This window comes from Vibrio antiquarius (assembly GCF_000024825.1).
GTDB classification, from domain to species: Bacteria; Pseudomonadota; Gammaproteobacteria; order Enterobacterales; family Vibrionaceae; genus Vibrio; species Vibrio diabolicus.
Map to the genome: position 1 here is coordinate 1,614,802 of NC_013457.1, position 56,710 is coordinate 1,671,511.

Annotated in this window: 59 protein-coding genes (1 of these 59 cut by a window edge); 31 read left to right on the top strand and 28 right to left on the bottom strand. The window is 44.3% G+C overall.

Features of this window, described 5'->3' with window-relative positions; all coding sequences use genetic code 11:
- Positions 1-68: 68 nt before the first annotated feature.
- The 3 genes from VEA_RS22075 to VEA_RS23680 form a co-directional block, all read right to left on the bottom strand.
- Complete coding sequence (locus VEA_RS22075; RefSeq protein ID WP_041853121.1) at positions 69-1,433, bottom strand: YjiH family protein; 1,365 nt, start codon at positions 1,431-1,433, stop codon at positions 69-71.
- A 455-nt stretch (positions 1,434-1,888) separates the two neighbouring features.
- Positions 1,889-2,560, bottom strand: coding sequence for a YoaK family protein (locus tag VEA_RS22080; RefSeq protein WP_006742080.1), 672 nt, complete (start codon positions 2,558-2,560; stop codon positions 1,889-1,891).
- 152 nt (positions 2,561-2,712) lie between these two features.
- Positions 2,713-3,114: a GFA family protein gene (locus tag VEA_RS23680; protein WP_012842460.1), complete on the bottom strand. Its 402-nt coding sequence runs from the start codon at positions 3,112-3,114 to the stop codon at positions 2,713-2,715.
- A 203-nt stretch (positions 3,115-3,317) separates the two neighbouring features.
- Between VEA_RS23680 and VEA_RS22085 the strand changes: the two genes are divergently transcribed.
- Together VEA_RS22085 and shyA are read left to right on the top strand one after the other, a co-directional pair.
- On the top strand, positions 3,318-3,947 hold the full coding sequence (locus tag VEA_RS22085; protein ID WP_012842461.1) for a hypothetical protein: 630 nt from the start codon (positions 3,318-3,320) through the stop codon (positions 3,945-3,947).
- A gap of 124 nt (positions 3,948-4,071) precedes the next feature.
- Positions 4,072-5,355: a peptidoglycan DD-endopeptidase ShyA gene (shyA, locus tag VEA_RS22090; RefSeq protein WP_031780190.1), complete on the top strand. Its 1,284-nt coding sequence runs from the start codon at positions 4,072-4,074 to the stop codon at positions 5,353-5,355.
- 108 nt (positions 5,356-5,463) lie between these two features.
- On the opposite strand, the gene VEA_RS22095 is transcribed toward shyA, so the two are convergent.
- The gene (locus VEA_RS22095; protein ID WP_006742077.1) at positions 5,464-7,284 is read right to left on the bottom strand and encodes a putative bifunctional diguanylate cyclase/phosphodiesterase; all 1,821 of its coding nucleotides are present in this window, start codon (positions 7,282-7,284) and stop codon (positions 5,464-5,466) included.
- Between the two features lie 183 nt (positions 7,285-7,467).
- Positions 7,468-8,355 carry a LysR family transcriptional regulator gene (locus VEA_RS22100; protein ID WP_005391202.1) on the bottom strand — a complete coding sequence of 296 codons (888 nt, stop codon included), beginning with the start codon at positions 8,353-8,355 and terminating at the stop codon, positions 7,468-7,470.
- 105 nt (positions 8,356-8,460) lie between these two features.
- Between VEA_RS22100 and VEA_RS22105 the strand changes: the two genes are divergently transcribed.
- From VEA_RS22105 to VEA_RS24610, 3 genes are all read left to right on the top strand, one after another.
- Complete coding sequence (locus tag VEA_RS22105; RefSeq protein ID WP_012842462.1) at positions 8,461-9,654, top strand: multidrug effflux MFS transporter; 1,194 nt, start codon at positions 8,461-8,463, stop codon at positions 9,652-9,654.
- 177 nt (positions 9,655-9,831) lie between these two features.
- A complete protein-coding gene (locus VEA_RS22110; RefSeq protein ID WP_005391198.1) occupies positions 9,832-10,179 on the top strand; it encodes a hypothetical protein in 348 nt (115 codons plus the stop codon).
- Positions 10,180-10,312: 133 nt separating this feature from the next.
- Positions 10,313-10,447 (top strand): hypothetical protein, encoded by a 135-nt coding sequence (locus VEA_RS24610; protein WP_005391196.1) that lies wholly within the window; start codon positions 10,313-10,315, stop codon positions 10,445-10,447.
- A 126-nt stretch (positions 10,448-10,573) separates the two neighbouring features.
- Here the strand turns inward: VEA_RS24610 and VEA_RS22115 are convergent, their stop codons facing one another.
- The 3 genes from VEA_RS22115 to VEA_RS22125 all read right to left on the bottom strand — a co-directional run bounded on the left by VEA_RS22115 (position 10,574) and on the right by VEA_RS22125 (position 13,526).
- Positions 10,574-11,188 (bottom strand): glutaredoxin domain-containing protein, encoded by a 615-nt coding sequence (locus VEA_RS22115; RefSeq protein WP_005391194.1) that lies wholly within the window; start codon positions 11,186-11,188, stop codon positions 10,574-10,576.
- A 44-nt stretch (positions 11,189-11,232) separates the two neighbouring features.
- On the bottom strand, positions 11,233-12,090 hold the full coding sequence (locus VEA_RS22120; protein WP_005391192.1) for a DMT family transporter: 858 nt from the start codon (positions 12,088-12,090) through the stop codon (positions 11,233-11,235).
- Between the two features lie 464 nt (positions 12,091-12,554).
- Complete coding sequence (locus tag VEA_RS22125; protein ID WP_006742074.1) at positions 12,555-13,526, bottom strand: porin; 972 nt, start codon at positions 13,524-13,526, stop codon at positions 12,555-12,557.
- 609 nt (positions 13,527-14,135) lie between these two features.
- On the opposite strand from VEA_RS22125, the gene VEA_RS22135 reads away from it, so the two are divergent.
- A complete protein-coding gene (locus VEA_RS22135) occupies positions 14,136-15,194 on the top strand; it encodes a porin (RefSeq protein WP_012842463.1) in 1,059 nt (352 codons plus the stop codon).
- A gap of 221 nt (positions 15,195-15,415) precedes the next feature.
- The gene (locus VEA_RS22140) at positions 15,416-16,030 is read left to right on the top strand and encodes a fumarylacetoacetate hydrolase family protein (protein WP_005391187.1); all 615 of its coding nucleotides are present in this window, start codon (positions 15,416-15,418) and stop codon (positions 16,028-16,030) included.
- Here the strand turns inward: VEA_RS22140 and VEA_RS22145 are convergent.
- From VEA_RS22145 to VEA_RS22155, 3 genes are all read right to left on the bottom strand, one after another.
- Positions 16,027-16,338 (bottom strand): AzlD domain-containing protein, encoded by a 312-nt coding sequence (locus VEA_RS22145; RefSeq protein WP_006742072.1) that lies wholly within the window; start codon positions 16,336-16,338, stop codon positions 16,027-16,029. The genes VEA_RS22140 and VEA_RS22145 overlap by 4 nt on opposite strands.
- A complete protein-coding gene (locus VEA_RS22150; protein ID WP_006742071.1) occupies positions 16,338-17,048 on the bottom strand; it encodes an AzlC family ABC transporter permease in 711 nt (236 codons plus the stop codon). The genes VEA_RS22145 and VEA_RS22150 overlap by 1 nt, the downstream gene beginning before the upstream one ends.
- 79 nt (positions 17,049-17,127) lie before the next feature.
- A complete protein-coding gene (locus VEA_RS22155; protein WP_006742070.1) occupies positions 17,128-17,955 on the bottom strand; it encodes an AraC family transcriptional regulator in 828 nt (275 codons plus the stop codon).
- 230 nt (positions 17,956-18,185) lie between these two features.
- On the opposite strand from VEA_RS22155, the gene VEA_RS22160 reads away from it, so the two are divergent.
- Both VEA_RS22160 and VEA_RS22165 read left to right on the top strand, forming a co-directional pair.
- Positions 18,186-18,818, top strand: coding sequence for a LysE family translocator (locus VEA_RS22160; protein WP_006742069.1), 633 nt, complete (start codon positions 18,186-18,188; stop codon positions 18,816-18,818).
- Between the two features lie 79 nt (positions 18,819-18,897).
- The gene (locus VEA_RS22165; RefSeq protein ID WP_006742068.1) at positions 18,898-19,320 is read left to right on the top strand and encodes a GNAT family N-acetyltransferase; all 423 of its coding nucleotides are present in this window, start codon (positions 18,898-18,900) and stop codon (positions 19,318-19,320) included.
- A 100-nt stretch (positions 19,321-19,420) separates the two neighbouring features.
- Here VEA_RS22165 and VEA_RS22170 read toward each other — a convergent pair whose 3' ends face one another.
- Entirely contained in the window at positions 19,421-21,115 is a 1,695-nt protein-coding gene (locus tag VEA_RS22170; RefSeq protein WP_012842464.1) for a phospho-sugar mutase, read from the bottom strand.
- A 330-nt stretch (positions 21,116-21,445) separates the two neighbouring features.
- Here VEA_RS22170 and coxB point away from each other — a divergent pair, with 330 nt between their 5' ends.
- Genes coxB through VEA_RS22190 form a run of 4 tightly spaced genes read left to right on the top strand, consistent with a single transcriptional unit; the run spans position 21,446 to position 25,733 of the window.
- Positions 21,446-22,609, top strand: coding sequence for a cytochrome c oxidase subunit II (gene coxB, locus VEA_RS22175; RefSeq protein WP_006742066.1), 1,164 nt, complete (start codon positions 21,446-21,448; stop codon positions 22,607-22,609).
- Entirely contained in the window at positions 22,606-24,237 is a 1,632-nt protein-coding gene (ctaD, locus tag VEA_RS22180) for a cytochrome c oxidase subunit I (protein WP_006742065.1), read from the top strand. Before coxB ends, ctaD begins: the two co-directional genes overlap by 4 nt.
- A gap of 20 nt (positions 24,238-24,257) precedes the next feature.
- Positions 24,258-24,797 (top strand): cytochrome c oxidase assembly protein, encoded by a 540-nt coding sequence (locus tag VEA_RS22185; RefSeq protein ID WP_006742064.1) that lies wholly within the window; start codon positions 24,258-24,260, stop codon positions 24,795-24,797.
- 51 nt (positions 24,798-24,848) lie between these two features.
- Positions 24,849-25,733 (top strand): cytochrome c oxidase subunit 3, encoded by an 885-nt coding sequence (locus VEA_RS22190; protein ID WP_041853123.1) that lies wholly within the window; start codon positions 24,849-24,851, stop codon positions 25,731-25,733.
- A gap of 13 nt (positions 25,734-25,746) precedes the next feature.
- Here VEA_RS22190 and VEA_RS22195 read toward each other — a convergent pair whose 3' ends face one another.
- A complete protein-coding gene (locus VEA_RS22195; RefSeq protein ID WP_005391169.1) occupies positions 25,747-25,983 on the bottom strand; it encodes a DUF2909 family protein in 237 nt (78 codons plus the stop codon).
- On the opposite strand from VEA_RS22195, the gene VEA_RS22200 reads away from it, so the two are divergent.
- Genes VEA_RS22200 through cyoE form a run of 4 tightly spaced genes read left to right on the top strand, consistent with a single transcriptional unit; the run spans position 25,931 to position 29,223 of the window.
- Entirely contained in the window at positions 25,931-26,773 is an 843-nt protein-coding gene (locus VEA_RS22200) for an SURF1 family protein (RefSeq protein WP_081441258.1), read from the top strand. The genes VEA_RS22195 and VEA_RS22200 overlap by 53 nt on opposite strands.
- The gene (locus tag VEA_RS22205; RefSeq protein ID WP_012842467.1) at positions 26,763-27,299 is read left to right on the top strand and encodes a hypothetical protein; all 537 of its coding nucleotides are present in this window, start codon (positions 26,763-26,765) and stop codon (positions 27,297-27,299) included. Before VEA_RS22200 ends, VEA_RS22205 begins: the two co-directional genes overlap by 11 nt.
- A gap of 12 nt (positions 27,300-27,311) precedes the next feature.
- Positions 27,312-28,331 carry a COX15/CtaA family protein gene (locus tag VEA_RS22210; RefSeq protein ID WP_006742060.1) on the top strand — a complete coding sequence of 340 codons (1,020 nt, stop codon included), beginning with the start codon at positions 27,312-27,314 and terminating at the stop codon, positions 28,329-28,331.
- Positions 28,324-29,223, top strand: coding sequence for a heme o synthase (gene cyoE, locus VEA_RS22215; protein WP_006742059.1), 900 nt, complete (start codon positions 28,324-28,326; stop codon positions 29,221-29,223). The genes VEA_RS22210 and cyoE overlap by 8 nt, the downstream gene beginning before the upstream one ends.
- Positions 29,224-29,304: 81 nt before the next feature.
- Here the strand turns inward: cyoE and bamJ are convergent, their stop codons facing one another.
- Both bamJ and VEA_RS22225 read right to left on the bottom strand, forming a co-directional pair.
- Positions 29,305-29,778 (bottom strand): BamJ family beta-barrel-assembly machinery protein, encoded by a 474-nt coding sequence (gene bamJ, locus VEA_RS22220; protein WP_005391162.1) that lies wholly within the window; start codon positions 29,776-29,778, stop codon positions 29,305-29,307.
- A gap of 13 nt (positions 29,779-29,791) precedes the next feature.
- On the bottom strand, positions 29,792-30,424 hold the full coding sequence (locus tag VEA_RS22225) for a thiol:disulfide interchange protein DsbA/DsbL (protein ID WP_006742058.1): 633 nt from the start codon (positions 30,422-30,424) through the stop codon (positions 29,792-29,794).
- Between the two features lie 278 nt (positions 30,425-30,702).
- Here VEA_RS22225 and VEA_RS22230 point away from each other — a divergent pair, with 278 nt between their 5' ends.
- The gene (locus tag VEA_RS22230; RefSeq protein ID WP_041853166.1) at positions 30,703-31,329 is read left to right on the top strand and encodes an OmpA family protein; all 627 of its coding nucleotides are present in this window, start codon (positions 30,703-30,705) and stop codon (positions 31,327-31,329) included.
- A gap of 192 nt (positions 31,330-31,521) precedes the next feature.
- Here the strand turns inward: VEA_RS22230 and VEA_RS22235 are convergent, their stop codons facing one another.
- The 4 genes from VEA_RS22235 to VEA_RS22250 form a co-directional block, all read right to left on the bottom strand.
- On the bottom strand, positions 31,522-31,881 hold the full coding sequence (locus VEA_RS22235) for a glutaredoxin family protein (RefSeq protein WP_006742056.1): 360 nt from the start codon (positions 31,879-31,881) through the stop codon (positions 31,522-31,524).
- A 111-nt stretch (positions 31,882-31,992) separates the two neighbouring features.
- Entirely contained in the window at positions 31,993-32,535 is a 543-nt protein-coding gene (locus tag VEA_RS22240) for a hypothetical protein (protein ID WP_006742055.1), read from the bottom strand.
- A complete protein-coding gene (locus tag VEA_RS22245; protein ID WP_005391156.1) occupies positions 32,522-33,067 on the bottom strand; it encodes a YaeQ family protein in 546 nt (181 codons plus the stop codon). Before VEA_RS22245 ends, VEA_RS22240 begins: the two co-directional genes overlap by 14 nt.
- A gap of 91 nt (positions 33,068-33,158) precedes the next feature.
- Complete coding sequence (locus VEA_RS22250; RefSeq protein ID WP_005375625.1) at positions 33,159-33,368, bottom strand: cold-shock protein; 210 nt, start codon at positions 33,366-33,368, stop codon at positions 33,159-33,161.
- A gap of 365 nt (positions 33,369-33,733) precedes the next feature.
- On the opposite strand from VEA_RS22250, the gene VEA_RS22255 reads away from it, so the two are divergent.
- The 9 genes from VEA_RS22255 (at position 33,734) to VEA_RS22295 (ending at position 43,817) form a co-directional block, all read left to right on the top strand.
- The gene (locus tag VEA_RS22255) at positions 33,734-34,075 is read left to right on the top strand and encodes an alternative ribosome-rescue factor A (RefSeq protein WP_006742054.1); all 342 of its coding nucleotides are present in this window, start codon (positions 33,734-33,736) and stop codon (positions 34,073-34,075) included.
- Between the two features lie 142 nt (positions 34,076-34,217).
- Entirely contained in the window at positions 34,218-35,660 is a 1,443-nt protein-coding gene (locus VEA_RS22260) for a transporter substrate-binding domain-containing diguanylate cyclase (protein ID WP_006742053.1), read from the top strand.
- A gap of 117 nt (positions 35,661-35,777) precedes the next feature.
- The gene (locus tag VEA_RS22265) at positions 35,778-36,524 is read left to right on the top strand and encodes an outer membrane lipoprotein-sorting protein (RefSeq protein ID WP_006742052.1); all 747 of its coding nucleotides are present in this window, start codon (positions 35,778-35,780) and stop codon (positions 36,522-36,524) included.
- 36 nt (positions 36,525-36,560) lie between these two features.
- Positions 36,561-37,790 (top strand): ABC transporter permease, encoded by a 1,230-nt coding sequence (locus VEA_RS22270; protein ID WP_006742051.1) that lies wholly within the window; start codon positions 36,561-36,563, stop codon positions 37,788-37,790.
- Complete coding sequence (locus VEA_RS22275) at positions 37,780-39,015, top strand: ABC transporter permease (protein WP_006742050.1); 1,236 nt, start codon at positions 37,780-37,782, stop codon at positions 39,013-39,015. Before VEA_RS22270 ends, VEA_RS22275 begins: the two co-directional genes overlap by 11 nt.
- A complete protein-coding gene (locus tag VEA_RS22280) occupies positions 39,015-39,731 on the top strand; it encodes an ABC transporter ATP-binding protein (protein WP_005391145.1) in 717 nt (238 codons plus the stop codon). The genes VEA_RS22275 and VEA_RS22280 overlap by 1 nt, the downstream gene beginning before the upstream one ends.
- Entirely contained in the window at positions 39,721-40,929 is a 1,209-nt protein-coding gene (locus tag VEA_RS22285; protein WP_006742049.1) for a hypothetical protein, read from the top strand. Before VEA_RS22280 ends, VEA_RS22285 begins: the two co-directional genes overlap by 11 nt.
- A 144-nt stretch (positions 40,930-41,073) precedes the next feature.
- Complete coding sequence (locus VEA_RS22290; RefSeq protein WP_006742048.1) at positions 41,074-43,074, top strand: HAMP domain-containing methyl-accepting chemotaxis protein; 2,001 nt, start codon at positions 41,074-41,076, stop codon at positions 43,072-43,074.
- A gap of 263 nt (positions 43,075-43,337) precedes the next feature.
- Entirely contained in the window at positions 43,338-43,817 is a 480-nt protein-coding gene (locus tag VEA_RS22295; protein ID WP_006742047.1) for a Dps family protein, read from the top strand.
- 99 nt (positions 43,818-43,916) lie between these two features.
- On the opposite strand, the gene VEA_RS22300 is transcribed toward VEA_RS22295, so the two are convergent.
- The 5 genes from VEA_RS22300 to VEA_RS24120 all read right to left on the bottom strand — a co-directional run bounded on the left by VEA_RS22300 (position 43,917) and on the right by VEA_RS24120 (position 48,189).
- A complete protein-coding gene (locus VEA_RS22300) occupies positions 43,917-44,537 on the bottom strand; it encodes an HAD family hydrolase (protein ID WP_006742046.1) in 621 nt (206 codons plus the stop codon).
- Positions 44,538-44,679: 142 nt separating this feature from the next.
- Positions 44,680-45,756, bottom strand: coding sequence for a PQQ-dependent sugar dehydrogenase (locus VEA_RS22305; RefSeq protein ID WP_012842470.1), 1,077 nt, complete (start codon positions 45,754-45,756; stop codon positions 44,680-44,682).
- 138 nt (positions 45,757-45,894) lie between these two features.
- A complete protein-coding gene (yiaY, locus tag VEA_RS22310) occupies positions 45,895-47,043 on the bottom strand; it encodes an L-threonine dehydrogenase (protein WP_005391135.1) in 1,149 nt (382 codons plus the stop codon).
- A gap of 333 nt (positions 47,044-47,376) precedes the next feature.
- Positions 47,377-48,027: an isoprenoid biosynthesis glyoxalase ElbB gene (gene elbB, locus VEA_RS22315; RefSeq protein ID WP_006742044.1), complete on the bottom strand. Its 651-nt coding sequence runs from the start codon at positions 48,025-48,027 to the stop codon at positions 47,377-47,379.
- 12 nt (positions 48,028-48,039) lie between these two features.
- Positions 48,040-48,189, bottom strand: coding sequence for a hypothetical protein (locus VEA_RS24120; protein WP_006742043.1), 150 nt, complete (start codon positions 48,187-48,189; stop codon positions 48,040-48,042).
- A 120-nt stretch (positions 48,190-48,309) separates the two neighbouring features.
- Between VEA_RS24120 and yddG the strand changes: the two genes are divergently transcribed.
- Positions 48,310-49,212 (top strand): aromatic amino acid DMT transporter YddG, encoded by a 903-nt coding sequence (gene yddG, locus VEA_RS22320; RefSeq protein WP_006742042.1) that lies wholly within the window; start codon positions 48,310-48,312, stop codon positions 49,210-49,212.
- A gap of 90 nt (positions 49,213-49,302) precedes the next feature.
- Here yddG and VEA_RS22325 read toward each other — a convergent pair whose 3' ends face one another.
- Both VEA_RS22325 and VEA_RS22330 read right to left on the bottom strand, forming a co-directional pair.
- Positions 49,303-50,199 carry a cation diffusion facilitator family transporter gene (locus tag VEA_RS22325; protein WP_006742041.1) on the bottom strand — a complete coding sequence of 299 codons (897 nt, stop codon included), beginning with the start codon at positions 50,197-50,199 and terminating at the stop codon, positions 49,303-49,305.
- A gap of 176 nt (positions 50,200-50,375) precedes the next feature.
- A complete protein-coding gene (locus VEA_RS22330; protein WP_006742040.1) occupies positions 50,376-51,254 on the bottom strand; it encodes a LysR family transcriptional regulator in 879 nt (292 codons plus the stop codon).
- A 171-nt stretch (positions 51,255-51,425) separates the two neighbouring features.
- On the opposite strand from VEA_RS22330, the gene VEA_RS22335 reads away from it, so the two are divergent.
- The gene (locus tag VEA_RS22335) at positions 51,426-52,001 is read left to right on the top strand and encodes a class I SAM-dependent DNA methyltransferase (protein ID WP_006742039.1); all 576 of its coding nucleotides are present in this window, start codon (positions 51,426-51,428) and stop codon (positions 51,999-52,001) included.
- A 155-nt stretch (positions 52,002-52,156) separates the two neighbouring features.
- Here the strand turns inward: VEA_RS22335 and VEA_RS22340 are convergent, their stop codons facing one another.
- Entirely contained in the window at positions 52,157-54,130 is a 1,974-nt protein-coding gene (locus VEA_RS22340) for an acetoacetate--CoA ligase (protein WP_012842471.1), read from the bottom strand.
- A 222-nt stretch (positions 54,131-54,352) separates the two neighbouring features.
- Between VEA_RS22340 and phhA the strand changes: the two genes are divergently transcribed.
- On the top strand, positions 54,353-55,147 hold the full coding sequence (gene phhA / locus VEA_RS22345; protein WP_005391119.1) for a phenylalanine 4-monooxygenase: 795 nt from the start codon (positions 54,353-54,355) through the stop codon (positions 55,145-55,147).
- Complete coding sequence (locus VEA_RS22350; protein ID WP_005375563.1) at positions 55,137-55,475, top strand: 4a-hydroxytetrahydrobiopterin dehydratase; 339 nt, start codon at positions 55,137-55,139, stop codon at positions 55,473-55,475. Before phhA ends, VEA_RS22350 begins: the two co-directional genes overlap by 11 nt.
- Before the next feature lie 70 nt (positions 55,476-55,545).
- Here VEA_RS22350 and VEA_RS22355 read toward each other — a convergent pair whose 3' ends face one another.
- A protein-coding gene (locus tag VEA_RS22355; RefSeq protein ID WP_006742037.1) for a choice-of-anchor I family protein crosses the window boundary here: on the bottom strand, positions 55,546-56,710 show its 3' portion. The gene runs 605 nt beyond the window's last position; the window shows 1,165 of its 1,770 coding nt (coding positions 606-1,770); its start codon lies off the right edge, out of view; its stop codon occupies positions 55,546-55,548.

The window sequence follows — 56,710 nt, forward strand, 5'->3', positions numbered from 1 at the left end:
GTAGATAGAGTTTTAGACATAAAAAAGGCCCCGACAATGCGGAGCCTTTGTTGATTGATGCTTTGATTTTAGAAAATCAGATGAGCAACACCAGCAATCACAGGTAATGTGATTAGCGTACGCAGAATGAAAATAACGAACAGTTCTACAATGTTTACTGGAATTTTGCTGCCTAGTAGTAGGGCGCCAACTTCTGACATGTAGATAAGCTGAGTTACTGACATTGCTGCAATAACAAAACGTGTCATTTCATTATCAATTGATGCCGCTAAAATTGCCGGGATAAACATATCCGCAAAGCCAACAACAATAGTCTGTGATGCGGCGACAGCTTCTGGGATTTGCAGTAGCTCTAGGTATGGAATGAATGGCTGACCTAGAATTTCAAATACAGGAGTGTACTCTGCAATCACTAATGCCACGGTACCCAGACCCATAACCACAGGCAGTACACCAAACACCATGTCGATTGCGTTATGTACGCCCTCTTTAAATACCGACTGAACAGATGTTACCTGACCCGCGCGCTTAAGTGCTAGATCCATACCCCATGAGAATGTGGTGTGGCCTTCTGGTACGGCGTCAGCATCTTTATCTGGGTTGCTGCCATCAATGTAGCGATCTTTCTTCAGGCTTAGCGGCGGTAAGCGAGGAATGATAACCGCAGCGACAATACCTGCTAAACAGATTGCGCCGTAGAAAGGTAGGAACAGATGCTCTAACTGTACCTGAGCGATAACCACTAAGCTAAACGTGATCGATACTGCTGAGAACGTTGTCCCGACAACAGCGGCTTCACGCTGAGTATAGAATTTATTTTCGTACTGTTTGCTGGTTAGCAAGATACCAACACTGCCGTCGCCTAACCAAGACGCCATACAGTCAATTGCACTACGGCCAGGCAGGTTGAATACCGGGCGCATGATTTTACTCAGTAATGCGCCAAACAGCTCAAGAAGACCAAAGTTCAGAAGAAGCGGAAGGAGTAGGCCCGCAAAAATGAACACCGCAAACAAAGTTGGTAGAAGACCGGTAAGAACAAGGCCACCTGTGTTTTCTTCCCAAATCGCTTTTGGACCCACTTGGAAGAATGTCATTAATACGGCTGCACCGCCGATTAAGCGAACAACAAGCCAAAGTGGCGATGGATTGAAAAGACCGTTTAAAAATCCATTACGTAAAATCGCTGCAGGCTTGAAAATTTTGCAAAGAACAGAAGCGACTGCCATGAAAGCGATGATACTGGTGACGATAGCGATCAAGGTATCGCCTAATACTGCCGGGATGACTTTTGCCATAACCGCAACAGGGATAGTTAGGCCGCCATCGTATGAGATCGGAGCCATAAAGAGTAGAAGACCGATTAGGGAAGGGATGAAAAACATCCAAAAGTTGCCCTTAGGAGCTTCAGTAGCATTAGTGGTGTTATGCATAGTTGTCTCGTGTTACTACTAGTCAATACTTGCCATTTCCATGACATAAATATTCACTAAACATCCGTATTTAATCACAGTTTTGCGGAGGGTACCCGCAAACTGCATCCATTGCAATACTATTCATTAAATACATCTAGTTATTCAGCCGATTTGTCGGGTAATTGGTCAAATAACGTATAAGTGTATACGAATATGTTGCTTGTGTTAGAAAATTGTAGCACGGAGCGCGGGCAGCGCAGAGAATTATGGGGCGCATTGTGACTGGAATAATAAAACGGTAAACAAATGTGACTTTGATCTAACTAACTTTTTGCCGGGAGCCCTGTTAGCCCTAGCTGTTATAAGGTTTTTTAGCTGCGTTACAACACGATAAAACGTTTATTATGATGTGGAGTGGTGAGAGAGTTGATCTACAACCGATTGAAGCATTCGGCCTCAATCGGTTCGAGATTTTATGCTTTTTGTTGGCGACTAAGCATGTAAAGGTAACTCCAGTAGATCAGAGCCGTAGCGAAAGCCAATATTGCAGGGAAAACGAGCGTATATAATCCATATACCACGAAAAGTGCGGCTCCTGCGACACCGCCAAGCAAGAATCCGAAGAAAATGAATAGGAATAGCTTTGCTTTACGTCGATCAAATTGGCGACCTCTTAAGCTTTCTCCAATCATAATCCCCAGATCGGTGATGATCCCAGTCATATGTGTGGTTCTGACTACTGCGCCGCTGAATGTAGTGATCATTGCGTTTTGTAATCCACATGCTGCTGACGCTAGATATTGGCCGTACAAATCCCCTTGCACCAAAAAGCCCAAACTGAGTAGGAGCAAGCTCCCTTCTATGCACAGTGCAACACCATATCTTCGCCCTAGTTTTAACGCACTGCTCTCAATAAAAAAACCGCTAAAGGCAGCACCGATCAAAAAGCTAAATACGATGAAGAGCAGGTGAATGGAGCTATCCACACCTGTTAGCAAGCTGTTCCCTAGCTGAGTTACGGTTCCCGAAAGATGTGTTATCGCTTGATGTTGAAAGCCGAGAAGACCAACGGCATTGACGCAGCCCGCGAGAAGGGCAAGTAGAAACGCGCCATATTCCACCCAACGAGGAAGTCTGGAAATCACAATAAAACCCCACCAAATGTTAGGAGCCGATTATAACGCTCACACCGCGTTACGAAACCCCTTACAGTAAAACTCGGTTGATCATTCTCAAAAAAATCTCATTTATCGAGCTTTTGCTTTGACCATGATAACGACATAGAGGGGGATTTCCCCTACCTGATGTGTTCCATTGTACATTCGAAACTCACCCATCCATGTTTCCTCTGTTCATAGATTGAAACCGTTGGTTGGTGGAACTCTTTATCAGTAAAAAGACCGACGGGAATGATCATGATTTCAGGAAATGTAGAGACCAATAAGCGCATTGTCGTGCCGCAAGAAGGGCAAAACTCATACTGAACCTCGCTGCCATCATCCCCCATTCGCGTATAGCAGGTGACCTCACCGTTTAAAGTTACGTGCTCTTTATCAAAGCGAGCCTGTACCCCAAACACACTGCCTGTCCGCTTTTGGCATTCAAAACAATGGCAGACAGACGTACGGATGGGTTCTCCCTTACAACGGAGCTCAACTAAACCGCAGGCGCATTCGCATGTATGAATGGTTGTTGTCATCGTGATTACCTATTCTTCCCAATACACCAATGAATTTGGAACACTGAGAGCAGTGTCAGTGGCAAGTTATGAACTCTGGGCTTGAAAATCATTTGGATACAGTCAGTTTAGTTTAATTTTGAAACCCTTGAAGGGATGAAATCATTTGGGTATACAATGCTATACTCGCTTTTTCATTTATACCTTTAAACAAGGAAGTCTTCATGGCTCACAAAAGAATCCTGCCGATACCACTTATTCTTCTTATTCCGATCGTATTATTGGTCGTGGTTGTGATCGCGGGTGTTTATCGCTTTAGTTTGTCTGATGAAGAGATCATGGCTAAGTTCCCTCAATCGGAAGCAGAAACCAATGTTATTGTGCAAGAGACGCTGGGAATTACTTCACGCAACCCATGGACGATTCAAGTACCAGAGCAGGGAGCGGTCACTTTTCTTGATGAGTGGGATAAAGAAAACGGCTATTTGATAGGCGATTATGATGCAGGTGCGACAAAAGGTCAGGTACTCGTTCCAACTGCGTTTATTAGTCAGCGTGATATTGAGAGTGTTTCATGGATTGCTGCACCGATGATTGTAACGACACAAGGTAGCGGTTCGTTTAACTATGTTGGCTTGTTTAAGTTTGACCCCGTTCCGAGCCGAGTTGTCCTTTTAGACAGTATTTTTGTCGGTGATCGCGTTAAATTTACCCAAATCACATGGGAAAGTGATGCCATTATCGCGCTTTCATATTTAGCGCATGGTGACGATCAAGCAATGGCAGATACGCCAAATCAATTAAATTCATCCACATTAAAGCGTGTAGGGAATAACTTACATATGCAACAGTGATGAATTTTTTTTGAGTTCTGTAAAAATTCAGTGTTTTCTGCGCTAGATCTCGAAATTTCATAGTGATTTCTTATACGGGAATGCATAAGCTATGAGCCTTGTTTGAAAGGAGATAGTAATTCCCGTGTCTACAAATGAAATTACAAGACGGTTGCCGAATCTGACAAGTCGTAGAGCGCTGCTGTTATACTCCTTGCCAGTTTTAGTTGCGATTGGTGTTTCTCACTCTCTCAAAGAGTCATCTTTAACCAAAACCATCGCATTGAACCTGCCTGAATCTCAGGTCGTTGAAAAAATTCTTGATGCGACAACTGCCGAAGTTGTCACTCCCCCGAACTTCGAATATCAAATCCAAGCTGGTGACAACCTAAGCACTATTTTTAGCCAGCTCGGTTTCGGTTACAGCTCGTTAATGAAAGTAATGGAAACGGATTTGAACTACCTTGCACTTGATACACTAAAGCCGGGCAATACGCTCCGTTTTTGGCGTGATGATGCGACAGGCGAGTTAGAGAAAATGGAACTGCAATTTTCTATTGCAGATAAAGTGGTCTACCAACTAAATAGTGATGGTAGCTATGACTTTACCGATATCTCGATTCCTGGCGTGTGGAGCCAAGAACCATTGGTTGGTGTTATTCAAGGCAGTTTCTCTTCTTCTGCAAGTCGACTAGGTCTAACGTCGGCAGAAGTGAGTCAAGTTGTGAGCTTACTCAAAGAGCAACTCAACTTTGGGCGTGATCTTCGTGCAGGTGATCGATTTGAAGTCGTTCGTCGTTCGCAAAGCATCAATGGTGTACCAACGGGCAAGAACGAAATTGAGGCGATTAAGATCTACAATCGCGGACGTGAAATCACGGCTTACCTTCATACCGATGGTCAATTCTACAATGCTAAAGGTGAAAGCTTACAGCGCGCATTCCAGCGTTATCCTGTAAGTAGCCGTTGGCGTATCAGTTCTGGCTTCAATCCTAATCGTTTACATCCAGTAACGGGGCGTGTTGCACCGCACAACGGTACTGACTTTGCCGTGCCAACCGGTACACCAGTCGTTTCTACTGGTGACGGTACAGTGATCATGACTCGTAAACACCCATATGCGGGTAACTACGTGGTTGTTGAGCACGGCAGCAAATACAAAACTCGTTACTTACACCTAAGTAAGATTCTGGTGAAGAAAGGGCAAAAGGTTTCTCGAGGCCAGCGTATCGGTCTTTCCGGCAAAACAGGTCGAGTGACAGGGCCACACCTTCACTATGAATTGATTGAATACGGCCGTCCAGTTAACGCTATGCGAGCAAACATCCCAATGGCGAGCTCTGTTCCTAAGAAAGAGATGGCAACCTTTGTCGCGAACAGAGATGAAATGGATAAGCTATTACGCGATAAAGAGAAAGCAGTGCTGTAACAAAGTACTTCGCTCAAAAAATAAAAAAGAGACTAAGCATAGCTTGGTCTCTTTTACTTTATGCATTAGCTAGATTTACATTCCATGACCGTCGCTTGTTTAGAGCTCTTAGGCGCTCCGCACTTCACGTTCATTTATCAGGTGTACGATTTCATCAACACTGTGTGGGCGAGAGTAGAAATAGCCTTGAATGTAGTGGCAGCCCATTTCAATTAACTTTTGTAGTGCTCTATCGTCTTCTACGCCTTCGGCAATCAAATCCACATCAAGCAGTTCTGCCAATTGCGCTATCAAAAACACCACTTGTTCAGAGGTTGTATTTGAGAGCATGTTTTGAACGAAGGTTGCATCGATTTTAATGCTATCAATCGGATAATTGTGTATATAGTTCAAGCTTGAGTATCCCGTACCAAAATCATCCAACGCGACTTTAAAACCTAAGTACCGCAATGAGTTAAGTACCATCTGTTCACGGCCACTTTGCGAGAGTAAAACGGTCTCGGTGAGCTCTATAACAAAGTCTTTTGCTTCATGCTGATACTTTTCAACCATGTTAGTTAGGTGGTTAATATAGCGGTTAGAGTCGACCAGCTCATACGCAGAGCAATTGATAGAGAGTTTAACTTTGTATCCTAAGTTGGCTTCTAGCTCTTGTTTTGCGATACATGCGAGTTCAATAATACGTTCACCCAACTCGATAATCAGGCCTGATTGTTCGGCAGCTTCAATGAATTCCGCAGGAGATATGTTCCCGTAAACATTGCTGTTCCAGCGGGCTAGGATTTCAAAGTAATTCCAGCGATCACTTGTGATATCTACGATTGGCTGAACAACGACATACAGCTCTTCGCTATCATGTATGTCAGCGCTTAGTTGAATGCGCATGGCTTCAATAAGCTGCGTTCTACGGTGATAAAGGGCGCTAAGATGTGTGTCGTAATGCTGAATTCGTGTATCGCGATGTTTTTTACAGTCTTTGAGAGCGAGACTGGCATTCAAAATTAGCTCATCGCTGTTCAACATATGTACTGGTGCGCGCGCGATACCAATACTAACAGTGAAAGAAATTCGGTTAGATTTGTCGCTGTAGCCGCTTTCAATTTTGTCGAGTACTTCCTGACACACGGCGACAGGATCTTCATCGTAAGTAATGAAGGCGAATTCATCTCCAGCGACACGAAAAGCGTTGTTTGGCGATGACAAGCTTTGTTGAATGGCGTTTGCCGTAAACTTAATAATTTGGTCGCCGATGTAGTTTCCGTTGATATCATTGATCGATTTGAAGTTATCGATGTCTAGGTAAGCCAAACTGAATGGACGAGTGGCCTGTTGCGTCAATGTCTCCAAGGTATCAGCTAAGCAGCTACGGTTGAGCAGCCCAGTTAGGTTATCATGCGATACTTCATAGCTAAGCTGATTAAGAAGCTTATCTGAACGTTCACTGACCCACTTTTCACGTAAGCTGTGAATAATGACATTGGCATAAAAGCGGTGGAAGTCGAGGATATCTTGCGCTTCCTTAGCGTGGATGCTTCGGGTAAAGGTGGACAATAAAATTCCCAGAACCTCGCCATTTTGTGTCTTTAATGGCAGACCAATGTAAGCTTGAATACCATCCTCTTGAAACATCTGATCTTCAGGAAAGCGTTTGTAAACTTGGTCCTGATAGAAAATATGTTCGCCAATGTCTTTTGCCACTTTTTCACAGGGGGTGCCTGAAAGGTGGTAGCTTAGATTGTCTGTAATTTTTCCATTGCTAGCGAAGGAGATGGTATGAGCCGAATGTTGAAGATGCGCAACTTCTACAACGCAAGTGCAATGGCTCTGCAATTGTTGATGAATATCTAACGTGACTCGGTTTAGCTGAGCCGTGCCGTTTAGCTTCAATATTTCATCAATTTTGTGGAAACTGATTTGTACCTGACCCATTGAGCATTTCACCTAGCGTTGTGATTACCATATCGTGTGAGACACGAAGAATTATTATTTGATATGCATCAAATAAACTATCGGTTACTAAGGCGAATTTTTCAAATTTTGTGAACGAACAAATCATTATTTTCATGTTTTTATGCTTGAACCTTTTAAAGGTATAGCGATAAAAACGCTAAGCTAGGCGCGCTTCTCCTCTTCTAATCGCGATTTGAGATAATCGAGGAACAGCTTAGTTCGGGTATGCTGATAATCCAGCTTTGGATAGTAGGCATATACAGTGGCTTTATCCGCTGTGATATCGGGCAAGATAGGCACTAACGCGCCGGATTTGAGATCATCTTTGATCATGACGTTATTCGTCATCAGAATACCCATGCCTCTTTTGGCACCATGAAACAGCGCTTCTGGGTTGGTCGTGGCAAAGTTACCGGACAAGCTGATACGTTTGCCTCGATTGGTTTTGATTTCGCGTGAGGGCTTTTCACCCCAAATCAGGACATTATGCTCTGTCAGATCCTCAACGCATTGTGGTGTGCCATATTTTTTTAGGTAACTAGGCGCGGCGTAAAACTGGGCTTTATGTTCGAAAAGTGCGGTGGCTTTGAAACTTAGCGAATTAAGTTGCTCTAATTCCCGGCTAATAAACAGGTCTAAGCTTAGCTCTGGCAATTGGCCCGGTAGCGTTGTCGTTAATTGAAGCGTAATGTCTGGATATTTCTCAAGAAAATCATCTAGGTAATGCACCAAAAACTTAGAACCAACCGCCAGTGTCGCGCCAATTTTCAATAACCCCGCTGGTGATTGATTGACTGAGCGAGTTTCATCTAATACTGATTGCCATGAATCCAACTGATTTTTTGCTCGTTGATAAAACAGCGCACCAGCTTCGGTTTGGCTAATAGAGCGGGTCGTGCGTTTAAGTAGCTGAACGCCAATTTTATCTTCTAGCCATTGAACTCGTTTACTGATAGCTGAGCTGGTGGTATTGAGTTTCCGCGCTGCAGCATTAAAGCTACCTTCTTCGACCACACGAATATAACTCTTCACGCTTTGAATCCAGTCCATTGTGTCTCCTTGGGAATTAATTCCTTTCCAACTTAGCTGATTATCATCTTTGAGTATCAAATATACACTGTTTGCCATCAATCTGTCACAAAGTAGGAGGAACGTTTGCGTAAAACACCATTGTTATTAGCGATGATGATCATTGCCACAGGCCAAGTTGGCGTTAGTATTTATCTTCCTTCTTTGCCTTTGATTGGTCATGACTTGAATTTGCCGCAACATTCGATTCAGAACCTCGTCACACTATTTCTCGTTGGCTTCGGTATCTCTCAGCTGTTTTATGGCCCATTGTCTGATGCGATTGGTCGTCGACCAGTATTTATTCTGGGCCAAAGTGTGTACCTAGTTGGTACGGTTATGTGTATCGCTTTTTCGGACAACATTATTGCTCTTGAAGCGGGGCGGTTACTTCAAGGTTTGGGAGCGGGCAGTGCCTCGGTGCTTGGTCGCTCCGTATTGCGTGACAGTTATGACGGTATGCAATTAACCAAAGCGCTATCTTATATTTCAGTAACTGCTTCTGTGATGCCAATTATTGCTCCACTGTTTGGTGGCTGGATTGCTTTTCACCTGAGCTGGCATGCTGTCTTCGTGTTTGTGCTGATTTACTTAATGGCTATTTTTACGCTTGGTTTATTGGTGCTGCCAGAAACGCTGCCTTACCCGAAGCGAAAATTTAAAGTAGGCCAAGTAAGCGCGAACTATTTGCGTCTGTTAACGAATACTCAAGTGATTGGTAGTGCGAGCTACAACTGGCTTAGTTATTTATCGGCTCTGGTCACGCTCTCCTTGTATCCATTTTTAATGCAACAAGAGTTAGGCTTAACGGCGGCAGATTACGGTTCTTTGATGATCATACCGTCAGTTGGTTTGCTGACGGGTAGCTTGGTGCTTAATTTGATCAACGCTCGTTACAAAGCTCAGCAAATCTTGCTGATGAGTTTCGCGATTGTTGCTATTGCTGGCTTCATGTTGTTGGTTACACCCTTCAGTGTATTTTCATTACTAGTGGCATTTACGTGTTTAAGTTTTGCCCAAGGCATGTCGTTTCCGGTATCAATTAGTTTGTTGCTGTCGCCACATAAGCAACAGGCCGGAGCGGTTTCTGCGCTATCTGGATCAATTCAAATGTGTTTAGCCGGGTTGTTTGGCGGATACTTGGTAGATTCTTGGGTCACGAATCAAAACCAGCTTGGGGTGTTTTATTTGTTTATTGCGTTACTTTCTTGCTTTGTTCTCGTACTAAGCCAATTTCGTAAAGTGCCAGAAGGGACGATTCAAGCAGAAACTTCCACCTGAATATACTTGCAACGAAAGAGGCAGCTTTCTAAAATGCGCTGCTAAATTAAGTCAGGATCATTGTGTATATTGAATGACTCAGTTTGAGAGGAAGAGGGCAATGCCTGATGCTCCTCTCAGCTTGGGGATACCTTTCTGCCCAAATGACTATCCGATCTCTAATCGTTAGGTGAAAGAATGCAACAAAACGAATTTGAAACACTGGTAAAAGAAATTACTCAGCAAGAAAGCATGCCAAAGGCACTCGAAGTCTTGAAGGCGTGTGAGGAAGAAGAAGTTGCACAAGCGGCACAATCCCTAACGGGTCAGTTTGGTCTTGCAGAAGTTGATGGCGAGAAACGTATTTACCATATTACCACTCAAGAAGACGAGTCCGGAGAAGAGCAAGAATACGTGGAGCACGTCATGAATGAAGGCGATCACTTGATCAAATTTGCTGCGTGGTTCTTTGAAACATTCTTTGAAATCAAACAGAAAGATACGTACGTCGCAGCGGGTAAAACATACCAGCAACCTAAGCGATAGGCGTCCGTTTCGAAAAAGTAATCAGAACCAATCTGAAAGTTAATTACAAAATAAATGTGACATAAGTCTTGTTTTTATCTAGTTGTGGTGTAAAATTACAACATAGTTAAGTCAATACATTCAGGAGAAGGTCATGGGTAACGAACTTGGTGGTGCTTATATTGGCCAGATGATTGCAAAAGACGCGATGCACAAAGCGCTTTACGGTAAAGCGAAGAAGAAAAAAGCTTCTGTTTTTGCTCGTGTTATGAAAAAACTGGCGAAATAATTTAAAAAGCCCTGATTGAAAAATCAGGGCTTTTTGCTTTTATCTGTCTTGTTTTTAGTGGCAGCCTACATATTGAACAACATTGATAAACCACTACTCAAAGGCGGATGGCATTTGAATCAAACGCTAAGCGGATTGGCTTGGTATCTCCACGACATTGTTAGGCACTTTATCTAGCCCCTTTGCTGCTAACCACTTTTCTAAATCGTCAGCGCCTCCAACATACTTTCCATCCAACCAGATCTGCGGCACTGTTACCGGCGTTTTTTCTCCAATGATGGCCTTTACTTCGGGGATCATGCGATACAAAGCGGCGCTGTCTTTAACCACGTCATGATACTCGTATTGAACACCAGCATCGTCAAGTAGTTGTTTCGCTTTGACACAGTAAGGGCAGGTGGCTTTACCATAAACAATGTTGCCTTTTAGCTCATCGCGTTTGACCCATTCAGCGATAACTGATTGCACAAGCACGCCCCGGTTTAGCGCTTCTCCTTGGCTGACCACTTTTCCTTCGACAAGAAGAATCGGTGCATGCCAGGCCCCTGCTTTTAATGGTTCCCACCAATGTGATAACCAATCTTTTACTTCCAGTTCAACGGGGACATCAGCGAGTTCGTTTTTAAAAGTATCCGTCAAAATATCTTTAGTTAACGTACATTCACCACAAGGAATATTGACTTTGAATGGACCCCAACTACCAGCCCAGCGGTACAGTGTAATTTTGATTGGTTGACTCATATGGTGTTCCTCATTTCCTTTCCTGAAAATATAGAACCTTGAAATTAGACTTTTCTTTCAACTAGCTTTGTCTTTTTCGCTTCCCAGTGCGTAATAAACGCAATGGAGGCAATAATAATCGCGGCGCCTAGCCATAAACGACCGGGTGGTACCCAGCCAAACACCAACCAGCCAGCAACGACATTCAAAGGCAGCTTTGCGTGATCAAATGGTTGCACAAACGAGGCGTCTGCTACTGCATATGCTTTAACGATAGCCCATTGAGCGAGTGCTGTAAGCGCGCCTGCGGCTAAAAGTACGCCCCATATCGTCCAGGTATTTGGCATCGTAAATGTCGGTATTGCCAATAAGATATTAAACGGCGTTATCAGCAGTAATAAATAGACAACCATGGTTGAGGGCGGATCGTTGACCGACATTTTCTTTACCATCAGAGAATACGCTGCCCAGAAAAATGCGGCGCCAACAGGAAGCAGGGTCGCCCATGTAAATGAATCTGCCCACGGCTCAAGAATGATCATAGCACCAACGAACCCTGTTAATGTCGCTAACCAGCGTGCAGTACCTACTTTCTCTTTGAGTAACAAGCCAGATCCAACCGTTGCAAATAACGGAGAGGTCATCAGCAGCGCAATGCCTTGCCAAATCGGAACTGGATAAGCGAGTGCCCAAAGCCAAAGCTGAATCCCGATAACAGAGAGAAAAATACGGAAGGCATGCCAACCAAAGTGTTGGGTTCTTAGTGAGCGTCTAATTCCAAGTGTACGCAGATAGGGCAGAATGACAAATAAGGCAATAGCGTATTGGAATAATGCGAATGTGGTGGAAGAGACACCAAAGTTGATGCTAGCAATTTGGGCGAAGCTGTTCACTATGGCGAATGCCAAGCCAGCTGTTAGCATCCAGGACGCACCTTGAACAGGATGATGATTCAATTGAAAAATTCCAGTTTGATAGAGGTGGCGGGATCATACGTCCTATTGTTTTTCGCGCCAATAAAAAAATGCCTCCCAGAGGGAGGCGACATTACCAATTCAAAGGACGTGCCTGTTATAACAGGTACAAAGAACGAGAAGCACAAACGCTGCCATGCATTTGCATAATTGGTATTGCAGAACGCGTGCCAATTTTTATCTATTTGATTTTAATGGTCTTTTTATTTTAGTTCGGTTGGCTATTAGGAGAAATGCACTAACTTAGTGACAAATCGCATTAAAAGAGGGCAGAGGCAGGAGTCACTACGCTCGTTTTTCATTGCAGAGCGACGTTTGGATAGTGTGAAATCTTATTGAGTTATGTTGGGTTACACAAAAAATGGCCAGCAAAGGTGCTGGCCAAGTGGACTCGCTCTTAGGATAAGAGTGAATTAGAAATCGTAACGTACGCCTAGGCGCAGTGTATCTTCGCCTTCTGTTACTAGACCTGTTGTTGCATCTTTTGCTTCATCAAGTTGGTTGATGTAGTAAGACAGGTAAGTACGGAAGTTGCTGTTTAGTTTGTAGTAACCAACAAGCTCGATACCTTCAACGGTGTCGTACTTTGAACCGTTGTCTGGATCATTCTCTTGAGCTGTGTATAGCGCAGCAAGTGTCACTTTGCTCGCTACTTTGTAACTTGCGACTAGCTCGTAAGCCGTAAAGTCTTCAGCGTCAGTCAGGGACCCTTGAGAATAAGTACCTGCTAGGTATAGGTTATCCATCGAGTAAGCGATACCACCTAGAACTTGATCTTCAGAGTTGTCTTTATCTACGTCGCCACCAGAATATGCAAGACCGAGGTCTAGGCCCATTGGCAGTGAGTACATTCCAGAGATGCCGTATTTATCTTCGTTATCACTAGAGTTTGCTTGGTAGGTTGCTTGTAGTTGTAGTGCATCAAACGCACCACGGTATGCGAAAACGCTGTCTTGCTTATCAGAAGAGGAATCGATAACTTGCTGAACACCAGAGAACTCAGTGATATCCGTCATGTCAGAGATGATGACTGCAGCCATGTCTTGACGACCTACAGAGAAAGCACCGATATCAGAGTCGACACCTGCATACATGTAGCGGTTTTTGAATTCACTCTTGCCCGTTTTTTGCTCGGCTTCGTAAACACCGAATGCAGAAAGGCCATTGCCGATGTCCGTTTTACCTTTTAGATTAAGACGAGCGCGGCTTTTATCTTCCATTGAGCCTTCAACTTCAGCACCACCTGAACCGATGAAGTCACCACGGAACTCAACGCGGCCGCCAACTTTTAATTCAGTACCGTCGTTTTTGTATACTGTTGCTGCGAATGATGGTGCTGATACCAATGCTGTAAGAATTGCAGTAGTTAGTGCTGCCTTTTTCATTTTCTTATTACCCTAGTTGTAATCGATGGGCTTTCTTGCCCGATGTGTTGATGACGTTAAGGTAAACGCTGAAAATGAAAGATAGATTTCTGTTAAGTTATGATTTGATTGCACTTTTATTGCTGGCGAGAATAAGTGCCCCTTCTTATATCTCTTATAAAAAGAAAGGTTTTATCTTTTTTGAGGTTTTTCTGCCTTCTATTGGAGACCGTGCTTTTTTCAAAAAGTTCCTGAACCTATTTTTGTTCCAAAATGTAAGTAAATATTTCATTTTGACGGGAAAGTTATTTTCAAAAGTTGGGGGTCATCAAGTATTTGTGAGCACTATCTCGTTAAAGCATTTCTTTTTGTAAGGTTTTTACGCCTGGATTTTTTTCGGATAAGTAAACGTTTGCTTTTTAGTTTTTTGCTGAGAATTTTTCACTCGGTTATCAGGAACTAATCAAATAAAGTGTCGGCAGTTGTTACACAAAGGTAAATCCATTCTGGCGGAGAAGATGCCCCAGAGGGCCTTTGTATTCCTTTCTGTGTTCATCATTTCGTTTTACGAAAGTGAATCAGAGCTGGGTCTAAAACTGACTAACCAACTAATAAGTAATGGATTTAGAAATGAATAAAAAATTATTAGCAGCGGCAATCGCAGCAGCAACTTTCGGCACTCAAGCAGTGGCAGTGGAACTTTATAATAACGATGGCACAACATTTTCGATGGGCGGCCACGTTTCTGTTAACTTAAATGGTTCAGAGCAAGGTGACACGGATGTTGGTACTAACTCTCCTCGTATCAATATCTCTGCGACACAAGATTTAGGCAATGGCTTCACCGCAGACGCACGTGGTGAATGGGCTCTAAACTACTTAGATGGCGGTGAAGAGTCGTTTAAAACTCGTCTAGGTTACTTAGGTTTAACACATGAGGTTTACGGTCGTGCAGTAGGTGGTACGCAATGGTCACCTTACTATGATGTAGCAGGCATCGCGGATATGCCAATTGCGTTTGCGAATGACTTCATTTACGACGATCACGGAAACCTAGGCACAGGTCGTGCGGATAAAATGCTGTCTTATCGCAATGGCTTTGATTTAGGCGAAGCAGGTGTGATTAACGTTGGTCTTGGATGGCAAGGCGCAAATGATGAATACACGCGTAACGACGCAGGTACTATCACTGGTGGTCTTAAATACGATGACCGCATGCAAGTTGCACTTTCTTACGCAATCATAGGCGCGAAAATTGGCTACTCATACAACGGTGGTGACTTCCAACACCCTGCTTACACAGGTAAACACACCGCAGAATCACATGTTGTGTCTGCATCTTACGGCGCTTACGGCCAAGGTCTGTTCCTTGCCGCGGTATATGGTTCAAATGAAAATATGAACTTCAGTGTAAATGGCGACCGTTTGGCGGAAAGTGATGCGTACGAAGCGATCATCGCATACGCTCTAGCGAACAGCTTAAACTTGAGCGTTAACTACGAGATGGTTGAAGGTAAAGAGTTCAAAAATTCTAAAACAGAAACCGCTCGTGAGGAAATGGCACTGCAGGCAGAGTACAACTTCACGCCTAAATTTGTTGGTTACGCGGGTTACCAGTTTGACCTAAATGATGACCATGGTCGTGAAACTGATGACAAATGGGCGATAGGTGCTCGTTACTACCTATAATAGGATTTAGCGAGAACAATCATTCACCCTTATTGATTTAAAGCCAGCCTCGTGCTGGCTTTTTTGTCTATTTGTTTTGTAAATACCGTGATGTTTCAATTAGATGATACAAAACTCAAAACGGGGTGAATGTCTTATTTTTCACACTAGAGGATGGGATTTAGTGTCGTTAAGTCAATAGGTTAGATTATGATGAGGTTTTTGTTTTGCAGGGAAGAGCGATGAGCGTTATTCAAGTTGAAGAAAAGAAAGTAGAAGTGGGTAAAGTGCTTTGTGTTGGGCGAAATTACGTTGAACATATTCATGAGCTTGATAATGCGATCCCTGAGCAAATGGTGGTATTTAATAAACCCGCGACTTCCGTATCGACGACTCTGCGTTCATTTCATCAAGAGCCTCTTCATTACGAGGCTGAAATCTGTTTTCTGATCAAAGATGGACGCTATTCAGCGGTCGGTTTGGGATTGGATCTGACCAAGCGCGGTTTGCAGTCTTCACTTAAACAACAAGGGTTGCCCTGGGAGCGTGCTAAAGCGTTTGATGGCTCCGCAGTGTTTAGTCGATTTGTCTCTTTGGATAACATTGATATTAATGATCTTAACCTAGAGCTCTTGATTAACTGCGTTCGTGTACAAAAAGGTCACGTTAACCAGATGCTCTATCCGCCGCTAACCATTTTGGATGAATTAACGAGTTACACAACACTTCAAGATGGCGATGTGGTAATGACCGGCACACCAAAAGGAGTTGGTGAGGTGCATCAAGGTGACATCTTCCTTGGACGATTAAAGTGTGGTGATGTCACCTTGTTGGAGATTGAGTGGGTGGCGAATTAAAGCCAAATTCGCAGAACGAGAAATACCACCATGCTGATCACCGTCGTTAAAAGAACATTTTTAGTAAAGTACGCGATTAACGCAGCCAGCAAGGCAGCCAATAAAAATGGGTTGTGCACATTCACGCTGAGTGCTCCATCGGGAATGAAAACGATAGGCGCCCAGATCGCAGTGAGTACCGCAGGGCTGGCGTAGTTGAGCACTTTTTGTGTACGTGTCCCTAATCGCAGTGGTAGCTTGGGTTCTAAAAACAAGTAGCGGCTGGTGAAAACAAGTCCCGTCATCAGTAAAATAGACAACATGATCATTAGTGTTTCTCCTGTACTTGTTCCACAAAGTAGCCTGTAATCATGGCTAAAATGCTCGAAATCATCAAACTTCCTTCCACTTGGTAATAGGTTAGGGCGACCGAGCTCACTAATGCCACGACAATACTCGCGAGCACCGCCATATTTTTAATAGTCGGAACTACAATTGCGATAAAAGTCGCGGCCACAGCAAATTCCAATCCCATTTCGTTTAGTTCAGGGATCAGGCTTCCCGCAATAATGCCCGTCAATGTCGCGATATTCCAAAACAGGTAAAAACTCAAACCTGCCCCAAGCGCATACCAGCGATTAAATTGTTTATCGGAATGATGACCTACAATCGCAAACAGCTCATCAGTGAGTAAGAATCCGAGTGATAACCGCCATTTAAGAGGAAGTGGTGCAATTTTACTGCGCATCGATACACTGTAGAGGAAGTGTCGAGAGGTGATAAAAAACGTTGTTAGTAACATGGTTACTAGGCCTGCCCCCGATTTAATCATCCCCATCGCGACGAGCTGCGCGGAACCTGCGAACAGAATGGCGGATAGTGCTTGTCCTTCCAAAGGGTGAAGCCCAGTATCAATCGCGAATGAGCCTGCGAGCAAACCCCAAGGTAACACCGCGATACTCAGTGGTATCATCGCAAGTGTGCCTTGCCAAAATAGCGTGGCTTTTGATTCTTCTTGTAACGGCAAAGTGTGGTCCATAGTTTATTCTTAGTTATTCCTAAATCAGGCTACCAAGATAGCTCGGTAGTCGCATAACGCCTTGTACAATATTGCTGCTTTAGCTGTGACGGACGTATTGGCCGGGAGTGACGCCCATGGCTTTTTTAAAGTGTCGATGCAGATGGCTTTGATCATGGAAGCCACATTCTTGTGCCACATCTGAAATTTTTTGTCCCATTTTTAGTAGCTTCTTCGCCATACGTAAACGTTGCTGAATTTGATAAGCATGGGGAGGGAAGCCAAACTGTTTTTGAAACTCTCTTAGCAAATGAAAAGGGCTTAACCCAGCCAGTTTTGCGAGCTCTTCTAGCGAGACGTCCGTTTGCGGGAAGTCTTCCAAAAACTCTTTGACCAACTGTATTTGTCGCTGAGCTCTGGTTGATTCTTTGAGCGGTGCCCGGTGGGTGCTGTGTTTGCTGGCTAGTTTGATCAACGTGCCGTAAATCAAAGTTTCTCGTAGTAGTCGGTTGTCTGATTTTTCTAGCGTTTCAAACACCAATCGCAACTGACTAGCCAGCTCAGGATCGTAAACCACAGGTTGAGGAAAATAGGGCAGAGCTACATTTGGTGAACCAAGCTCTTGCCCCAAGGTCTGAAACTGCTGTGGTACGGGGTACATTGCTTTGTATTCCCAACCGCCTTCTGAGGCCGAATGCCCGTTGTGTACTTCATCTGCATTTACAAGGATGATGCTGTCCTGTGGCGCGATATGATTTCCGCCTGTTCGAAAGAACTGCTGTGCTCCCTTCTCGATGACGCCAATAGTGTAACCTTCGTGGCTATGGCGTGAAAAATTCTGCTTCTCATACTTTGCATCGAGAAGTTCTAAACCGCCGAGCTCTTGAGCTATCTTGAAGGTAGCGATTTCCTTATTCTTTTCTTTCATCTTTATCCGGTCTGCTCAAGAAAATCATCTTAGAAGTGTAACGGATCCATCGTGCTTATTTTTGTACAAAATTGCTATTCGATTTTTATAAATAGGCGAATTGATTATTATTTTTCGTCCTAGCAAACTATGATTTTTATTTTCTGAATTATCTTGGTGATTTTGGGCTGGCTGTTGTTATTTTGTTGGTATAACATTCGCCGCTTTGTTGTAGAAAAAGCGGTTCCATCATGATTGATTTATCTGTACTTCCTGTTTATCTCACCGCAGTAGTGGCTTTGTTGCTGTTACCAGGGCCCGATATGTTGCTTATCGCGAGCTCTAGTATGAGTTACGGTAAGAAGGTCGGTCTGTTTGCTAGCTTAGGCAATGCGACGTCTGGTGTTATTCTTACTTTGCTTGCTGCAATGGGAGTATCTACCCTGATTGCAATGAGCCCAATCGCCCTTAAAGTCCTTCATCTATTAGGTGGCGCTTACTTGCTAAAAATGGGCTGGGACTGCTTACGAGCTGAGGCATCTTCGGCTCCAGAACTTGATAATCAAAACAAAATGGCATCGACTTATTATCAACGAGCCTTGATGAGTAATTTGCTTAACCCTAAAGCATTGGTATTTTTTGTGATGTTTTTGCCGCAGTTTGTCTCAAGCAATATCACAGCGTCTTCTGGTGAGCAAATGCTGGCACTAGGGTTATTGTTGAACGTTCTTGGCTTGTCATTCAATTTATTACTTGTTGGGTTAGCAGGCACATTGGGCAAAGGGCTGCTCGAGAACGAAAAATTCCGCACGTATCAACATAAACTAATGGGGTTAGTGTTTGTTATTCTGGCGTTGTGGATGCTGAGCAGTTTCGCCTTGTAAAGTTATCATATTCCATCAGAAAGCCAGCAATTGCTGGTTTTTTGTTTTAGGATATTGGTGTTTCCTAAGGAGAGGGTATATGAAGCTTGAATTTTGTTTAAATCCAGATCAAACAGACCTTGATTCTGTTCGTGAAGGTATTCGATCTTATAACCGAATGCACTTGCCTGAAGGGGAAGTGCATGCTGTGGGCTGTTTTGCTAAAGATGAGAATGGCAAGACTATGGGTGGTCTGACTGGCGAAATGTTTAAAAACACGGTGTTTGTTGAGTTTTTGTGGGTAGATGCTGAAAGTCGGACATCTGGTCTCGGTAGCCAGTTAATGTCAATGTTAGAAGAAAAAGTAAAGCCTCACGGGGTTACCCATGTTTATTTGGATACCTACAGCTTCCAAGCTCTCGAATTCTATCTCAAATTGGGTTTTGAAAAAGTAGGGCAGTACTCAGGCTATCCTGCAGAGGGCATCCACAAGTACTTTCTACAAAAGGAAATTGTAAGCTAGGGAAAAGCACTGGTTAGCTTGACTTGTTCTAGTTAAAATCAAAAAAAGAGGCGCGAATTTGCGCCTCTTATCGTATCAGGTGTCTCTGCTTCTCTTTGACTTACAAACTTGTCTGATGCGCGTCGATAAGTTCGTTCATCTTCGCCTCTGCCGCTTGCTGTGCTTGTGCATAGCTCATATCCGCAGGGAAAAGGTTGATGACTTCGTAGTAACATTTTAGTTTTGGCTCAGTACCCGAAGGGCGAACAATCACACGAGACTGATCTTCTAGGTGATAAATCAATACGTCACTTGCTGGTAAGTCAATGGATTCTTCAGAGCCGTCGTCAAACATGCGAACTGATGTTTTTAGATCTTCAGTTACTGCGACTTTTTTACCAGCAATCTCTGTTGGTGGGTTTGCACGGAGTTTGTCACCGATTGGTGGAGAGTTCGGGTCGAGAGCGATACTGCGCTGCGCGTTAAAGTAGAAACCGTGCTCGCGGTACAGTTCTTCCAGTTTATCCCATAGTGTTTTGCCTTGAGCTTTAAGTTTACCTGTTAGCTGGGCAAATGCGACGATTGCAGATAAACCATCTTTATCCCACACCTTGTTACCTACGGTATAACCGAGCGCTTCTTCATAAGCAAACAAGAATGGATTGGCTTCTGTCTCTTGCTCCATGGCAACGTTAGTGAGCCATTTGAAGCCTGTTAACGTTTGGTAGTATTGGGCGCCATGCGCTTTGGCAATGCTACTCAGCATTCTTGAGGATACGATGGTGTTGCCAACCAAAGCGTTAGATTGCTGTTCTAGCAAGTAATCGCCAAACAGTGAACCCACTTGGTCGCCGGTTAACATTTGGTATTCGCCATCTGGGCGTTTAACTGCCACTGCAAAACGGTCGGCATCTGGATCGTTAGCGCAAGCGATATCTGCATCTACGGACTTACCTAATGCCATCACCATATCCATTGCACCGGCTTCTTCAGGGTTTGGGAAGTTGACGGTTGGGAAGCTGCCATCAGGTTCGCGCTGTTCCTTAACACTTGCCACTTTTTTGAAGCCAGCGTCTGCGAGGAGCGTTTCCGCCATATTCGCCCCAACGCCATGCATCGCAGTGTAAGCGATAGAAATATCGGTGTTGTTGTCAGGAGTAAGCAGCGCGTTTTCGTTCATCGTTTTACGGTAAGTTTGGTAGTAGCCGTCTTTCAACCAAACTAACAAACCGCGCTGTTTTGCATCATCGAGAGACATTAAAGGTAATGGCTTTGTTGTTGCGTCATCAATTTTCGCTGCGATTCCAGAGTCGTGCGGAGGAATGATTTGTGCGCCATTCTCCCAATATACTTTAAAGCCATTGTACTCTGGTGGATTGTGGCTAGCGGTAACAACAACAGCGGCCGCAGCATTCAATGTACGGACACCAAACGCAACAATTGGGGTTGCTGCAACATCGTATGTTAGGTAAACCTTGATGCCAAGGGCAGTCAGTACGGAAGCGGTATCATGCGCGAATTGTTTTGAATCAGGACGACCGTCGTAGCCAATAACGACACCACGACTTGCGGCATCTTTGACCTGCTCTAGCAAATAGTTTCCTAAACCAGTGGCGGTCTCTTGAATCACCAAACGGTTCATTCGGTTTGGACCTGCGCCCACTTTGCCGCGTAACCCTGCTGTACCAAAGGCAAGGCGCGATCCAAAGCGATCAGTAAGCTCTTGTTCATTATTTGTATCGACGAGGTGTTGTAGCTCTTCGCGAGTCTTAGGATCAGGGTCTCGTTCTAGCCATTGAGTAATTAGTGCTGTCATATCAATCATTCCTTAGTAGGGGGCGCCTACTTTCTTGGACACTTCGTTTTGTAAGTATCTCAATGTTTTCTTTTAAATTAATGTAAATGGTTCTCAATTACATTTCAAAGAGGGCAATCGATAAACCGAATTAATTTTTCTTATCCGAACAAAATTTAATCATATTTAATTTCTTGAAGAACCTTGGAACTATAACTAGCCTTTTAACATAAATATAACAAACCGTGTCGAAATCGTAGTTTTTGTGATTTTTCGTAAAGTTGTTCGATATTTGCATCGGGACGCAAGGAAGCTCGCGCAAGCGTAGCGGCTGAGCAGAGGAGAGATCTTTTGAAAAGATTAACGACTACTCTAGCCTTATCACTGAATGTGATTTTAATCACATTCTCCTCTTTCAGTTGGTCAAAGGAAAGTGACTACAACATGACCAAAGGGGTCACAGCGATAAGTGGGCAAGTGTATGAATTACATATGCTGATTTTCTATATCTGCTGCGTAATTGCTTTGATTGTATTTGGTGTCATGTTTTATTCCATCTTTCGTCATCGCAAGTCAAAAGGAGCAGTTGCCGCACATTTCCACGAAAGTACAAAAGTGGAAATTATTTGGACGGTTATACCCATCATCATTCTTGTCGCCATGGCGATTCCCGCAACGAAAACTTTAGTCGCAATGGAAGACACAAGCCAATCAGATATCACGGTCAAGATCACAGGCTCGCAATGGAAATGGCATTACAGCTATTTTGGTGAAGATGTTGAGTTCTTCAGTTTGCTTGCCACCAGCCAAAAGCAAATTGATGGTATCGAGACAAAAGGCGCGCATTATCTATTGGAAGTAGACAACCCTTTGGTGTTGCCTGTGAATCGCAAAGTGCGTTTTTTGATGACTTCTGATGATGTCATTCACTCATGGTGGGTGCCGGATTTTGCTGTCAAGAAAGACACCATCCCTGGTTTTATTAATGAAGCATGGACAAGAATTGATGAGCCAGGCGTATATCGCGGTCAATGTGCGGAGCTATGTGGTCGTGCACACGGGTTCATGCCGGTGGTGGTGCATGCGATGGAAGAAGAAAAGTTTGATGAATGGTTAGCGAGTAAGAAGGAAGAAATCGCACTTCAAAAAGCGGCGGCACAAGAGGCGCTCTCTCAAGACTTATCCATGGATGAGTTGATGTCGCAGGGCGAATCTATATACACGGCGCGTTGTGCTGTGTGCCATCAGGCTAATGGTGAGGGGATTCCGGGTGCATTTCCCGCGATTAAGGGCAGCCCTATCGCAACAGGCCCAATTTCAGAGCACATTGATGTGATTGTGAATGGCCGTCCGGGCACTGCAATGCAGTCTTTTTCGAACCAGTTAAGTGACAAAGAAATTGCTGCGGTCATCACATACCAGCGAAACGCATGGGGCAACGACACTGGTGATAGGGTGCAAGCATCCGATGTGAATGCCTTTAAGGCACAAGGCAGTGCTAAGGAGGAAATATGAGTAAGCCAATAGAAAAGGCAGTGAAGTCTGTTCCAGCGGAAGCCAGTGCAAACAGTACCATTGCGATTGATGATGGCCATGATCATCATGCTCCCCAAGGTATTGCTCGTTGGCTGTATTCCACAAACCATAAAGATATTGGCACCCTGTACCTTTGGTTTAGTTTTGCGATGTTTTTGACTGGTGGGGCGATGGCGATGGTCATTCGTGCCGAACTATTCCAGCCTGGACTACAGCTGGTTGATCCACAGTTTTTTAATCAAATGACCACGGTACATGGTTTGGTGATGGTGTTTGGTGCTGTGATGCCAGCATTTACGGGCCTTGCTAACTGGATGATTCCAATGATGATCGGTGCTCCAGATATGGCGCTACCTCGCATGAACAACTTGAGCTTTTGGATTCTACCTTTTGCATTTCTTATTTTATTGAGCTCGTTGTTTTTACCTGGCGGCGGCCCCGATTTTGGCTGGACGTTCTATGCTCCGTTGTCCACGACTTATGGCCCAGATAGCACCGCGCTGTTTGTATTCTCTGTTCACATCATGGGTATCAGCTCCATCATGGGCGCGATCAACGTTATCGTGACGATCGTAAATATGCGAGCTCCGGGAATGACTTGGTTCAAGTTACCAATGTTTGTTTGGACTTGGTTAATCACCGCTTTCTTATTGATCGCGGTTATGCCGGTATTAGCGGGTGCGGTGACGATGGTTCTTACTGACAAATATTTCGGGACTAGCTTCTTTGATGCAGCTGGTGGCGGCGACCCGGTGATGTTCCAACACATCTTTTGGTTCTTTGGTCACCCAGAAGTGTACATCATGATTTTACCGTCGTTTGGCATCATTTCTGCCATCCTTCCTGCTTTCAGTGGCAAGAAGCTGTTTGGTTATCATTCGATGGTTTACGCGACGTGCAGCATTGCGTTGCTGTCTTTTCTTGTGTGGGCGCATCACATGTTTACAACGGGGATGCCAGTTTTTGCAGAGCTTTTCTTTATGTATTGCACCATGCTGATTGCGGTACCAACCGGGGTGAAAGTCTTTAACTGGGTCGCCACCATGTGGCGTGGGGCTCTGACATTTGAAACGCCAATGTTGTTTGCAATTGCCTTTATTGTGCTCTTTACGATTGGCGGTTTCTCAGGGTTGATGCTGGCGATTGTGCCGGCGGATTTCCAATATCATGACACTTACTTCGTGGTTGCGCATTTCCACTATGTGTTGGTATCTGGTGCTGTATTCTCGATTATGGCGGCTGCGTACTATTGGCTACCTAAGTGGACAGGCAATATGTACGACCACAAGCTGAGTTTGTGGCATTTCTGGTGCTCGATTATTTCAGTAAATGTTTTGTTTTTCCCGATGCACTTTCTAGGTTTAGCGGGTATGCCAAGACGTATCCCGGATTACGCTATTCAGTTTGCTGATGTCAATCAAATCGTCTCCATTGGTGGATTTGCGTTTGGGTTGTCACAATTGATCTTTTTATGGGTGGTGATTAAGTGTATTCGTGGCGGTGAAAAGGCCGCTGCAAAACCGTGGGAACGTGCGGAGGGCTTAGAATGGACAGTGCCAAGCCCGGCGCCCCATCATACGTTTACTACGCCGCCTAAAGTCGATTAGAAACAAACGGGGTGAGTGAGATGAAACCGAATCCATCAAACAAAAAGCTCACAGTGAAGTTGCTTTTAGCGACCCTTTTGATGTTTGGGTTTGGCTACGCACTTGTCCCATTGTATGACGTAATGTGCGACGCACTGGGTATCAATGGAAAAACAAGTGAAGTGGCCGCCATTCAACCAACTGGTATGCAACCGGATATGAGCCGAACCATTCGCGTGGAGTTTATGGCGCATGTAAGCCCCGATATGCCTTGGGAGTTTAAACCCAAAGTGATTTCGATAGACGTTCATCCCGGTGAAGTCGTGCAAACCGAATACCTTGCATTTAATGAAAGCGGGCAGAAGTTGGTAGGGCAAGCCGTTCCCTCTGTTTCTCCCGGGAATGGTGCCGCTTATTTCAATAAGATTGAGTGCTTTTGTTTTAACCAACAGCCTCTGGATGGTAAACAACATGCTCAAATGCCGTTGATTTTTTATATCGAACCGGACTTACCGGAGTCGATACACACGTTAACGCTGTCTTACACACTCTATAAACTTCCCCCTCCTACAGGTTCTTAGCCACTCAAGGAGAGAGATACAGACCAAGGCTGGTCAGTAAGGAGAGAAATGATGAGTAACAAGCCAGGAACATATTATGTTCCCGCTCAAAGTAGCTGGCCGATCATCGGTGCGTTTGCTCTATTTTTAGTTGCCGTTGGTGCAGGAATGACCGTTCAGGGGACACAAAGTGAAGGGGCTGTGGGAACCATTGGTAGCATTGTGCTAGCGGTAGGTTTTCTGTTCTTGCTTTACATGTTGGCGGGCTGGTTTAGTAATGTGATTACTGAGTCACTGAGTGGAAAGTACAGCTCGCAAATTACTCGTTCTTTTCGCCAAGGGATGAGCTGGTTCATCTTCTCTGAAGTGATGTTTTTTGGTGCCTTTTTTGGTGCGTTATTCTACGCCAGGATGATTTCTGTGCCTTGGTTAGGTGGGGCAGATAACAACTTCATGACCAACGAGGTTTTGTGGCCAACCTTCGAAGCGATGTGGCCACTCACACTGACTCCGGGTGGAGACACAACGCAAGCTATGCCGTGGCAGGGCATTCCCCTTACTAATACTATTTTGCTGTTATTGTCGTCGATTACACTTCATATGGCGCACATAAGCCTTGAAAAAGACAAAAGAACGGCACTGATTGTTTGGTTGGAAATCACCATCGTGCTTGCGGGCTTTTTCCTATATTACCAAGCGGTCGAGTATGCTCATGCTTATCAAGAAATGGGGCTCACGTTGCAATCTGGTATCTACGGAAACACCTTTTTTATGTTGACGGGTTTTCACGGTTTGCACGTTTGTCTTGGGACGATTTTCTTAATCATATTATTGCTCCGAATCGCTAAAGATCATTTTTCGTCTAACAACCATTTTGCCTTCCAAGCAGGTAGTTGGTATTGGCACTTTGTGGATGTGGTTTGGTTATGTCTGTTTGTGTTTGTGTACGTGCTGTAGGTGCATTGGGCGATTAGTAAGGACGGGGATTCGGAGCCAGCCAGCCTGAACTGAGCGCAATAAGTAGAAGGATAACTACTAAAGCGGAGAACATGACTCGACGGCCTAAGTAATGACTCATAGGTTTGTCTCTTTTTTCGGGATTATCGGGGTCTTCACGAACCATTTCGATAAGCGCTTTTGCGAGGTTGAAGATAATGAAAAGCAGCAAAAGGACAAGCGTCAGTTTGAATAGAAATACGGTGGACATAGCACCTCCGGTTTCATCGTTGTTGTTATCGAGACAATTATGGCTATCGAAACGGTTTTGGGTTGCAGTTGGTTTAACTGTGGTTGTGTTTTCTCTTTTGGTCAAACTAGGTTTTTGGCAGCTTGAGAGAGGGCAAGAAAAACAGGCTTTGGAACAAGCCATTCTTGCGCGAGCGGATAGTGCGTACCAAGCATTAGGCGAAGTTCTTGAAGAAAACGATTGGAGAGAAGGCAGCATTCTCGGGAAAAAAGTGGAAGCTAATGTTGTTCCTCAGGCGTTTCCCGTGATTTTACTGGATAACCAAACGCATCAGGGCAATGTGGGCTATTTAGCATTTCAGATTGTCTCTATGAGTGATGAATCAGGAACCTATGCATTATTAGAGCTTGGTTTTTTGGAGGGAATAGCAGATCGTTCAGTATTACCAACCGTCACAACACTCGAAGTGTCGACCTTTATCTCGGGACGTCTGTACAGAAAATCTGCTAACCCACTGAGCTCTGAATTAATGCCAGAAGTTGGCGATGCCATTCGTGTGCAGAACCTGAATATCGCGCAACTGAATCAGCTACTTAATATTGAACTTATGCCCGCAGTCTTGCAGCCAGACAATCTAAAAAATTGGCCTTACGACTTTCCTTGGAACCCATTGCCGCTCAACAGCGCCAAGCATTTCGGTTATTCGATTCAGTGGTTTTCGATGGCGGGCGTTTTCTTATTATTGACCTTAATTGTTTTTGTTCGTTGGCAAAGAAAATTGCGTCATATGGAGGTGAAGCATGACATCTAAAGTAACCAAAGGGCGGCTAATGTTGATTGCGTTGGTGTGTACGTTTGCGCTTCCTGCCGTCATCGCTAAGGTCATTCTCACCCAAGGGTGGTATCAAAGCGGTGTGACCAATAGAGGTGTGTTAGTTGAACCATACACAACGTTAGAGCTACTTGGTCAAGAGTCCCCACTCAAGGATCACAGGTGGCAACTCGCTTATGTTTTACCTAATGAGTGCACAGAACAATGCAGGCAGCAGCTTTACTTGCTTCAGCAAAGCCATGTCGCTTTAGGAAAATATCAAGAGCGTGTGGTGCCGGTGCTTTGGCAGACAGAGTTGTCCGATACCGTAGATGTATCGATGACGACAATGCAAATTAATCAATCGGTTACCGCCAAAGTGAAACCCGGACAAATATTAATCGTTGATCCTCTGGGGCAATTGGTGATGTCTTACTCGCCGCAACCGAATGAAGATTTAGTCTCGTTCAACAAAGGTATGTTGGCGGATTTACGCAAGCTCTTAAAATTGTCACGAGTTGGTTAGAAAGGGGCGTATATGAAGTTAATTCAGTTGGTTAAATTCAGTTTACTCCTAACTTTCGTGGTGATCATGTTAGGCGCATATACTCGCCTTTCTGATGCAGGGTTAGGTTGCCCTGATTGGCCCGGCTGCTATGGGCATCTTGCTGTGCCTCATCAAGAAGAAGACGTAATACGTGCCAATCTTAATTTCCCTGAACGGGCTGTCGAGCATGAGAAAGCATGGCTTGAAATGATTCATCGCTATTTTGCAGGAACGCTGGGTCTGGTCATTTTTGCTATGACAGTGATATCAACGAGATCTGAGCGCGTGAATCCTACTATTCCGATGCTTCTCAGTGTACTGGTGGTCGGGCAAGCACTTTTGGGGATGTGGACCGTGACGCTCAAATTAATGCCAGTCATCGTAATGCTTCATCTGCTTGGTGGATTTACTTTACTGGTTCTGCAGGCGATTTTTTACTGTCAGTTAAAAGCGCAAAATAATCTCTATTTCTCTCCATCTTCCAGCTCGCTGCGAGGCTTCTCATTATTGGTTTTTCTGGTTGTTTTTATGCAGGTGCTGCTAGGAGGGTGGACTTCGTCAAACTATGCCGCGCTCATGTGCACCTCACTGCCGATTTGTGAGGGAGATTGGATGAGTTATCTCTCATGGAAAGAGGCGTTTTCTTTCTGGCAAACCGGATTCGAGAATTACGAGTTTGGTATTTTGGAGTATCCGGCAAGAATGACCATACATGTTACGCATCGCCTCGGTGCGATTGTCACCGCCACTGTCGTATTGGCTTATAGCATTATGCTCATGAGGCAAGATTCCCATCATTCACAGCGCATTGGAGGATGGTTACTACTCACTTTAGCGTGTCAAATTATGTTGGGCGTAAGCAACGTCGTATTCCAACTTCCTATTTATGTCGCCGTGGCGCATAACTTGGGTGCCGCCATTATGTTGAGTCTTGTTTGTGTGAGTCAGTTTTATTTGTGGCAGGGCAAAAAAGCTTGGAGTTACACCGCGAAAGGAGTTCGCTATGAGTAAAGAAATCGCACTGTCGTTAAATGAGCGAAAGCGACTAAGTTCCGTTTATTTGAAGTTAACGAAGCCTAAAGTAGTCGCATTAATGCTGGTGACGGCCGTTGTCGGGATGAGTTTAGCGCCTGTTACTGAGTTTCCTTGGTTGCAGGCGGCGGTTGGCCTAACAGGCATTGGTTTGATGGCAGGCTCCGCGGCAGCGTTTAATCACCTGATTGACCGCCGCATTGATGCGAGAATGGCTCGCACACACAAACGTCCGTTGCCATCGGGTGAAGCTAAGCCGTTATCGGTGATAACCTTTGCGACGGCTTTAGGCGTCATAGGGTTTGTTCTTTTATATGCGCTGGTTAACCCACTGACGGCATGGCTGACTTTGATGAGTTTACTCGGCTATGCGATGGTGTACACCATGTACCTCAAACGCGCTACGCCCCAAAATATCGTAATTGCAGGTATTGCGGGTGCGATGCCGCCTCTTCTCGGTTGGACTGCCGTAACAGGGCAGTTGCATGCGAATGCTTGGCTGCTTGTGATGATCATTTTTATCTGGACGCCACCACACTTTTGGGCACTCGCAATTCATCGCGTAGAGGACTATCGTAAGGTGGATATTCCAATGTTGCCAGTGACACATGGTATCGAGTACACCAAAACTTCCATTCTGTTGTATACAGTATTGTTGACGTTGGTTTGTGTGCTGCCGGTGTTGGTTGGAATGGTCGGCGTAGTTTATCTTTTTGCCTCGTTACTACTTAACGCTGGCTTTATGTACCATGCATGGAAGCTAAAATACGCGCCAGAGCCCAATACCGCGATGGAGGCGTTTAAATTTTCTATCTATCACCTTTTTGCGTTGTTCATTGCATTGCTTTCGGATCACTATATTGGTTTGTAGCCTCTCTTTAAACAGAAAACGCCGCGTGGTTCGCGGCGTTTTTTGTTTTGATACTTTGGCTTTAATGCAAAGTTTCTAGAGTTATTGAATCTCTAACAATTCAACATCAAAGATCAAAACACTTGCTGGTGGAATTGGGCCTGAGCCACTTTTGCCATAACCGAGCGTGCTTGGTACGAAAAGGCGGATTTTTTCACCTTCGACCATGTATTGTAGGCCTTCTTGCCAGCCCTTAATGACTTGGTTAAGACCAAACGAAATTGGCTCACCGCGATTAACGGAGCTATCAAACACAGTGCCATCAATCAACGTGCCGTGGTAGTGCACTTTGACTTTGCTTGTCGCGGTTGGGTGAACCTCACCTTCGCCTTTTTCAAGAACAATATATTGAAGACCACTTTCTGTTGTAATGACGCCTTCTTTCTTTGCATTCTCGAGCAAGAATGCTTGGCCTTTCGCAAAGTTTTCATCCGCTACTTTATGGTTTGTCCAAGTACGGTAAATGAAAAAGCCCGCCAGAATGAAAATAATGAGAGGGAACAAAAATTTAGACACGTAAGCTCCTTGTCTATTTAGGTTGTTTTAGCAAATAGTTAATGGTTTCTGCCATGGCTTCGACGCTGTCATGACCACCAGTAATGACTTGGTATTTTCCATTAACGATAAAGGCTGGAACGGAGTTAATTTGGCCGCGAGTTGTGATCGCTTCTGCCTTAGTGATGTACTCAAACAGCGTTTTTTGCTGTGCTTCATCTAAATGGTAAGGGCTGATAAGGTTGCGAGACTCAAAGGCTTTCTCTACGGCGATTTGACGTTCCTCAGCAGTCGTATCAGAACCCATTTGTACGGCAGCAAAAAGATCTGCCATAAATGCTTTGTCAGGTGTCGACTCTAGCTGCATGACTGCAGTGTAGAAGATGATGGCGCTTACTTGTGCACTTTCATTGAAAGTTACATGCATTTTTTCAACGCTTTGCTCAGTTAGCGATTCGATTTGAGGGACAAACTCTTCCATTGAACGGCAGTGGCCGCAAGTTAGGGCAAAAGCTTCTGTCAATGGCGCCAAATCATATTCTTGAAGAGATACAGGCAAAACTTCGTATTGTTTGCCTTGCTGAGGCTGAGTGTTGCCGCTATCGCATGCCGACAAAGCCATCATGGCGGCAATCACAGCAAAGCCTTTCGATATGGTTTTTAACATAATAATGCTCTAAGTAAGAAATTTGCGTTAGTTTATCGGTTAACGATAGTGACTAAAACCATTAAGTAACAATAAAGTGAGACGATTGGTAACAGACTTTTCCTGATGTGTAGGCTGCAGGGGGGTATTTGGGCATCGCTTTTTATTTGAGAGATACTTGATATTGATTCCAGTGGCATGAACGCTGCATATACAAACCAATCGGTGGATAAAAGCGCTAAAGATTTGGCGTGTTTTGTCGACACAATGGACAAGAGTTTTTCTACGTTGGTAATGGTATGAAGCAGTGGTTTTTAATTGTTTGCGGCATTCTGACTGGGTGCAGTAGCCTTGATCAAGACATGGTTCCTGGCGGGAACATTTTAGATACAGCTCCTAAAACAAACACCGAGCTGAGACATCCTGAGTGGGGCTATCCGAGCGCCTCCAGTGTGGCTTCTTCACCTCGCACGTATCAGACTGAGAGGGCATCAGTAAAAAAGTCGCAAAATGTGACCTCTCTGGAAATGTTTCTGAACAGGCACAATATTCCTCATGAGACACTCAGTGGCGGTCACTTAATGATACGTTTGAAAGAGCAAGTGCATTTTCAAACTGGCTCTGCTCAGTTATCAGCGCAATCTCAAGACTGGATTCGAAACATTGGTCACTATCTAGCAGGAAGAACGGATGTGGATGTCGTGATCGATGGCCATGCCGATAGCACAGGAGCTGCCAGCTTTAATGACACGTTGTCAGAAAAGCGAGCTCGTGAAGTGGAAAAGCAACTACTGGCGACGAGTATTCCTCGTCAACGCGTGTTTTCTAGAGGTTTTGGCGAGTATGTGCCGCAGTGCAGTAATTCGACAGCCAATGGCAAAGCTTGTAATCGACGCGTAGAGCTAACGCTGATCGTTGATGAGTAAGGCGATGGTTGGTCGATAAACTACGTCGTGTTGTTTTCACTGAGCCCTTATGTGTTTACTGGCGTTTCCGTCTGGGAATGAGCAAGAAGAGTGAACCCAAAGGCTAGGCATAGCAACGAGCAGCTAGACTGAATAGAAAAGAGGCACCTGTATGGTGCCTCTTTTACATCCGCCAATGTTCATAGGGGGAACTTAGGCAAATTCTTTTTCAACGTAAGCGACGATGTCAGATGACTCGTATAGCCACTGTGTTTCGCCATTTTTTTCGATACGCAGGCAAGGGACTTTAATTCGTCCACCACCTTGCTCTAGTTCAGCTCGATGAGTCGGGTTATTTTTTGCATCACGTAGCTCAATGTTCACTGACTGACGCTTCATTGCACGGCGGACTTTTACGCAAAAAGGGCAAGCTTCAAATTGGTAAAGTGCGTATTGCTTTGCTTTTTCATCAATACGTTGTTGTTCTTCTGCACTGCGTTTAATACCACGAGGTGAGAACACGGCGTTCAGCAATAAGATAACCTTGCCTAAAATCCAACGGATAAACTTCATAATGATCCCTTGATGTTCATTGGGTAATTGTCCTTTAAAAATGCAATCATGATGCTTGTTGCATTGAGCGTGAAGTCTATCAGTTGTTTGAAATGGATAAAACCATGTATTTTATGCGGAAAATAAGCGTTTTAACTTGCCCCAAAAGCCGCTAGTCGAAGCTGGACTGGCTTCTCTACCTAGATAAAAGCTTTGCATCAGTTCGGTTCTGAATGCATCAACATCCATGCATTTTACAACAAGCTCGTGTTGCAATGTATTCTGAGTTTGCTCGGCATGATCGTGCGCCAAGCTAAAGTCCATATTCAAATAGCCTTGAGTATAAAGCCAAAGGTGGGTTATCAAGATAAGGTCTTCTGCGGACTGGTTAGTGAACTTATCCGCGTGCTCATCACCCAAGGAGTCAGTCAGCACTTGCTGCATTTGCTGGGCAGAATGCGCATGTTGCTCATAGTTAGCGCTGGCTTCAATATGCGACTTAGTCAAAAGACCAAGCAGGTGAAGAGTAGGCGCCGTGGCGGGTTTGTTCTCACAAACTTTTGTAAACAGTTGTGACTGTTCTTTTAACCAACGTCGCTTTGCCGCTTTATGTTCTTTAACGAAGGGAATTTCTTTGAATCCCATCTCTTGACTCAGTTCACTAAGAGACGTCATGGCTTTTTAGTTCCTTCACCGTTACTTCGACGTGTTGATCGTTGATATCAACAAAAATAGAGCTGCCGGTAATCATAACAGAAAGGCTAGTGCCTCGGTCAAGGTGCTGACAAATCAAGTCGATAGCGTCGTAGTCAAAGCTTTCTACGTTGACGGGAAGCATTGAGAACTTTCCTGACATTTTATCCCACCATACCGTCGCTTTAGTGTTATAAGTGTAGACTTTCACGTGTTTTGCTAGGCGAGAGGCTTTCTTGATTCTTTCTGGTTCTGGTTCGCCAATTTCAATCCAGTGAGTAATGCTTTGATCATCGCCAACATGCCATAAATCAGGCTCTTCAATTGTAGAAAGCCCTTTCGTAAACTCTAAATTACTTTGAGCGTTTAAGCAGTAAGCTAAAACACGAGCCAGCATTCGTTGAGGTTTTTCTGAAGGGTGAAGGGCGATAGTTAGATTTTTAGAATCGTAATAGTCGTTATTCATATCGGAAATGGCGATACGAAATTTATAAATAGTCGGTTTAAGAGCCATGGATTTATATCGTTTTTGTTGGCAAAAATAAGTTATAGACAAAAAAATAGCCAGCTTTAAAAGCTGGCTATCGTATCAAATTCTTTAAGAATTAAAGTACTTTGATTTGCTCTGCTTGAGGGCCTTTTTGACCTTGAGAGATAACAAATTCTACTTTCTGGCCTTCAACTAGAGTACGGAAGCCGTCACCAGTGATTGCAGAGAAGTGAGCAAATACGTCAGGACCGTTTTCTTGTTGAATGAAACCGAAGCCTTTAGTTTCGTTGAACCACTTAACTGTGCCAGTAGCTGTGTTAGACATGTCTATTTCCTAAATATCTAAATAATGTAATCTTTCGCCTCAACGGCGCTTATAGCGTGGAAAAATAAATTGCTATTGCGTACCACAGGACGACGGGTTACAAGTAATCCAACGAAATGTGAAAACAAAGAACTTTCTTTCTAGCCGTGTTTGAGTCTAGGTTAATTCCACGAAGAGTCAACATATATTAGTGCTTTATGGACAAATATTTGTATTTAGTCACTATTTAACCAGCATGTTTTTGATTAAATTTCAAATAAATGACGGTGATGTGAAGTTTTTCAGCATAAAATTCAACTAAATCTATAAATTTGACTTATTTATATAATTATTGTCCAATCTGGTTCGACCATTAAGGAGGATTTATGGCAAAACCTAAAACCAGTCCTCAGCCGAATGAGTTACAACACGAGACCGATTTCGGCAGAGGTGAAATCAAGGACAATGCGTTAAAAGCGGTTGTCACCAGTCAATTGTTCAGAACACGAGTCGTAAAAGCGAAAAAAGGTAAAGGCAGCTTCAGTCGGAAAATGAAGCATAGAGGCAAAGAGCCCTATTCAAAGTTCTCCCCGATGTGGATTTTGAATAGGGCTTTTTTATTGATGCTGCTTTTTATCAACCTATTCAAATTCAATGGTTTAGTGTTAGTTAAATCACTCTTATCTCACCTTATACTGGCTAGCTTTCTTCTTAAAACTAGACGCTGAAAAGTACCAAATAAGTACTAAAACCTACTAAGTTAGATTCATATCAATAGGAGCCACTTCCTGTCCGACACCGCTCTGCTATATCTTTAGATCAGACAAAACAGCCGAGATTATGGTTTAAAAAGACTGGTGAGAAGTAGGTATGTCATCGACGAGTTATGGTACTTATGGTTGCAAGTGTACAAAAGCGTGTGCTTCTTTGTTACTACTATGGCTGTCTATTTGCCCGATGACGTATGCGCACAAGTCAGAGTCTCATTCTTTAATAGTTGCTAACTCCAAAGCTTGGAAGCCATTCTCTTACCTTAGCCCAGACGGTGAACCCAAAGGCATTTTGATCGACTTCTGGAAAGCGTATGCGGCGGACAACCAAATTGATGTTCAGTTTCTGCTTCTTGATTGGGAGGCTTCTTTACAGGCCGTAAAAGAGGGGCGTGCTGACTTTCACGCGGGATTAGTTTACTCATCGGAAAGAGCCGATTACTTGGATTTTGGCGCAGTTATCATGCCCATTCAAACCAAATTATATGTCAATCAAGACGTGCTTTCGATTGATGTCAAAAGTGTTTTAGCTGGTGAAATGACGTTGCCAATTGGTGTCGTTAAAGGAAGTTACGAGTCTGAGTTTATTAAGACGAATTATCCTAATGCGCCTATTGCAGAGTACATTAATAACGACACGATGATACAGGCCGCTGTCGCTAAGAAGGTGCTGTATTTTGTCGCGGACCTTCAAGTTGCTAACTTTTATATGGCAACTATGCCGGGAGCAGGCATGTTTGTTCCTGTAATAAATTTATATAGTAAGGACCTTCGGATTGCAGCAGGGTTGCATAGTTCTTCTTCCATTTTGGATGTCTCTCGAGCGTTTGAAAAAGTTATCGATACAGATCGAGAAAGAATCCTCAATCGGTGGAGTGTGGTGAAAACGGTCTATCCTCTTTATCTCCTACCTATTGCGATTTTCGTTATGGCGGTCGCGACGCTGTATCATATCTTCGCACTCAAACGCATGGTTGCGCTGCGCACAAGACAATTGACGATTGCTAACCAGCAATTGCTGGAGATGACGTTAACGGATTCCCTAACAAAACTCTACAACCGTAGACACTTGATTGAACAATTGGCGCTCTTGAATCACTTGCAGCGAAGCTTGACGGTAATGGTATTTGATATTGATGATTTTAAATCAATTAATGACCAATACGGTCATCTTGTCGGAGATAGAGCGATAGTGGCCGTGGCTGAAACAGCAAAATCAATGACTGATGAACGTATGACATTGGCGAGAATTGGCGGAGAAGAGTTCGCACTCGTGACGGCATCGCTCTCTGAGCGAGAAGCGCGCAACTTTGCTCAAATGCTCTGCAAAGCCGTGTACGAACAACCTATTATCCTTGGTGGGCAAGCGATTCATTTGAGCATTAGCTTAGGCTGCGCATACTACCCTGAATTTACTCATATCGTGAATTTACAAGACGCTGATCAACTGATGTATCAAGGTAAGTCTGAAGGTAAAAATCGCGCGGTGTTTCAAGTCATAACAGACAGCCAGTTTCAACCTGAGCTTCGTCAAGTCCCTTAGCATTTTTGAGTCACCAATCGCTATTTCTAAATCCTCACTTGCTATACTCAATTGAATTTAAAATTATTATACCCGTTTCGATTCAAATTCTAGGTCGTGTCGGTACAAAGGGAAGGTATGTATAAAACGTTTTGTGTTCTCGCTTGTGTACTTCTCTCTTCTTTTTCTTACGCTGAGAGCGCTTTCGATATAGTCCAAAAGTCTGATCAAGCGATGCGCGGAAAATCCAGTTATAGCGAAGCCACCATGAAAATTGTTCGCCCTGACTGGTCACGTTCAATGACCATGAAGAGTTGGACGAAAGGTACGGAATTATCTTTGGTCTTGGTGACTGCTCCGGCGAAAGATAAAGGTAGCGCCTCGTTAAAACGTCATAGAGAAATGTGGAATTGGGTGCCGAGTATCGAGCGAGTGATTAAAATTGCGCCATCCATGCTCAGTCAGTCTTGGATGGGATCAGACTTCACGAATGATGATTTAATTAACCAATCTTCTATTGTTGTCGATTATCAACATCAACTGCTTCAAAGTGAAACCTTTGATGGTGACAAAGTTTGGGTAGTTGATGCACTTGCCAAGCCTGACGCCCCAGTGGTTTGGAGCAAAGTCAGACTGTGGATCTCTCAAACGAGCTTTTTACAGCGCAAAGTCGAGTTTTACGATGAATTTGATGAACTGGTAAATGTTTTGACGACTTACGATGTGAAAACGTTGGGTGGGCGAGACGTTGCGACTCGCATGGAGATGCAACCGATAGATAAACCAGGAAATAAAACGGTTTTGATTACGCACGAAGCGCAATTTGATTTTGATATCGATGATGACTTTTTCTCCCAGCAGCAAATGAAGGCTCTGCGAGATTAGGGTGGATTTTGGTTTTAGATAAGAGGTGAGAATCGGATGCTCATCAAGCTCGCATGGCGAAATCTATGGCGGCAAAAACGGCGGACATTGTTAACCGCTTCTGCGTTAGCTCTTGTTCTGTTTCTCTCCTTACTGACTCGAGCGTTCCAAGAAGGAAGTTACTCCTCAAATATTAAAAACGCTGCGAAGTTCTATACGGGATTAATTCAGCTACAACATCCCGATTTTGGGGACTCCTCTAGCATTGATGATGTCCTTCCACAAACGCCTACGTTCATTGCATCTGCCAAAAATAATCCTGATATCGACATCGTTCTGCCGAGAATTGAGTCATTTGCGCTTGCCGCCAAAGACGAACGATCCAAAGGCGTGATGGTGCTCGGCGTTGAGCCTGACGCTGAAGATAGCTACTCCAGCATTAGTGACAAAATCGTACAAGGGCGCTTTATTGCATCTGGACAAAACTCGGTGCTTGTTGGTGAGGGTTTGGCAAACTACCTTCATTTGAACGTTGGTGATGAACTGGTGTTGTATGGTTCGGGTTATCGTGGTCAAACGGCGGCTGGACTGTATCAGGTGTCCGGTATTTTGCACTTTCCTTTGCAGCAGTTAGATTCTCAGTTGGTCTACATGCCTCTTGATACCGCACAAGCGTTGTATTCGCTTGATAACCAAGTCACTGCATGGGTCCTTAACACTCAAAGTTTACGCGTGTTGCCTGACATTGTTAAACAACTAAAGCGCCAGTATGGGAATGGCGTCGCAGTAAAAAGCTGGCAGGAGCTGTCGCCAGAACTTTCTCAACAGATAGCCTTGGACAAAGCGGGTGGGATCTTTTTGATCTATATCTTGTACGGCATTGTTGGTTTTGGCCTGTTTGCCACGATTTTGATGATGACGTTAGAGCGCCAGCGTGAATTTGCGGTGATGCTCGCGACGGGTATGTTGCGCAGCAAGCTTATGGGGCTCGTCGCCATTGAATCGATGTTTATCTCCGTTATTGGTCTTGTGCTCGGTGTCTTGATCAGCGCGCCTGTGCTTGCGTATTTCTATATCAATCCGATTGAGATTACTGGCGATGCTGCACAAGTGATGCTGGAGAGTGGCTTTGAACCAATCGTACCCGTTTCGCTAGACCCTTATTTGTTAATGGATCAAATTCTTGTCGTTCTCGTTATTTTATCGTTATGTCTGATGTATCCGATGGCTAGACTTCTTCGCTTGCCCATTGCTAGTGGGCTAAAAGGAGGCGCGCATGTTGATTAAATTGGCGTGGCGTAATTTATGGCGGAACAAGCTCAGAACTTCCATTATGCTGGGAGCGATGGTGTTCGGCTTAATGGGCGTTGTTGCCATGATTGGATTCATGAACGGTTTGGTCGACAGCATGATCAAAAACGCGATTGCGTGGCAAACCAGTCATCTACAAGTGCATCAGAAATCCTACCTTAATAATCCTGACCTTAGTGACACAATAACGAATTATCAAACGATAACGGCCGCTTTGGCTGCACATCAAGATGTTAAAGCGGTATCGGCGCGATTTCTTGCTGATGGCATGATTGCTTCTGCGCGTAGTACGAGAGGCGTTCGGATCAATGGCATCAATGTTGAACAAGAGCAAAGTATCACACCGCTTAAAAGCCATGTGATAGACGGAGAATGGTTAAACGAAGTGGGAAGAAACCCCATTCTTGTTTCGCAAAAAACCGCAAATCGGTTGAAGCTGCGTGTTGGATCGAAAGTGGTTTTAACATTATCTGACATCAAGGGTGATGTATCTGGCGCAGCTTTTCGCGTTCGAGGTATTTTTAAAACGCCATCCACCACGTTTGATGACGGTAATGTCTACGTCCGTAAAGTCGATCTCGAAACAATCGCAGGCTTGTCGGGTGCGCATGAAATTGGTGTTTTGTTGAACTCCAACGAGACTGAACAGCTAGAAAGTGCAGAGGCATTTACGTTATCAATATTGCCACAAGCCAATCGTGAACAATTGGTCGTGAGAAAATGGCAAGAAATACAGCCTTTACTCGCAACAATGATGAGCTCAATGGATATCTCTAACCAAATTATGTTGGTCGTTTTCGTACTTGCCATGACTCTGGGAATCATCAACATCATGCTGATGTCAGTTTTTGAAAGAACGAGAGAGTTTGGGGTGTTAATGGCGGTTGGCATGCAGCAGCATAAAATTCGCACACTGATTATTTTGGAAACGCTATTCCTTGGTTTAAGTGGTTGCGCGCTAGGGTTATTAGGAAGCGCAGTCATGTTGAAAATACTGAGTATTACTGGCTTATCGCTTGGCGCACTTGCGGATGGATTAGGTGCTTATGGCGTCGATACCTTGCTTTATCCAAGAGTGTCGTTTTATGAATATCAATTGATTATTGTGGCTATTTTTGTCGCGAGCTTATTTGCGGCTTTGTATCCAGCAAGGCAAATTCTCAAGCATCGACCTGCGGATGCCATGGCGGAGAAAACGTAATGACGATTAAATTGGAAGGCTTATCCAAGACGTACAACCCAAAGAGTGACTTCCCGGTACATGCGGTTCAGAGCGTAGATTTGGAGATAAAGCAAGGTGAGTTTGTCGCTATTATGGGACCTTCTGGTTCAGGGAAAACGACGCTACTAAACATGTTGGGCGGGATTGATTCGCCTACATCAGGACGCGTGGAAATTGATGGATGCTTAATCTCTGATATGTCAGAAAAAGAGTTGATCGCTTATCGGCGCGATAACATTGGCTTTATCTTCCAAGATTATAGCCTGCTCCCCGTACTGACAGCTCTTGAAAACGTCGAGTTTGTTATGCAATTGCAAGGGAAAACAGAAAGGGAATGTCGTGAACGCGCCAGCGCGCTATTGCAACAGGTTGGATTATCACAGCAGATGCATAAACGTCCGAGTAAAATGTCTGGAGGCCAACAACAGAGAGTTGCGGTTGCAAGAGCATTGGCACCAAAACCAAGGTTTGTAATGGCAGATGAGCCTACCGCCAACTTAGATGCAAAAAGTACAGCCGAGCTGCTTGATATCATGGAACAACTCAGTGAAAAAGAAGGCACGACATTTATCTTTTCTACCCATGATCCTAGAGTTATTAAGCGCGCACATCGAATCATAGTATTTGAGGACGGGCGTTTGGCACGAGATTTTGCCAACATTGATAACACCATAGAGAAGAGCCATGCGTGGTAGAGTAGAAGGCGTAAGCTTACTATCCAAGTTATTGCGGCTTTTTTTTGCGTTAAGTCCTGCGGTAATTTGCATTAAAACTAATGCCAGCATACCGGGTTTGGAGCCTGAAAAAGCATGGGATATCAATGGCTATGTGAAATACATGGCGACCTATAGTATGCCTGACGAGCAGGATAATACCCTTGACCATCTACTCCATAACCGGACTAACGTTGAATATCGCTTTTCTCCTGAATGGCGAATAAATCTTGGTATCAGGAATAGAGCATTGTGGGGCGATGCGCTTGAGATTCCTCAATATGCGGAACTCGTGGCGCTTGATAATGGGTATTTTGATCTAAGCAAAAACTGGCGAGAAGATAATGTAATCCTCAATACCCAACTGGATCGACTCTACGTCTCTTGGAGTGACCAAGATTGGGGTGCAAGGTTAGGGCGGTTCCGGGTCAACTGGTCAATGAACACCATTTGGAACCCAAACGACATCTACAACGCCTATTCTATTTACGACTTTGATTACGAAGAGCGGGCGGGCACCGACGCTGTCATGGTGAGTAAAAAACTTGGGTTTGCCGATGGGTTAGATCTCGTTTTCTCTCCGTCAAAGCAATCTAAAGAAAACAGCACGTCACTGCGATATTTCTCCAACGTTTCTGGTTGGGACTATCAAATCATTGCGGGTCGATCTCGGCAAGACTATGTTCTTGGAGCAGGGTTTGCGACGGATATCTATCAAGCCGGGTTTCGAGGCGAGTTAAGCTGGTTTGATCCTATTGATACAAAGCATCAAGGTCAGCCTACTGAGGATACGACAGTCGCTAGTTTGGAATCAGACTACAGTTTTGGTGGTGTGCGTAACTGGATAGTGAGAGGTGCTTGGTTGTTTATTTCTGAACCAAAGCCAGCGAGCAGCGCATTAACTTACCTAAACCTCCCTCTCTCTGCGAAAACCTTGAGCTTCACGGAGCATACTGTTTATGCCGATGCTAGCTTCGACTTAACGGCGCTCAACCGCGTCACCTTATCGGCTAGTTACTATGATGATGGCTCTTACTTTGCTGGATTATCCAGCAGCTATTCACTCAGTGATAATTGGCAACTGCTAACTGTAGTTCAACATTTTAACGGTACGGACGGCAGCTTATTTGGAGAAACACCTGCAACTTTGGTGTTTGCTAATATCCGGTATAGTTACTAGAGACGCCTTTCATTTAGCTGCTATCCCTAAATAATGTAATCAATCACAAATAATGCCTTGTTCTGAAGTTGTTTTTGATACAAGCATTTAACATTTTTGTAAACATCGTTATATTTAAGGCTCATCGTTGTCAGGAGTTTATGGATGAACCTTACGATATCAGGGAAGTTGCAGCTCAGTTTTGTGCTGCTAGCCGTACTTTTTATGGCATCAGCGGTATTCACGTATCGCAACGTCACCACCGTAGAGCAATACGCCTCTTCGCTACTTAAATCCGATTTACCGACCGTAGACACTAGTCGCGGTATCCAACAGTCCGTTCAAGCGTCGCTGTCCTCTATTCGAGCCTACATGTTGCTAGGTGGCGATGAAGAGGCGAGCGCACGTCTAAGTGAGGACGTACGCAATATCATGGCATCTACAGACGAGTCGCTTCCGACGTTGCAGGCTTTGATCTCTGAACAGGATTTTCAAGAAATTCAAAGCCAGTGGGATGCGGTAAAAGTCTCTCTAAACAAGCTGATTGAACTTAGCCACAGTGATGAGAACTTACCCGCGCACAACCTCTTTATTAACGAAGCGGCACCCATTGCAGAAGTGGCACTTGATCAGCTTCAAAGCTTAATCAATGAAGAGTCAGGAAACCCATTTGGTGGAGACAGAAAGCGTCTGTTTAAAGTCTACGCCGACAGCTATACCTCGCTAGCCAATGCTCTGTCCGCCTTGCGAGATTTCCTGTTGTACGGGCAGCAAGACCATCTAGACAAATACCACGATTTGATTAAGTACCACAATCAGTCTGTGGCGGAAATCGACAGCAAACTCGACAGACTGACTGATAACGACCAATCACTGTGGTCACTGTTTAAAGAAATGCAGCAACTGTACTTTCCTTTAGCAGAGCAGGTGATTGCATTACGTCAGTCACCAGAATGGAACGAATCAAACTTGCTGATGGCGAACGAACTGTTGCCTGCAGCAGATGCACTAGACCAAAGCTTAGAGACGATCGTATTGGCTCAACAAAGTCGTGCTGATCAAAGCGGGCAGGGTATCAATCAGTCGATCAAGAACGTACTCACCACCATGTTGATCGCTGCGGCATTGGTTTTGTTTGCCGCGATAGCGATTTCAAAATACATGGGCAATACCATTGGTCGCCGAGTGAAAAACTTATCGGAGCGAGCCAAGACGATCGCTTCAGGGGACGTTTCTCAGCCTCCGCTCACTGTTGTTGGGAAAGATGAATTGGCAGACCTTACCGATTCGATTAACCGCATGAACCAATCGTTAGCGAGCATCGTGGCAGGGGTGAGTGAAAAAGCGCACCAAGTGGATACCAGTATGGGGGCTTTGTTGGAATCGGCGCAAGTCACCTCATCGAATGTTGAACAGCAACAGACCAGCATTGTTGAAATGGGAAGCCAATTGGATGAAATCGCTTTAGCCGCGCGTAACACTCTAGATCAAGCCAACCAATCGGTGCAGAAACTTTCTGACTCAAAAGGCGAGATTGAACAAGGTCGCGATGCTTTAGAGCAAAACAAAGTCACCATGGAAAGCTTGCATGGCAGCATTGAAACCGCGAGTGCGCAAGTGACGCAGTTAAGCAAAGAGAGCGAAGCCATTGGCCGAGTTACGGAAGTGATTGAAGGCTTGGCAGAGCAAACTAACTTACTGGCATTGAATGCGGCGATAGAAGCAGCGCGTGCAGGTGATCAAGGTAGAGGCTTTGCGGTTGTGGCGGACGAAGTACGGATGTTAGCGACTCGCACTACTCAATCGACGACAGAAATCAACGGCATCATCAATGCGATTCAACGTTCGACTAATTCAGTGGTTGAGGAAATTGAACACAGCCAATCACTTGCAGAGCAGGGCGCAGAGCACATTGAAAAAGCGGTCACTCGTTTGCTCGCTACTACTGAGCAAATCGGTTCTTTGAATGAGCAAATGGCAGAACTTGCGGCAGCGGCAGAGCAGCAATCGCATGCGACCAATTCGATCACTGGATTGATGTCTGATATTACACAATCAGTGGACGAAGTTTCGAATAACAGCCAACGTGCATCAGAGACGTCATTGCAAGTAAAAGAACAAGTTACCGAGCTGAATCAACAGATGGCAACTTTCAAGACCGCATAAACTTTATCTAGAAAAGCAAAAGCCCAGTACCTTGCAATAAGATACTGGGCTTTTTGTTGGATGATACGCCGGTATTCGTCTACTTGCTCATTGGATTTGGCTATTTAAATCATAGCTAAAACCAAATTTTCTTCACCGAGCCGGAGTCGTAATATGACTCCATCGGCAGCAAATACTGCAAAAGAATTTTTAAACTTTATACCAATCCCAGTAAGAGAATCGTTTGTTACTACGATTGGTATCATCCTTCTAGGAGCAAGATTATGAACAAACAAGTAAGCCTAATTGGTCTAGACAGCGAACAATCAGCACAACTAGCTCAACAGCTTAACCAACTACTAGCGCATTACCAAGTGTTGTACATGAACTCACGCGGTTACCACTGGAACATCAAAGGTGCGCAATTCTTCGAACTGCACGTAAAATTTGAAGAGATCTACACTGATCTGCAAACAAAAATCGATGAGCTTGCAGAGCGTATTCTAACTTTGGGTCATACGCCAGCGCACGCATTCAGCAACTACTTGGAAGCAAGTGAAATTAAAGAACATCAAAACGCGACTTCTGGTGAGGAGTGTATACAAGGTCTGGTTCAAGGCTTTAGCGTTCTACTTCTAAAACAGCGTGAGATTCTACAAAACGCGGGTGAAGCAGGGGATGAAGGTACCGCGGCATTGATGGGTGACTACATCCGTGAGCAAGAAAAATTAATGTGGATGCTTAACGCTTACCTACAAGGCTAAGCGACGCATCACCCAAGCACTAACTTGGGGGCGCATAAATAAATCGGGAATAAGTCAAAGGAGCACGCGAGTGCTCCTTTTGTTTATGAAAGTACCTAGTTAGTCGTGAATGTGCTTAAAAGACTGAAAATGTTTGAGTAAATCGGTCAGTTCTTTTACAGCAAGAGAGGCGGAGTCGTGGAATTGTGCAGTCGTATTGTGGTGAACAAGGCAGGATGGCATTTGGGCGTTGTATGCGGCTTGTAGGTCATAAAGGAAATCGCCCACATAAAGTACTTCATCTGGCATTAATCGCCACTCTTTGGCTAGGACTTGGAGTGATAAAGGATCAGGTTTTGCTGGATAGCATTCACGAGTGAGGACATGTTCAACATTGATTCGGTTATGTTCTAACTTACGCTGCGTAGCGATCAAACAGTTGCGCGTTACTATCGCTGTTTTAACTTTATGCTGATGTAAGTATGCCAAAAGCTCGTGGCAACCCAGCATCGGAGATGACTGCTCAGCATCAGAAATTTCATGATCAAAGATGACATTATGGGCATGCTCTCTCTGATGTGGATGGTCAAGCTTATCAACAAAATTCAATAAATCTTCGTTTTGTGGACAGCCTAGTTGCTGACGAAGATCTTTAAAGTTCATATCGGAGCTGACGAGTGTATTGTCTAAGTCGAAAATAACGGCTTTGACTCTTTCAAGTTTTAATGGAAAAGGAACCATGATGACCTCGTACGACTTAAACCAAGCTATCTTTCTAAAAACAAAAGGTTATTGTTAATTTTAGATTCAAACGTGTTACTTGTACGAAAATAAATCACTGATACGTCACAAATTAAATAGTCTCAATAATGTTGGTGTTTGATTACTTCTCTTCAAGACGGAAAATTTTGCCTGTATCTGTTGAAAAATAGACATAGCCATCCGGACTGATGGTGATATCTCTGACTCGCTCGCCAAGATTCTCCATCAATCTTTTTGATTCGGTGAGCTTGCCATTCTCAATAGAAACCACGTTGATGTGCGCCAGCTTCAAGGCACCGGCGAGGATTTTTCCATCCAACTCTGGGTACTTATCACCACGATACACCACCATATTGCTTGGCGCGATAGACGGAATATAAACCAACTTTGGGTCTTCCATATTCGGTAAGCTTTTCGCTTCTCCAACGTCTAACGGTCCCCAATACTCTTTACCCTGAGAGACCTTTGCCCAGCCGTAGTTTGCTCCTTTCCTAATCAGGTTGATTTCATCACCACCACGAGGGCCATGTTCAATCGACCAAAGCTGTTTTGTTGCTTTGTCGTAAAACATGCCTTGTGGGTTACGGTGCCCGTAACTCCATATTTCAGGGCGAGCCTCAGAAGTCTTGAATGGATTATCTTGTGGTACCGAGCCATCAAGGTTGAGGCGAAGAATAGTGCCTGCATGGGTTTGAGTGTCTTGCCCATTATTACGTTCGCCACGGTCCCCAATTGAGAAGTAAACCTTGTCATCGACAAACGCAATACGGCTGCCGTAATGACGGCTGGTGTCCGTGATTGCGTCGGCGACAAAGACGTCTTTCCAATCCACAAGTTGATTGTTTTTCAATTGTGCGGTCGCTAAGGCCACAGTATTTCCTTTATCGGTACGTTTGCTGTAAGTAAAGAAAAGTTGTGGATTTTGTGGGGCGGTATTCGGCACTAGAGCTACATCTAATAAACCAGCTTGCCCACTGGTGTTCACATTCGGTACTTTGAAGAGGGTTTGCTGTTTTCCCGAAGCAATATTAAGTAATGAAACGGTGCCGTTTTTTTCATTCACGATCATTTGTTGCTTATCGAGAAATTCAATTCCCCATGGGATTTGAAACCCATTGGCAACCTCATTGGCACGATATTCCGCAGCATCAATAGAAAAAGCTAGGCAAGCGAGTAGGGTCGCAGTGATAGTTCTCATGGTTCCTTCCAATATGAATCCAAGATACTTAAAAACTAACACTAAAAGAGGACGTTTGGCAGGGTATGCGAACATAAAAAATCCCCAATACGAGATCGGGGATTGAATTAAGACTAGAGAATTGTTTACTTAGCGAGCCTACATCGCTTCTTCGAAGATCTTAGAGATCTCTTCGTGCGTTGCTTGTTTCGGGTTGGTGAAACCACAAGCGTCTTTTAGCGCGTTGTCCGCTAAGGTTGGGATATCTTCTAGCTTCGCACCAAGCTCTTTAATGCCTGATGGGATGCCGACATCTTTAGCAAGCTCAACGATAGCATCAATGGCCGCCGCAGCACCTTGCTCTGCTGACATACCTTCAACATCAACACCCATTGCTTTAGCAACGTCACGTAAACGCTCTGGACATACTTGCGCATTGTAACGTTGTACGTGAGGTAGAAGAATCGCGTTACATACACCGTGTGGCAGGTCGTAGAAGCCGCCTAGTTGGTGCGCCATTGCGTGAACGTAACCAAGAGATGCGTTGTTGAATGCCATACCTGCCATGAACTGTGCGTATGCCATTTGCTCGCGAGCTTCAAGGTTTTCACCGTTTTTCACTGCTGTGCGAAGGTGAGCTTGAATCAGTTCAATTGCTTTGATTGCTACCGCGTCAGTGATTGGTGTCGCAGCGATAGATACGTAAGCTTCAATCGCATGTGTTAGCGCATCCATACCTGTTGCGGCAGTAAGAGACGCAGGTTTAGCAAGCATCAACTCAGGATCATTCACTGACATCAATGGTGTTGTGTGCTTGTCCACAATCGCCATCTTAATGTGGCGCTCTTCATCTGTGATGATGCAGAAACGCGTCATTTCAGAAGCGGTACCAGCCGTTGTGTTGATTGATACGAGAGGCAGCATTGGTTTTGCGGATTGGTCAACGCCTTCGTAATCGCCGATCTTGCCGCCGTTTGACGCCACTAAAGCGATACCTTTTGCACAATCGTGCGGTGAGCCGCCTCCGAGTGAGATAACGAAGTCACATTCGTTTTCTTTTAGTAAAGCTAAGCCATCATTAACGTTGGTGATAGTAGGGTTTGGTTGAGTGCCATCGTACACAACGGTTGCTACGTCGCGTTCAGTGAGAAGGTCTTGAACTTGTTTGACTACACCGATTTGGTTAAGGATCTTATCCGTAACGATCAAACCTTTTTTAAAGCCTTGAGATTGGATGCTGTCTGCTGCGTCTTTTAAACAACCAGCGCCCATTAGGTTTACCGTAGGGATAAAAAATGCACTTGTCATATTGGATAGCTCCGTCGTTATTTTTAATAATCTTTCTTAATTTGCCATTTACTGTCGCACACTCGTTTCCAGATTGAAGTTGATCTGAAGCAAGTTTACCTATTTAGAGGTATTTGCAAGAGAAAAACTGTGACAGTGATCTTGTTGCACAGCGTATAGGTGCAACACAGATATAAAGTAGAACAAATATGAAACCAGTGACGCAATCGATTGGCAAAAATTGATATCTAATAAGGATATATCTCTAAATTAGACTAAAGTATAAAAAATCCCCATTAATAACTTAACTATCAATGGGGATGGGAGGTAGGTTTATAAGTTATCTATCAATAATTAGGCAATTTCAATCAGCTTTGATACTAACTTTTCGATACCTGATGCCGCTTGAGAGATATTCTCTGCCAACATATAAGCTGGGGTTGATAGAACGAGGTGTGTTTCATCAAAAACGATATCCTCGACAGAGCAAGTGATGTGCTCACCGCCCATTTGATTAAATGCTATCGAGATCGCTTCATCGTTGCCTACGGTGCCTTTCACGCCTTGATCATAAATCATCGGAATAATGACAGGTGAAATACACAGATAACCTGCTGGCTTTTTCGCATGAGCGAATGCGCGACATGCTTGAGCTACGTGTGTATTAATCGAGCACTCAGCTCCTGATACTGCGAAGTCAGTGAGATTTTTAGCGGCACCAAAACCGCCAGGTAAGAGTAGGGCATCAAACTCCTCTGGGTTTAATCTTGCAACATCATCAATATTGCCACGTGCAAGACGTGCAGATTCCACCAACACATTTCGTGTTTCGTCCATCTCTTCGCCAGTTAGATGATTAATCACGTGTAATTGATCGATGTTAGGAGCAAAGCAATGCCATGATGCACCTTCTTTTTCAATGGCATGGAGTGCTAATACGGCTTCATGCAGTTCTGTGCCATCGTAAACACCTGAACCACTGAAGATAACTGCGACTTTTTTCATTTGAGAATTCCTTTAGTCTGAGGTTTCCGTTTGTTGCTCTGTTTCTTTTAGATGCTGAGTGCTCGAATCAGTTTCGGCGATTTCGCTATCGTCGTCTTCTTCATCATAGTAGCGCACAACAAAAGGTGTAAGCATAACACTCGAGGGCAGAAAATGTTTCATATCGACTCCAACTGCGTAATGGAGTGATTTTTATACTGATTTTTATAAAACAGTACGTTGAACCTGATCATTTTTGAGTTAAGCTGATGTTTCCTTTGGCATTCGTGAGTGGTAGGTCACATGAAATCAGTGCAATTTCGTTTCACACTTTATGGTTGTATTGCCATCCTCTCTTGGAGTTGCTTACTTGGCATTGCCAGGTTGGTTACCGAGAGCTTAGGTCCCGTGGGCGGGGCGGCCATGTTGTACTCTCTCAGTTCTATTTTCCTTCTTATCGTAGTTGGCATTCCGAAGTTATCGTACTTTTCTCCAAAGTATCTCGTGCTTGGTGGCGCGATGTTCGTTTGTTATGAAATATTTCTCGCTTTATCTCTGGGATATTCCAACTCGCGTGCGCAGGCTATTGAAGTGTCGATTGTCAATTACCTTTGGCCAGCACTCACCGTTTTGTTTGCGGTTTTAGGCAGTAACAAAAAAACAAACTGGCTGCTTTATCCAGCGGTTGCGCTGGCGTTTATCGGAGTCGCGTGGACGGTGAGTGGTGAAAATGGCTTATCCGTTACTCAGATTATGTCCAATGTCAGTAGTAACCCTTTGGTTTACTTTATGGCTTTCGCAGGAGCAGTTATATGGGCTTTTTATTGTAATTTAACCCAGAGGCAGCAATCCAAACATAACGCGATTACGTTGTTTTTCATTGCTACTGCTGTTTCGTTATGGGTGAAATATACGTTTGCTGATGAGCCAGAGATGACTTTTTCATTGGAAGCAATGGGCTACCTTTTTGCTTCTGCGGCGTTGATGGCTGGTGGTTATGGTTTGTGGAACATCGCGATTGTTGGCGGAAACATGGTCTTTCTTGCGACACTTTCTTACTTTACGCCCATTTTCTCTGCGCTATTTTCTTCCATTATTCTTGGTGTGACGTTGAGTCCGAGTTTTTGGCAGGGGGTTGTGATGGTTACGGTGGGCTCTTTGCTTTGCTGGGTTGTCACCAAGGAGAAGCGTGAAGCTGCAGGTTAAACCAAAATTATCTGGTTTTATCTTTGCGCTGTATGCTCAAATGACAGAAAGAAAAAAGCTCCTTCGGTCGGGAGCTTTTTCTTTCGTGTTCTAACAGTTTGCGACGTTTAAATGGAGTTGCAGTTTGAATCTGTGCTTCGACAGACGTTTCGTTAACTGAGTACGAGTTTGTTCCAACTTATCTAATGCGATGGTGTCGTCATCGACGTGCAAATCGATGTTAATACGAAGCTCTTGGCCCACTTTAGTGATACCCGCTAACTTCAGCTGGTGGTCAGATGTTTTTTCTATCTCTAGTACATCATTGCCAACGACCTGACATAGCTCTTTGCTTGGTGTCATCATTAGTAGCTCACGTAGTGCACCAACCAACATATCAAAAGGAACTTTCAGAAAGTAGAAGCCCATTAGCACCATCATCGTAGGATCGGCATAAACCGCATATTCAGCGAATGGCGTTAGTGATACAACCCAAGCAGCAACAAATCCTACCGTCACCGCTACACTTAATAGCGTATCCATCTGCCACTGTTTTTTCTCTGCTTCAATCAAGCCTGATGAGAAGCGACGGCTGCGTTTCGCCATAAACCACCAAGCGTAACCACAACCGATGACGTTTACGATGCCGAAGAGAGTGGCAATAGAAGCATCGACTTCACGGCCTCCGGACATCAATGCTGAAATTGCAGAGTAAAGAGAAAAGCTTACAACCACTAAAATAACAGCCGCTTTTATCGCAATAACGATTGGCTCTAAGACCGCTTTTCCAAATGGGAATACAGATTTTGAGGGCTTGTTAATATAGTAGGAAGCGGCCAGTGACAATAAAGTTAACAGTAAGCTGACCAAAGAGTAAACACCGTCAAAAACGATGACAATTGATCCTACAAGCAAGCCAAGTACCATACCACCAGCAGCGAACCCAGATGCTAAAAGGGCTGAAATGGTTAGAATACGGTTTTCGTTTTTGCTTGTCCTGTCACACATAAAAGATGCCTTTAAATTTTAATACCTTACTATTCTTCTCGCATAAGGTAATTTAGGCAACCACTAAGTGAGCAGGTTCTAATCTAAAAAGTTGCGTTTTTGTTTATGTTCTTATAAAACAATAACTTGCTGCATGGTTGTGGTGCCAATAAAATTGGCGCTCACTGATAAAATGTTTAGAAGTCAAATAAATACTCGCTCAATTTATCCGCTAACCATGTCATTGCTGGGTGCTCAGTTTGACCGTTAGGTGAAAACATACAGTAATCTTCTTGTGTCAATCCGTATGTATGCTTGATAACTGCGAGCTTTTGCTGGCGAAGGTAATGGCGGATTAATGGTTCTGGCAGTACACCCCAAGCGTCTTCTTCTAAGATGGTGTTGAGCATGTAGTCAAAACTCGAAAAGCCAATGTATCGAGTCGAGAAAGGCTGCAGTTCAGGGTTGTCTTTCTCATTTAGGTACACCATCAACGCTTGCATCTGGCTGCGCAGATCTTCGTCTGAGACTCGGCGCATCTTACTTAGGCGATGTTCTGCACTGCATACTGACATCATACGTATCTTGCCTAGCGGGTTATACACGATACGAGGATCGTCGACGCGCTCATAATCAACACCAAAGGCAAAATCCACTTGGTGGGTACTGACTAAGTTGGCTAAGTCGCCACTGGATGCCAAGATTAAGTTGAAGGTTGTGGAAGGGAAGCGGTTATTCAGTGTATGAGAAAGCTCCTGCCAGAGATCATCAGGTAAGGAGTCGTCACGTGCTACCCAAACTTCCGCGTTAAAACCTTCTGAGATTTGAGCACAGGTTTTTCTTATCCGCTGTGCGATGATAAGTAGGTGTTCGCAATCTTTGTAAATGGCTTTCCCAGCTTCAGAGAGAGTGAGCTGGTTGCCAGTTCGGGTAAACAACTCAACGTTGAGATCTTTCTCTAAAGCCTTAATCGACATACTGAGTTTGGTGCGATTACAATCGAGTTGCCTTGCTGCTTCAGAAACAGAACCACACTCAGCGATGGTGCAGAAGGCTTCTACTTGAGTTAAGTTCATGATTTGACACAACCAATAAATGAATTCAAATAATTTGGGTATTATGCAGATATGCTCCCAAAGCCGTGAAAGATTATCGAAAAAAACGCGAATCCGCCAGATAAGTCTATGGTCTTTTAACGGTTTTGCGGTAATCTATGTGGGTTACAAAAAGTGAACATGGAGGCCACGATGGCACAAGATTGGGACGGCTTAGCAAAAAACTGGGAATCAAATCCAGCAACAGAGCAATTTGCGCAGTCGGTGTTTGAGCAGTTACAACAGCTAACTCAGCTTGATGGCATTAAAGTACTAGATTTTGGATGCGGAACAGGGCAGTTAAGTCAACGATTGTCACCGATGGTTAAAGACATCGTAGCATTAGACGCATCGGAAGCCATGATTGAAGAACTCGATAAAAAAGAGCTTGCCAATGTAGAACCTGTCGTAGATGCATTGTCTCGCGGCTTGGTCGCTCAGCATCCAGCGTTTCGTGGACAGTTTGACCTAGTAGTTGCATCGTCAGTTTTAGCGTTTGTGGAAGACTTAGACGCGTCATTAAAAATCTCGCATTCTTTACTTAACCACGGCGGTTACTTTGTTCATTTTGATTGGATTGCAGAATCTGAACAAGACGGTTTTACCCTTGCGAAGTCTAAACGTGCTTTGAAAGATGCAGGTTTTACTGAGGTGGAATCGCAACACGTTTTTGACATTACATCTGATGGTAAAACGATGTCGGTATTAATGGGGCTTGGTCGCCGTTAAGACTGAATAAAGAACACCACATGATAAAAGCGAGCTACCTAGCTCGCTTTTTTCTTATCGGTTGAGGGTATGTACCCAAGTTAATCTCACTTGTTCTTCAACCTGTCGCCGCGGGTGTACGCAAAGTGGTTCTCTAACAACCAAGTGTTCTGAGGTTATTTTTGGGCGATTATCCTGCGTATCTCCTCCAACACTTCAGGATTGGCTATTGCGCCTAAATTTTCTACGCTCCGATTGTTAACGACTTGCTTAACGGCTAACTCAACCAATTTTCCCGAACGGGTCTTAGGTATATCGCTTATTGCGTAAATTGCACTAGGTACATGTCTTGGAGAACATGCAGATTTTAGCTGTGCTTTGATGGAGGCGATCATCTCGTCGTTGAGCTCTATCCCTTTCATTAATTGGACAAATAGCCATATTTGTTCGTTGCGATCGACTTCTTTTCCTACTGCGATGGAATCTAGAATACCGTCTATACTGTTCACTTGCTGATAGATTTCGGCCGTGCCGATTCTTACGCCACCGGGATTCAACGTGGTATCACTTCGACCATAAAACACGTATCCACCAACGCTGGTTTGTTCAACATCGTCGCCGTGGTGCCAAATATTGTCGAACTTATCCCAATAAGCACGATGGTATCTTTCCCCGGTGTCGTTCCAAAAGCCAGCGGGGAAGTTGGGCAATGAATTGGCACAAACCAACTCACCGCGCTCTCCAATTACGCTATTACCTTGTGGGTTAAAGACTCTGACATCGACCCCTAATCCCGCTGATTGGCACTCTCCTCGATAAACGGGAGAAATAGGGTTGCCTAACACAAAGCAGCCACAAATGTCTGTCCCGCCTGAGATCGATGCGAGGTGTACATCTTCTTTAATGTGCTGATAAACATAATCAAACTGCTCTGGATACAGAACTGAGCCCGTTGAGCAAATGGTTTTCAGAGCGGGAAATACATCACTTTTCGGCGGAGAAAAAGAAACTTTTTCCAATGCCTCTAGGTATTTCGCCGAAGTTCCAAACAGCGTCACTTCGGCTTGTTCAGCGAGGTCCCAAAGCACGTTATGAGTGGGATAAACAGGGCTACCATCAAAAATTACTAAACATGCGCCGCTCGCGAGTGAAGAAACGTGCCAGTTCCACATCATCCAGCCACAGGTCGTGTAATAAAACACTCTGTCGTTCGGTTGGATGTCGCAATGCAGTTGATGCTCTTTCAAATGGTTAAGCACTGTTCCGCCGACGGAATGAACGATGCATTTCGGTTTGCCTGTCGTGCCTGAAGAATAGAGCACAAATAGCGGATCGTTAAAATTAACACGAGTAAAAGTCAGCGCTTCAGGTGTGTATTGATTCAGGACGTTTTGCCAATCTTGAGTGCAGACGTCGCATTCAAAAATGTGTGGTTTCAGGTAGCTAATTTGGCAAACCTGTTTAAGACCATCAAGATGATCCGCAATATGCTGGTTTTTCTCAGACATATCGAAAGTTTTGCCATTGAATGTATAGCCATCACAAGTAAACAGGATTTTAGGTTTCACTTGACCAAAGCGCTCCAAAACGCTTTCAACGCCAAAATCAGGTGAGGTAGAAGTCCAGGTTGCCCCTAAACTGGTGGTTGCTAACATGGCTATCACCGTTTGAGGTAAGTGAGGCAAATAGCCAGCGACGACATCACCTTGCTTGATTCCACATTCTTTCAACCATTGCTGGACACTCGAAACTTCTTCACACAATTCTTTCCATGTGTAGGTTTGCTTTTCTTCACGTTCATTTTCAAACCAAATCGCGAGATCATCGGGTTGGTGACACGCGTAGGTTAGCAAGTTTTCGGCGTAGTTAATCTGCGCGTTTGGGAACCATTTCATGTCTCTATTTTCGACGGGTTGCTGCCAGCGACTTTCTGCTTGCTCCTTTACAGTCTCTCCTTGAGTACCAATGACGTCGCAGAATAACCAGACTTCTTGCCAAAATTTTTCCACATGATCGAGCGACCATTGATGCAGATCGGCGAAGTTTTCAATGGTATTTCCTTGTCGATTAATGTGTTCAATAAACTGTGTGATGTTGGCTTCTTCGATACGACTTTCGCTCGGTTGCCATACTTTGCTGCTCTCGCGCATAGGTCCCTCTATAACAAAGTGGTAACAGATTTTAGTTTGAGAGGAATACACGATAAAGTCAAACAAGCTAGATATTATATCGTGTCATAAAAATCATGCAGTTACGACGTGTTGTAAACAATATGTTACATCGGATTGATACTGAGAAAATCGTGTGGGGATTGGAAGCTCTCAAGACTGAAGATAGGCTTAATGTAAAGGATTTGTTAATGGAGATGTGCCATGACTCAGTATCGTTCTAAACCCGTAAACCAGGAAGGCAGGGTTGAATGGAGCCGTGAAGAAGACGCCATTTGGCGAGATTTGGTAACACGACAAATGGGTGTGATCCAAAACAGAGCTTGTAAGGCTTATTTACACGGTTTAACGCTGCTTGATTTACCTCAAGACCGCGTTCCTCAATTGCCAGAAATTAATCGTGTCTTGATGGAGACAACAGGTTGGCAAGTGGAGCCCGTTCCTGCGCTTATTGACTTCGACCGTTTTTTTAATCTGCTCGGTAATAAGCGCTTTCCCGTCGCCACATTCTTGCGTACCAGAGAAGAGTTCGATTACTTGCAAGAGCCGGATTTCTTCCATGAAATATTTGGTCATTGCGCGATGTTAACCAACCCAGATTTTGCTGCATTTACCGAGCATTATGGTCAACTAGGGCAAGCCGCTACACCAAAACAAAGAGCCTATCTCGCTCGTCTCTACTGGTTTACCGTAGAGTTTGGCTTGGTGAAAGAAGGGGACAAAACCAAAATTTACGGTGGTGGTATTCTCTCATCTCCTGGCGAAACCCTCTACGCATTAGAGAGTGATGTAGCAATTCGCGACCCATTTGAATTACAAACTGTGCTGAGAACGCCTTATCGTATCGACATCATGCAACCGAAGTACTACGTGATTGATGACTTTTCTCAGCTCTTTAAAATCAGTCAGTTAAATTTATTGAAACAAGCTGATCTAGCGATTGAAGCTGGACTGCTTCCTCCACTTTTTGAACCAAAGGAACCTGCTCATGTTGAATGAACAAAAATGCGAAGCTTGTAGTATCGATGCCATTGCACTAAGCAAAGAAGAACAACAATCTCTGCTGCTGCAATTGTCTGATTGGCAGATCATTGAAAGAGAAGACATACCTCAACTAGAAAAGGTGTATAAATTTAAGAACTTCAAACAAGCATGGGCTTTCAGTAACAAAATCGCGGAACTGGCAGAAGATGAGTTCCACCATCCTTCTATTTTGTTGGAGTGGGGTAAGGTCACCGTAACTTGGTGGAGTCACTCGATCAAAGGTCTGCATAAGAACGATTTTATCTGCGCATCAAAATGTGACGCGCTAGCATCGGCAGAGTAGGACATTACCTCATACAAAAAACGCCCGGCTTACGTCGGGCGTTTTGGTTCTAAATGACTTTTACATTACTTTATAGATTGATTCGGAAGACGGATGTCGTGCCCGATACCTCATTGCCAACAGCGATAAAATGACCACCACTACGGGTAAAGTAATTGATGGATTCTGGGCCTAAATCGCCTGCTTTTGGATTGTATGTGTCGTTCGTGCATTCGCCATCTTCCACTTGTGTACACACTGGCTGATTGTAATCGCGACGGTTTACGTAATGTAGGAACTGTGCTTTTTTCGGATCGGTAATGTCATAAATCATAATACCGCCTTGGCGCTCCAAGCCGATAAACGCGTAATGGCGGCCGTTAATTTGTGCTACTTCAATCGCCTCTGGCTCAATGCCTTTATCATCACTTCGGTCATCGCCACTGTCATTGTTATCGTTGGTACTGTTGAAGTTCTTGCCTTCATTCAGCAGCGCGATAGTCGCGAAATCGTCATCGCTATCAAAGACCAACTTGCCGTTTTCATCCCAAATCGAGAATGAACGCGCGCCAAATGCTTGAACCTTATCTTGTGCAGAAAGCGTTTGTTCCGGCTTAATCACTTTTAAACGCGCGAGTTGTTTGTTGTCTTTTAGTGCCTCTGCCAATGGGTGTTCTGCTGCTACTTTCAGCTTCTTACCGCGCACTTCATCAATATGGCTTAAACAGCTCCCTTGCTCAGATGTGTATTCATCTGTACCAAGGTAATCGTCTTCATCCCACATAAAGCCAGCTTTGTCGCACAGTTCTTGAGTGGTTTTGAATCCGTACTCACGCCCGTCGCCTTCATTTGCGGATACGATGTAAGTACTCCCATTCACTGAGTAGCTGTCGATGGTGTCAGGCATAAATAAGCCAACCAGTTTTGGGTAGCTTTTCAAGTTTCCAATAATTTTGTCTTTGTTAGATGCATCGAGTTTAGCGTCCGACCAAGACTTCTCACCTAAGCCAACAATTTTTTCTACCGATTTGCTCACTGGATTGACGATTGCCATGGCGTTATTTTCTTGTAGCGCGACATAGATTTTACCGTTATCTGCAAAAGTGAGGTATTCAGGCTCTAGATCTTGTGCGATGGTGGCGTTTGGCCCCGAAATACGCACATTCATTGGGAGATCTGCTTTTCGTGAACCATCAAACTCGTTAAAGCCAATTTGTGTCACTTCTGCTTGAGCAACGCCAAGGTTCAGATCGATC

Excerpts from the sequence above, each read along its gene's own strand:
- VEA_RS22075 (WP_041853121.1), bottom strand. The coding sequence starts at position 1,433 with ATGCATAACACCACTAATGCTACTGAAGCTCCTAAGGGCAACTTTTGG.
- VEA_RS23680 (WP_012842460.1), bottom strand. The coding sequence starts at position 3,114 with ATGACAACAACCATTCATACATGCGAATGCGCCTGCGGTTTAGTTGAG.
- VEA_RS22085 (WP_012842461.1), top strand. The coding sequence starts at position 3,318 with ATGGCTCACAAAAGAATCCTGCCGATACCACTTATTCTTCTTATTCCG.
- VEA_RS22095 (WP_006742077.1), bottom strand. The coding sequence starts at position 7,284 with ATGGGTCAGGTACAAATCAGTTTCCACAAAATTGATGAAATATTGAAG.
- VEA_RS22100 (WP_005391202.1), bottom strand. The coding sequence starts at position 8,355 with ATGGACTGGATTCAAAGCGTGAAGAGTTATATTCGTGTGGTCGAAGAA.
- VEA_RS22110 (WP_005391198.1), top strand. The coding sequence starts at position 9,832 with ATGCAACAAAACGAATTTGAAACACTGGTAAAAGAAATTACTCAGCAA.
- VEA_RS24610 (WP_005391196.1), top strand. The coding sequence starts at position 10,313 with ATGGGTAACGAACTTGGTGGTGCTTATATTGGCCAGATGATTGCAAAA.
- VEA_RS22115 (WP_005391194.1), bottom strand. The coding sequence starts at position 11,188 with ATGAGTCAACCAATCAAAATTACACTGTACCGCTGGGCTGGTAGTTGG.
- VEA_RS22120 (WP_005391192.1), bottom strand. The coding sequence starts at position 12,090 with ATGCTAACAGCTGGCTTGGCATTCGCCATAGTGAACAGCTTCGCCCAA.
- VEA_RS22125 (WP_006742074.1), bottom strand. The coding sequence starts at position 13,526 with ATGAAAAAGGCAGCACTAACTACTGCAATTCTTACAGCATTGGTATCA.
- VEA_RS22135 (WP_012842463.1), top strand. The coding sequence starts at position 14,136 with ATGAATAAAAAATTATTAGCAGCGGCAATCGCAGCAGCAACTTTCGGC.
- VEA_RS22140 (WP_005391187.1), top strand. The coding sequence starts at position 15,416 with ATGAGCGTTATTCAAGTTGAAGAAAAGAAAGTAGAAGTGGGTAAAGTG.
- VEA_RS22145 (WP_006742072.1), bottom strand. The coding sequence starts at position 16,338 with ATGATCATGTTGTCTATTTTACTGATGACGGGACTTGTTTTCACCAGC.
- VEA_RS22150 (WP_006742071.1), bottom strand. The coding sequence starts at position 17,048 with ATGGACCACACTTTGCCGTTACAAGAAGAATCAAAAGCCACGCTATTT.
- VEA_RS22155 (WP_006742070.1), bottom strand. The coding sequence starts at position 17,955 with ATGAAAGAAAAGAATAAGGAAATCGCTACCTTCAAGATAGCTCAAGAG.
- VEA_RS22160 (WP_006742069.1), top strand. The coding sequence starts at position 18,186 with ATGATTGATTTATCTGTACTTCCTGTTTATCTCACCGCAGTAGTGGCT.
- VEA_RS22165 (WP_006742068.1), top strand. The coding sequence starts at position 18,898 with ATGAAGCTTGAATTTTGTTTAAATCCAGATCAAACAGACCTTGATTCT.
- VEA_RS22170 (WP_012842464.1), bottom strand. The coding sequence starts at position 21,115 with ATGACAGCACTAATTACTCAATGGCTAGAACGAGACCCTGATCCTAAG.
- ctaD (WP_006742065.1), top strand. The coding sequence starts at position 22,606 with ATGAGTAAGCCAATAGAAAAGGCAGTGAAGTCTGTTCCAGCGGAAGCC.
- VEA_RS22185 (WP_006742064.1), top strand. The coding sequence starts at position 24,258 with ATGAAACCGAATCCATCAAACAAAAAGCTCACAGTGAAGTTGCTTTTA.
- VEA_RS22190 (WP_041853123.1), top strand. The coding sequence starts at position 24,849 with ATGAGTAACAAGCCAGGAACATATTATGTTCCCGCTCAAAGTAGCTGG.
- VEA_RS22200 (WP_081441258.1), top strand. The coding sequence starts at position 25,931 with ATGAAAAGCAGCAAAAGGACAAGCGTCAGTTTGAATAGAAATACGGTG.
- VEA_RS22195 (WP_005391169.1), bottom strand. The coding sequence starts at position 25,983 with ATGTCCACCGTATTTCTATTCAAACTGACGCTTGTCCTTTTGCTGCTT.
- VEA_RS22205 (WP_012842467.1), top strand. The coding sequence starts at position 26,763 with ATGACATCTAAAGTAACCAAAGGGCGGCTAATGTTGATTGCGTTGGTG.
- VEA_RS22210 (WP_006742060.1), top strand. The coding sequence starts at position 27,312 with ATGAAGTTAATTCAGTTGGTTAAATTCAGTTTACTCCTAACTTTCGTG.
- cyoE (WP_006742059.1), top strand. The coding sequence starts at position 28,324 with ATGAGTAAAGAAATCGCACTGTCGTTAAATGAGCGAAAGCGACTAAGT.
- VEA_RS22225 (WP_006742058.1), bottom strand. The coding sequence starts at position 30,424 with ATGTTAAAAACCATATCGAAAGGCTTTGCTGTGATTGCCGCCATGATG.
- VEA_RS22230 (WP_041853166.1), top strand. The coding sequence starts at position 30,703 with ATGAAGCAGTGGTTTTTAATTGTTTGCGGCATTCTGACTGGGTGCAGT.
- VEA_RS22235 (WP_006742056.1), bottom strand. The coding sequence starts at position 31,881 with ATGAAGTTTATCCGTTGGATTTTAGGCAAGGTTATCTTATTGCTGAAC.
- VEA_RS22240 (WP_006742055.1), bottom strand. The coding sequence starts at position 32,535 with ATGACGTCTCTTAGTGAACTGAGTCAAGAGATGGGATTCAAAGAAATT.
- VEA_RS22245 (WP_005391156.1), bottom strand. The coding sequence starts at position 33,067 with ATGGCTCTTAAACCGACTATTTATAAATTTCGTATCGCCATTTCCGAT.
- VEA_RS22250 (WP_005375625.1), bottom strand. The coding sequence starts at position 33,368 with ATGTCTAACACAGCTACTGGCACAGTTAAGTGGTTCAACGAAACTAAA.
- VEA_RS22255 (WP_006742054.1), top strand. The coding sequence starts at position 33,734 with ATGGCAAAACCTAAAACCAGTCCTCAGCCGAATGAGTTACAACACGAG.
- VEA_RS22260 (WP_006742053.1), top strand. The coding sequence starts at position 34,218 with ATGTCATCGACGAGTTATGGTACTTATGGTTGCAAGTGTACAAAAGCG.
- VEA_RS22265 (WP_006742052.1), top strand. The coding sequence starts at position 35,778 with ATGTATAAAACGTTTTGTGTTCTCGCTTGTGTACTTCTCTCTTCTTTT.
- VEA_RS22270 (WP_006742051.1), top strand. The coding sequence starts at position 36,561 with ATGCTCATCAAGCTCGCATGGCGAAATCTATGGCGGCAAAAACGGCGG.
- VEA_RS22275 (WP_006742050.1), top strand. The coding sequence starts at position 37,780 with ATGTTGATTAAATTGGCGTGGCGTAATTTATGGCGGAACAAGCTCAGA.
- VEA_RS22280 (WP_005391145.1), top strand. The coding sequence starts at position 39,015 with ATGACGATTAAATTGGAAGGCTTATCCAAGACGTACAACCCAAAGAGT.
- VEA_RS22285 (WP_006742049.1), top strand. The coding sequence starts at position 39,721 with ATGCGTGGTAGAGTAGAAGGCGTAAGCTTACTATCCAAGTTATTGCGG.
- VEA_RS22290 (WP_006742048.1), top strand. The coding sequence starts at position 41,074 with ATGAACCTTACGATATCAGGGAAGTTGCAGCTCAGTTTTGTGCTGCTA.
- VEA_RS22295 (WP_006742047.1), top strand. The coding sequence starts at position 43,338 with ATGAACAAACAAGTAAGCCTAATTGGTCTAGACAGCGAACAATCAGCA.
- VEA_RS22300 (WP_006742046.1), bottom strand. The coding sequence starts at position 44,537 with ATGGTTCCTTTTCCATTAAAACTTGAAAGAGTCAAAGCCGTTATTTTC.
- VEA_RS22305 (WP_012842470.1), bottom strand. The coding sequence starts at position 45,756 with ATGAGAACTATCACTGCGACCCTACTCGCTTGCCTAGCTTTTTCTATT.
- yiaY (WP_005391135.1), bottom strand. The coding sequence starts at position 47,043 with ATGACAAGTGCATTTTTTATCCCTACGGTAAACCTAATGGGCGCTGGT.
- elbB (WP_006742044.1), bottom strand. The coding sequence starts at position 48,027 with ATGAAAAAAGTCGCAGTTATCTTCAGTGGTTCAGGTGTTTACGATGGC.
- VEA_RS24120 (WP_006742043.1), bottom strand. The coding sequence starts at position 48,189 with ATGAAACATTTTCTGCCCTCGAGTGTTATGCTTACACCTTTTGTTGTG.
- yddG (WP_006742042.1), top strand. The coding sequence starts at position 48,310 with ATGAAATCAGTGCAATTTCGTTTCACACTTTATGGTTGTATTGCCATC.
- VEA_RS22325 (WP_006742041.1), bottom strand. The coding sequence starts at position 50,199 with ATGTGTGACAGGACAAGCAAAAACGAAAACCGTATTCTAACCATTTCA.
- VEA_RS22330 (WP_006742040.1), bottom strand. The coding sequence starts at position 51,254 with ATGAACTTAACTCAAGTAGAAGCCTTCTGCACCATCGCTGAGTGTGGT.
- VEA_RS22335 (WP_006742039.1), top strand. The coding sequence starts at position 51,426 with ATGGCACAAGATTGGGACGGCTTAGCAAAAAACTGGGAATCAAATCCA.
- VEA_RS22340 (WP_012842471.1), bottom strand. The coding sequence starts at position 54,130 with ATGCGCGAGAGCAGCAAAGTATGGCAACCGAGCGAAAGTCGTATCGAA.
- phhA (WP_005391119.1), top strand. The coding sequence starts at position 54,353 with ATGACTCAGTATCGTTCTAAACCCGTAAACCAGGAAGGCAGGGTTGAA.
- VEA_RS22350 (WP_005375563.1), top strand. The coding sequence starts at position 55,137 with ATGTTGAATGAACAAAAATGCGAAGCTTGTAGTATCGATGCCATTGCA.